The organism is Micromonospora sp. NPDC050795 (assembly GCF_044456785.1).
Taxonomy (GTDB): domain Bacteria; phylum Actinomycetota; class Actinomycetes; order Mycobacteriales; family Micromonosporaceae; genus Micromonospora.
This window is the reverse complement of record NZ_JBITGE010000049.1, coordinates 1-40,482: the sequence shown is the minus strand read 5'-3', so window position 1 is coordinate 40,482 and position 40,482 is coordinate 1. Positions and strand designations below refer to the sequence as shown.

The 40,482-nt window shown below is 72.2% G+C and carries 39 protein-coding genes and 1 pseudogene; 26 read left to right on the top strand and 14 right to left on the bottom strand.

Annotated features, from left to right (window positions below; translation table 11 throughout):
* Positions 1–91: 91 nt before the first annotated feature.
* Positions 92–1,564, bottom strand: coding sequence for a PLP-dependent aminotransferase family protein (locus tag ACIBEF_RS29770; protein ID WP_396796642.1), 1,473 nt, complete (start codon positions 1,562–1,564; stop codon positions 92–94).
* 62 nt (positions 1,565–1,626) lie between these two features.
* Between ACIBEF_RS29770 and ACIBEF_RS29765 the strand changes: the two genes are divergently transcribed.
* A complete protein-coding gene (locus ACIBEF_RS29765) occupies positions 1,627–2,238 on the top strand; it encodes a LysE family translocator (protein ID WP_396796641.1) in 612 nt (203 codons plus the stop codon).
* 7 nt (positions 2,239–2,245) lie between these two features.
* On the top strand, positions 2,246–2,986 hold the full coding sequence (locus ACIBEF_RS29760; RefSeq protein ID WP_396796639.1) for a B3/4 domain-containing protein: 741 nt from the start codon (positions 2,246–2,248) through the stop codon (positions 2,984–2,986).
* Here ACIBEF_RS29760 and ACIBEF_RS29755 read toward each other — a convergent pair.
* Both ACIBEF_RS29755 and ACIBEF_RS29750 read right to left on the bottom strand, forming a co-directional pair.
* On the bottom strand, positions 2,959–3,561 hold the full coding sequence (locus ACIBEF_RS29755) for an MBL fold metallo-hydrolase (RefSeq protein WP_396796638.1): 603 nt from the start codon (positions 3,559–3,561) through the stop codon (positions 2,959–2,961). The two genes, ACIBEF_RS29760 and ACIBEF_RS29755, sit on opposite strands and share 28 nt — an antisense overlap.
* 55 nt (positions 3,562–3,616) lie before the next feature.
* Complete coding sequence (locus ACIBEF_RS29750; RefSeq protein WP_396796637.1) at positions 3,617–4,225, bottom strand: hypothetical protein; 609 nt, start codon at positions 4,223–4,225, stop codon at positions 3,617–3,619.
* A gap of 43 nt (positions 4,226–4,268) precedes the next feature.
* On the opposite strand from ACIBEF_RS29750, the gene ACIBEF_RS29745 reads away from it, so the two are divergent.
* The 3 genes from ACIBEF_RS29745 to ACIBEF_RS29735 all read left to right on the top strand — a co-directional run bounded on the left by ACIBEF_RS29745 (position 4,269) and on the right by ACIBEF_RS29735 (position 6,668).
* Complete coding sequence (locus tag ACIBEF_RS29745; protein ID WP_396796636.1) at positions 4,269–5,396, top strand: DUF5919 domain-containing protein; 1,128 nt, start codon at positions 4,269–4,271, stop codon at positions 5,394–5,396.
* A gap of 72 nt (positions 5,397–5,468) precedes the next feature.
* A complete protein-coding gene (locus ACIBEF_RS29740; RefSeq protein WP_396796635.1) occupies positions 5,469–6,356 on the top strand; it encodes a pentapeptide repeat-containing protein in 888 nt (295 codons plus the stop codon).
* 75 nt (positions 6,357–6,431) lie between these two features.
* Entirely contained in the window at positions 6,432–6,668 is a 237-nt protein-coding gene (locus tag ACIBEF_RS29735; protein ID WP_396796634.1) for a preprotein translocase YidC, read from the top strand.
* Between the two features lie 7 nt (positions 6,669–6,675).
* Here the strand turns inward: ACIBEF_RS29735 and rnhA are convergent, their stop codons facing one another.
* Positions 6,676–7,149, bottom strand: coding sequence for a ribonuclease HI (gene rnhA, locus ACIBEF_RS29730; protein WP_396796633.1), 474 nt, complete (start codon positions 7,147–7,149; stop codon positions 6,676–6,678).
* A 10-nt stretch (positions 7,150–7,159) separates the two neighbouring features.
* A complete protein-coding gene (locus ACIBEF_RS29725) occupies positions 7,160–8,440 on the bottom strand; it encodes a lycopene cyclase family protein (RefSeq protein ID WP_396796632.1) in 1,281 nt (426 codons plus the stop codon).
* A 110-nt stretch (positions 8,441–8,550) separates the two neighbouring features.
* Here ACIBEF_RS29725 and ACIBEF_RS29720 point away from each other — a divergent pair, with 110 nt between their 5' ends.
* The 6 genes from ACIBEF_RS29720 to ACIBEF_RS29695 all read left to right on the top strand — a co-directional run bounded on the left by ACIBEF_RS29720 (position 8,551) and on the right by ACIBEF_RS29695 (position 13,330).
* Positions 8,551–9,378 carry an ArsR/SmtB family transcription factor gene (locus ACIBEF_RS29720; RefSeq protein ID WP_396796630.1) on the top strand — a complete coding sequence of 276 codons (828 nt, stop codon included), beginning with the start codon at positions 8,551–8,553 and terminating at the stop codon, positions 9,376–9,378.
* 304 nt (positions 9,379–9,682) lie between these two features.
* A complete protein-coding gene (locus tag ACIBEF_RS29715; RefSeq protein ID WP_091406610.1) occupies positions 9,683–10,168 on the top strand; it encodes a hypothetical protein in 486 nt (161 codons plus the stop codon).
* 86 nt (positions 10,169–10,254) lie between these two features.
* Complete coding sequence (locus tag ACIBEF_RS29710; RefSeq protein WP_396796628.1) at positions 10,255–10,866, top strand: class F sortase; 612 nt, start codon at positions 10,255–10,257, stop codon at positions 10,864–10,866.
* 179 nt (positions 10,867–11,045) lie between these two features.
* Positions 11,046–12,146 carry a magnesium and cobalt transport protein CorA gene (locus ACIBEF_RS29705; protein ID WP_396796627.1) on the top strand — a complete coding sequence of 367 codons (1,101 nt, stop codon included), beginning with the start codon at positions 11,046–11,048 and terminating at the stop codon, positions 12,144–12,146.
* Positions 12,147–12,329: 183 nt separating this feature from the next.
* Positions 12,330–12,746, top strand: a complete 417-nt coding sequence (locus ACIBEF_RS29700) for a YchJ family metal-binding protein (RefSeq protein ID WP_396796626.1) — start codon at positions 12,330–12,332, stop codon at positions 12,744–12,746.
* A gap of 197 nt (positions 12,747–12,943) precedes the next feature.
* Positions 12,944–13,330 carry a VOC family protein gene (locus ACIBEF_RS29695; RefSeq protein ID WP_396796625.1) on the top strand — a complete coding sequence of 129 codons (387 nt, stop codon included), beginning with the start codon at positions 12,944–12,946 and terminating at the stop codon, positions 13,328–13,330.
* Positions 13,331–13,376: 46 nt separating this feature from the next.
* Here the strand turns inward: ACIBEF_RS29695 and ACIBEF_RS29690 are convergent, their stop codons facing one another.
* Both ACIBEF_RS29690 and ACIBEF_RS29685 read right to left on the bottom strand, forming a co-directional pair.
* On the bottom strand, positions 13,377–14,702 hold the full coding sequence (locus ACIBEF_RS29690) for an MFS transporter (RefSeq protein ID WP_396796623.1): 1,326 nt from the start codon (positions 14,700–14,702) through the stop codon (positions 13,377–13,379).
* Between the two features lie 249 nt (positions 14,703–14,951).
* Positions 14,952–16,064, bottom strand: a complete 1,113-nt coding sequence (locus ACIBEF_RS29685) for a hypothetical protein (protein ID WP_396796622.1) — start codon at positions 16,062–16,064, stop codon at positions 14,952–14,954.
* A 216-nt stretch (positions 16,065–16,280) separates the two neighbouring features.
* Between ACIBEF_RS29685 and ACIBEF_RS29680 the strand changes: the two genes are divergently transcribed.
* The 4 genes and pseudogenes from ACIBEF_RS29680 to ACIBEF_RS29665 form a co-directional block, all read left to right on the top strand.
* Entirely contained in the window at positions 16,281–17,390 is a 1,110-nt protein-coding gene (locus tag ACIBEF_RS29680) for a peptidoglycan-binding protein (protein ID WP_396796621.1), read from the top strand.
* A gap of 88 nt (positions 17,391–17,478) precedes the next feature.
* Positions 17,479–19,053: an FMN-binding glutamate synthase family protein gene (locus tag ACIBEF_RS29675; protein WP_396796620.1), complete on the top strand. Its 1,575-nt coding sequence runs from the start codon at positions 17,479–17,481 to the stop codon at positions 19,051–19,053.
* A 369-nt stretch (positions 19,054–19,422) separates the two neighbouring features.
* A complete protein-coding gene (locus ACIBEF_RS29670; RefSeq protein ID WP_396796619.1) occupies positions 19,423–19,947 on the top strand; it encodes a GNAT family N-acetyltransferase in 525 nt (174 codons plus the stop codon).
* Positions 19,851–20,345 (top strand): annotated as a pseudogene (locus tag ACIBEF_RS29665) (GNAT family N-acetyltransferase); the annotation flags it as partial. The gene ACIBEF_RS29670 and the pseudogene ACIBEF_RS29665, both read left to right, overlap by 97 nt.
* A gap of 74 nt (positions 20,346–20,419) precedes the next feature.
* Here the strand turns inward: ACIBEF_RS29665 and ACIBEF_RS29660 are convergent.
* Positions 20,420–21,409, bottom strand: coding sequence for a helix-turn-helix transcriptional regulator (locus tag ACIBEF_RS29660; protein WP_396796617.1), 990 nt, complete (start codon positions 21,407–21,409; stop codon positions 20,420–20,422).
* A 61-nt stretch (positions 21,410–21,470) separates the two neighbouring features.
* Here ACIBEF_RS29660 and ACIBEF_RS29655 point away from each other — a divergent pair, with 61 nt between their 5' ends.
* The 4 genes from ACIBEF_RS29655 (at position 21,471) to ACIBEF_RS29640 (ending at position 24,316) form a co-directional block, all read left to right on the top strand.
* Entirely contained in the window at positions 21,471–21,941 is a 471-nt protein-coding gene (locus ACIBEF_RS29655) for a VOC family protein (protein WP_396796615.1), read from the top strand.
* A gap of 57 nt (positions 21,942–21,998) precedes the next feature.
* On the top strand, positions 21,999–23,186 hold the full coding sequence (gene dinB / locus ACIBEF_RS29650) for a DNA polymerase IV (protein WP_396796613.1): 1,188 nt from the start codon (positions 21,999–22,001) through the stop codon (positions 23,184–23,186).
* A gap of 121 nt (positions 23,187–23,307) precedes the next feature.
* Positions 23,308–23,676: a hypothetical protein gene (locus ACIBEF_RS29645; protein ID WP_396796611.1), complete on the top strand. Its 369-nt coding sequence runs from the start codon at positions 23,308–23,310 to the stop codon at positions 23,674–23,676.
* 157 nt (positions 23,677–23,833) lie between these two features.
* Entirely contained in the window at positions 23,834–24,316 is a 483-nt protein-coding gene (locus tag ACIBEF_RS29640) for a peptidoglycan-binding protein (RefSeq protein ID WP_396796610.1), read from the top strand.
* A gap of 94 nt (positions 24,317–24,410) precedes the next feature.
* Here the strand turns inward: ACIBEF_RS29640 and ACIBEF_RS29635 are convergent, their stop codons facing one another.
* Positions 24,411–24,764, bottom strand: a complete 354-nt coding sequence (locus tag ACIBEF_RS29635; RefSeq protein ID WP_396796609.1) for a peptidase inhibitor family I36 protein — start codon at positions 24,762–24,764, stop codon at positions 24,411–24,413.
* A gap of 235 nt (positions 24,765–24,999) precedes the next feature.
* Here ACIBEF_RS29635 and ACIBEF_RS29630 point away from each other — a divergent pair, with 235 nt between their 5' ends.
* Entirely contained in the window at positions 25,000–27,822 is a 2,823-nt protein-coding gene (locus ACIBEF_RS29630) for an AfsR/SARP family transcriptional regulator (RefSeq protein WP_396796607.1), read from the top strand.
* 55 nt (positions 27,823–27,877) lie between these two features.
* Here ACIBEF_RS29630 and htpG read toward each other — a convergent pair whose 3' ends face one another.
* Positions 27,878–29,806 (bottom strand): molecular chaperone HtpG, encoded by a 1,929-nt coding sequence (htpG, locus tag ACIBEF_RS29625; protein ID WP_396796606.1) that lies wholly within the window; start codon positions 29,804–29,806, stop codon positions 27,878–27,880.
* A 149-nt stretch (positions 29,807–29,955) separates the two neighbouring features.
* On the opposite strand from htpG, the gene ACIBEF_RS29620 reads away from it, so the two are divergent.
* Positions 29,956–30,654 carry an SDR family oxidoreductase gene (locus tag ACIBEF_RS29620; protein WP_396796605.1) on the top strand — a complete coding sequence of 233 codons (699 nt, stop codon included), beginning with the start codon at positions 29,956–29,958 and terminating at the stop codon, positions 30,652–30,654.
* Positions 30,655–30,716: 62 nt separating this feature from the next.
* Here ACIBEF_RS29620 and ACIBEF_RS29615 read toward each other — a convergent pair whose 3' ends face one another.
* Complete coding sequence (locus tag ACIBEF_RS29615; RefSeq protein WP_396796604.1) at positions 30,717–32,171, bottom strand: M28 family peptidase; 1,455 nt, start codon at positions 32,169–32,171, stop codon at positions 30,717–30,719.
* A 201-nt stretch (positions 32,172–32,372) separates the two neighbouring features.
* Here ACIBEF_RS29615 and ACIBEF_RS29610 point away from each other — a divergent pair, with 201 nt between their 5' ends.
* Entirely contained in the window at positions 32,373–35,210 is a 2,838-nt protein-coding gene (locus ACIBEF_RS29610) for an ATP-binding protein (RefSeq protein WP_396796602.1), read from the top strand.
* Between the two features lie 14 nt (positions 35,211–35,224).
* Here the strand turns inward: ACIBEF_RS29610 and ACIBEF_RS29605 are convergent, their stop codons facing one another.
* Positions 35,225–35,983 (bottom strand): hypothetical protein, encoded by a 759-nt coding sequence (locus tag ACIBEF_RS29605; RefSeq protein ID WP_396796601.1) that lies wholly within the window; start codon positions 35,981–35,983, stop codon positions 35,225–35,227.
* Positions 35,980–36,480 carry a SigE family RNA polymerase sigma factor gene (locus ACIBEF_RS29600; RefSeq protein WP_396796599.1) on the bottom strand — a complete coding sequence of 167 codons (501 nt, stop codon included), beginning with the start codon at positions 36,478–36,480 and terminating at the stop codon, positions 35,980–35,982. The genes ACIBEF_RS29605 and ACIBEF_RS29600 overlap by 4 nt, the downstream gene beginning before the upstream one ends.
* Positions 36,481–36,657: 177 nt before the next feature.
* Here ACIBEF_RS29600 and ACIBEF_RS29595 point away from each other — a divergent pair, with 177 nt between their 5' ends.
* Complete coding sequence (locus tag ACIBEF_RS29595) at positions 36,658–37,449, top strand: DUF3152 domain-containing protein (protein ID WP_396796597.1); 792 nt, start codon at positions 36,658–36,660, stop codon at positions 37,447–37,449.
* 13 nt (positions 37,450–37,462) lie between these two features.
* Here the strand turns inward: ACIBEF_RS29595 and ACIBEF_RS29590 are convergent, their stop codons facing one another.
* Positions 37,463–38,110, bottom strand: a complete 648-nt coding sequence (locus ACIBEF_RS29590; RefSeq protein WP_396796595.1) for a hypothetical protein — start codon at positions 38,108–38,110, stop codon at positions 37,463–37,465.
* 162 nt (positions 38,111–38,272) lie between these two features.
* On the opposite strand from ACIBEF_RS29590, the gene ACIBEF_RS29585 reads away from it, so the two are divergent.
* The 3 genes from ACIBEF_RS29585 to ACIBEF_RS29575 are packed head-to-tail and all read left to right on the top strand — an operon-like array spanning position 38,273 to position 40,392.
* Positions 38,273–39,316: a hypothetical protein gene (locus ACIBEF_RS29585; RefSeq protein WP_396796594.1), complete on the top strand. Its 1,044-nt coding sequence runs from the start codon at positions 38,273–38,275 to the stop codon at positions 39,314–39,316.
* A 21-nt stretch (positions 39,317–39,337) separates the two neighbouring features.
* On the top strand, positions 39,338–39,742 hold the full coding sequence (locus ACIBEF_RS29580) for a YbaB/EbfC family nucleoid-associated protein (RefSeq protein ID WP_396796592.1): 405 nt from the start codon (positions 39,338–39,340) through the stop codon (positions 39,740–39,742).
* A gap of 23 nt (positions 39,743–39,765) precedes the next feature.
* Positions 39,766–40,392 (top strand): hypothetical protein, encoded by a 627-nt coding sequence (locus ACIBEF_RS29575; protein ID WP_396796590.1) that lies wholly within the window; start codon positions 39,766–39,768, stop codon positions 40,390–40,392.
* Positions 40,393–40,482: the final 90 nt, after the last annotated feature.

Genomic DNA, 40,482 nt, shown 5'->3' with positions numbered 1-40,482 from the left:
TCGCCACCCATTTCCAGGCCACCCTCGACCTGGTCGAAACCCTTGACTGGCTACGCGCCGTCCCCGACCACCAAGATCTACGAGACAGAACCTAGCCGGAGCCGAGCGCGGCGGCGACGGCGGCGACGCCGGCCTCGATCTCGGTGGGAGTACGGGCCGCGTAGCCGAGCACGAGGCCGGGCCGGTACGGCCGCTGGCAGTGCCAGGACAGGGGTTGCACCTTCACCCCGAGTGCCAGCGTCGCCGCCGCCAACTCGGTGTCGACGACGGTGTCGTCCAGCGTGATCATCAGGTGCAGCCCGGCGGCGGCGCCGTGCACGGTCGCCGACGGCAACGCGCGGGCCAGCGCGGCGATCATGGCGTCCCGCCGGCGGATGTGTCGTCGGCGCAGCAGCCGCAGATGCCGTTCGAAGGCGCCGGAGGTCATCAACTCCGCCAGCACCAGTTGCGGTAGCACGGCGTTGCCCAGGTCGGCGTTGCGCTTGGCGGCCACCACGGCGTCGCGCAGCCGCGCTGGCACGAGCAGCCAGCCGACCCGCAGGGCGGGGGCGAGCAGTTTGGACACGCTGCCGGCGTAGCAGACCTGCTCGGGCAACAGGCCCCGCAGCGCCGGCACCGGAGGGCGGTCGTAGCGGTGCTCGGCGTCGTAGTCGTCCTCGATGATCAATCCGCCGGCCCGCGCCCAGGCGACGAGTTGGCGGCGGCGGTCACCGTCGAGCACCACGCCGGTCGGGAACTGGTGCGCGGGGGTGAGCATCACCGCCGGTACGCCGCTGGCGGTCAACTCGTCGACCCGCAGCCCGGCGTCGTCCACGCTGATCGGCGGGGTGTCCATCCGCCAGTTGTTCAGGTGCTGGCGCACCCCGAGCGAGCCCGGGTCCTCGACGGCGATCCTGGCGACACCGGCAGCGGGGAGCGCCTGGGCGAGCAGCCCGAGCGCCTGGGAGACGCCGGCCACGATGATCACTTCGGCGGGATCGACGCTGATGCCGCGGTTGCGGGCCAGCCAGGCGGCGACGGCCTGTCGCAGCACGGGCGTGCCGCAGGGGTCTCCGTAGCCGAGGTCGGCCGCGGCGAGGCGGCGCAGCACGCTCCGTTCGGCACGCAGCCAGTCCGCGCGGGGAAAGGCGGCCAGATCGGGTACGCCGGGCGTCAGGTCGATTGAGGCGTGCGCCGCGCGTAACGCCTCGAAGATGTCGGTGCCCGGCGCCGGCGGGAAGGGCGTGACCGGTGCCGGCGCGGCGGTCGCTGTGGGTGTGGGCGCGGCCGGCGCGGCGACGACGACAGTGCCGGCCCGGCCCCGGCCGGCGATGTGCCCCTCCTCGGTCAGGCGCTGGTACGCCTCGGTGACCACGCCCCGGGAGACACCGAGGTCGGCGGCGAGGACCCGGGTCGGCGGCAGCCGGTCACCGACCGGCACCCGCCCCTCGGCGATGGCCTGCCGCAGCCGGTCGGTCAGCCAGTCGGCGCGCCCGCCCGGCGTCGCCTCGGTGATGGTCAGGTGCAGGAAGTCGGAGCCGGCCGATATGGACCTCTCGGACGCAGTCGGTTTGGCTCTGCCCATCGGACCATTGTGGCAGCAGAGTGAGGAGGAGCCAGACCTGCCGACTCCGCCGGAGGACGACCGTGACCATCCCGTTCCTGATCACCACGCTGATCGTGGTGGTCACCCCCGGCACCGGGGTGATCTTCACGCTCTCCGCCGGCCTGTCGCGGGGTGCGCGGGCCGGGGTGCTGGCCGCGTTCGCCTGCACCCTGGGAACGTTGCCGCACCTGCTCGCCGCGATGACCGGGCTGGCCGCGCTGATGCAGACCAGCGCCGTGGCGTTCGAGACCGTCCGCTATCTCGGCGTCGGCTACCTGCTCTACCTGGCCTGGTCCATGGCGCGCGACCGTGACGCCTTCGCGGTGACCACCGACGCCGCACCCCGCTCGGCGATCCGGGTGATCGTCTCCGGCGTCCTGGTCAACCTGCTCAACCCGAAGCCGACGATGTTCTTCGTCGCGTTCCTGCCGCAGTTCGTGGACACCACGGCACCCGGCTCGACCCGGGCGATGCTCGGCTGCGGCGCGGTGTTCATGCTGCTCACGATGGTGGTGTTCAGCGGCTACGGCATCTTCGCGGCCCGGGTCCGCGACCGGGTGCTGACCCGCCCCCGGGTCACCGACTGGCTGCGCCGATCCGCCGCCGGCAGCTTCGTCGCGCTCGGCGTGACCCTCGCCCTCACCGAACGATAGGAGCACAGTGCAGTTCGAACATTCTCCTCGGCTTCGCGACGCGTACCCCGATCTGGTCGCCGGCGTGGTGCAGGTCGCCGGGATCACCGCCACCGCCGACGTGGCGGCACGCACGGCCGCCCATCTCGGCGAGGCGCGCCGGCGGTTGGCCGGTGGGGCCGAGAGCGGGTTCCCGGAGATCCAGGCGTGGCGGCGGGCGTACGCGGCGATGGGGCTGCGGCCCACCAAGTACCGGTGCGCCTCCGAAGCGCTGCTGCGTCGGCTGCGCCTCGACGGCGAACTGCCCCGGGTGCACCCGCTCGTCGATCTCTGCAACGCCGTCTCGGCCGCGTACGCCATCCCGGTCGCGGCGCTCGACCTGGACCGGGTCGACGGTGACCTGGTGGTCCGGCCGGCACACGGGAACGAGGCGTACCTGAGCTTCGCGGGCGACACCGAGCATCCCGACCCGGGCGAGGTGACCTTCGTCGACTCCGCCGGCCGGGCACACGCCCGACGGTGGACCAACCGGCAGAGCGGCTGGTCGGCCGTGCGGGCCGGCACCTCGTCGGTGCTGATCGTCGCCGAGGCGCTGCACCCGGGCGGCGAGCGGGCCGTGACCCGGCTGGTCGCCGACCTCGTGACAGGGCTGACCGAGGTGTGGTCCGCCCCGACGACCGCCGCGGTGCTGACCGCCGCCGCGCCGCGTTTCCGCACCCCGGCGGCGGATGACGACCGGGGTCAGGCGGTGTCGCCGGGCAGCAGGTGACGGTAGCCGGGGATCGTCTCGGCGAACCAACCCGCGACACTGGCCAGACCACGGTCGTTGAGCTGCGCGTCGTGGATCGGGTACGCCGCCGCCGCGCCCACGGCGCCGGCGAAGCGGATCGCCTCGTCAAGGCGCAGCCAGGACCCCTGGGCCGGGACGAGCAGGGTGCGCACCGGCTCGTCCGGCACGTGCAGCGCGTCGCCGGGGTGGTAGAGCCCGTCGCCGATCAGGTACCCGAGGTTGGGGCAGTCCGGCTGGCCCCCATAAATGGTGGCGTGCCGGCCGCCGTGGGCGCTGACCTCGATGCCGGCCGCGGTGAAGCGTTGCCCGGCACGGACCCGGGTCACCGGTAGCGGCGCGACATCCGACAGCTGAGCACCCTCCGGGGCGTACACGGGGACGCCCCGGAGGGCCAGACGCGCCACGTCCACGTGGTCGGTGTGTTCGTGGGTGACCAGCACCGCGTCCGCGCCGACCAGCGCGTGCGGCTCACTCCACGTCCCCGGGTCGACGACAAGCACCCCGCCGTCGTGCTCGACGCGCACACACGAGTGGGTGAACCGGGTGATCCGCATCAGCCGACCGTACGCCGCCACGCTGGCGGTCGACCTGAGTGGCACCGGCGGGCCGTCAGCGCATCCGTGCGGCCGACGCCCGGAGGATGTAGACGAACTGCGCACCGAACGCCACCACCGCGACCAGCACCCCGACCAGCACCGTCGAACCGCCCCCGGCACCGACGGTCGAGGCCACCAGGGCGATGCCGAGCCCGCTCAGGACGGCGTTGACCGCGCCCACGAGGGCGGCCGTGGTCAGCAGGAACTCCCACCGCCCGGGACGCGTGCCGACCAGGTTCCAGGCCGTGCTCATGGCGTCGTCGGCCCCCACCGCGTCGGCGAAGAAGTCGTGCTCGCCGGCGAGCTGATGGTGGTAGTAGGCCCGGATGCGCTGGATCCGCAGCAGGTCCAACGAATTCTCCACGGTGGTCTCCACCAGGCGCAGAAACGTCAGCATCCCGATGATGACCAGCGTCGGCAGCACCGCGGCCAGGTACGGCCGGACCAGCCTGTCGTTGCTGGCGACGAAGCCGAGGCCGATCAGCGCCGCCGACAGGACGGACAGGAAGATGGTGGCGCGACCGGTGGCCTCGGCGATGGTGGCGGCGCGGGACGTCTGCAACGCGTAGTGCTCGGTGGTCAGGACGGTGAGAAGCGCCTGCTCGCGTTCGCTCTCGTCCACCCCGCCACCCTCCGTGGTCGCACGACTCCGTTACCGTCAGCCTATGAGCGGTGGATCGGGTCCGAGCGGCGAAATGCTCGGGTGGGCTGGTCGCGGCGGGCGGCAACGACGGGCCTTCGTCGTCGGTGGGGCACTCTTCGCGATCGCCGTCGTCATGCTGCTGGCCGCCTGGCGCAGCACCGGCTTCCTCAGTGACCTGCTGCTCAACCTCGGGGCCAGCGTGGTCCTCGCGGCCATCTCGTACGTCATCTTCGACCCGTTGTTCGAGGAGGCCCGCAAGGCGCGGGTGCAGGAGCACCTCAGCTTCGACCAGCAGGCGTTCGTGACACGGCTGCACCGCTCCGGGCGTCGGGTGCGCATCCTCGACACCTGGACGATCCTGTTGGAGCAACGGCACCGGGAGGAGACGCTGAGCGCGGTGCGAGCGGCGCTCGCCAACGGCGCCGAGGTGCAGTTGCTCCTGCTCGACCCCGACTGCACCGCCGCCCAGCAACGCTCCGAGGAGCTGGAACGGCAACGGGTGGACGTGCCCCGGCAGATCCGCACCAACCTGCGCCACCTGGCCGCGTTCGCCGACGCGCTCGACTCGCGGCTGCGCCACCGCCTTCAGGTCCGGCTCTACGACGCGTCTCCGTCGATCCAGCTCTACCAGTGGGACGGGCGTGCGCTGATCTCGTTCTTCCCGATCGGGAAGTTGTCGTTCAACGTGCCGCAGCTCGAGGTGGACATGGACAGCCCGTGGGGCGGGTTCGTGCACGCCCGGTTCGAGGAGCTGTGGGAGCACGAGCAGGCCACCCTCGACCTGGAGCGGTACTGGTCGGTCATGGTCACGCTGCGCCACGACGAGTCGGACGTGGTCGAGGTACGCGTGCCGTTCGTGACGGTGGACGGGCAGCACTACGTCGACTGCCGGGGGTTCCGGGTGACCGGGCCGCTGACGGTGCGAGCCGTGCTGCCGCCCCGCGCGCCCGGGGCGACGCCCGGCGTGTTCGCCCTGGCCGAGCCCGCCGACGGGGACCGCACCCCGGTCGCCGTCGTGAAACGGCACTTCGACCAGAAGTACGGACACGACGACGGCGAGCGCGACGTCCGCCGGCTCGTGCCGCCACCGGGCGATGCCCGTACCCCGGCCCCCCGCCCCGCGACGGCCGGTGACACGCACGCACGGTGACCCCCGACCGGCCGATGGGTTCGACACAGGAAACAATGGTGGTCCACCCTGATCGCCAGGAGGACCGTCGGCGTGCCGCACCGCACCGCACCGCCGTCCGGGGCGGCGCAGCTACGCGCCGACTGCGGACGCTGCTTCGGGCTGTGCTGCGTGGTGCCCGCCTTCGCCGCGTCGGCGGACTTCGCCATCGACAAGCCGGCCGGCTCGCCCTGCCCCAATCTGCGCCCCGACCACCGCTGCGGCATCCACACGGAGCTGCGGCAGCGTGGTTTTCCCGGTTGCACGGTGTTCGACTGCTTCGGCGCCGGGCAGCAGGTCGCCCAGGTGACCTTTTCCGGGCGGGACTGGCGGGACGCGCCGGAGACGTTGCCGGCGATGGCGGAGGCGTTCGCGGTGCTGCGACCGCTGCACGAACTGCTCTGGTACCTCACCGAGGCGGTGGCGCTACGCCCGCCGGCCGACCTGCGCGCCGAACTGGAACGCGCCCGCGCCGAGACGCTGGCGCTCACCGAGGGTGACCTGGCACGGCTTCGCGCGGTGGACGTCTCCGGCCACCGGATGCGGGTCAACCCGCTGCTGTCCCGGGCCGGCGACGTGGCCCGCGCCCCCGGCGGCGCCGATCGGCGGGGCGCGCAGCTGCTCGGGGTGGACCTGCGCCGCGTCGACCTCCGCCGGGCCAACCTGCGCGGGGCGCTGCTCATCGGCGCCGACCTGCGCGGAGCGGACCTCGGCCTGGCCGACATCACCGGCGCGGACCTGCGCGGCGCCGACCTGCGGGGCACGGACCTGCGGCGCACGCTCTTCCTGCACCAGACCCAGCTGGACGCCGCCCGGGGTGACACCCACACGGGGCTGCCGCCGACGCTCACCCGACCGGCGCACTGGACGGCGCTGCCGCTCACCCCGGTCCGTCAGCCCGCCCGGTCTCCCGCACCCGCCCGTCGGGGCCGGCGTCGCTGACCGCGAGGGGGTTTCGGCCGGGACGACGCCGGGTAGCCAGCGCCGACGCGAACCGGCATCGACGGGGGGCACGGCGTGGGCTACCGAAAGCGCGACGGTGAGCTGCCGGGCGACCCGCAGCACAGTGAGGACGAAGCCGGCCAGGTGCCACTGGTGCAGGTCGAGGCGGACACCGAGGTCCCCGCACCGTCGGACACCGACGTCCGACCGGACATCGTGACCGAGCCCGACAACTCGGGCGTCGCCGGTGGTTCATCCGGCAGCAGCGGCGGCGGTTCCAGCATGCCGGGGCACCCCGACGCGGCTCGCTGATCCCGGATCAGCGGCTGGTCAGCGCGCCCCGGGCCTCGGTCATGCCCTTGTTGGCCAGCCTGTCGGCCCGCTCGTTCTCCGGATGGCCGTTGTGCCCCTTGACCCACAGCCAGGTGACCTCGTGCCGTTCGCAGGCCGCCTCCAGCCGCTGCCACAGGTCGGCGTTCTTCACCGGCTGCTTCGCGGCGGTCCGCCAACCGTTGCGCTTCCACGACGCCAGCCAACTGGTGATGCCGTTGCGCACGTACGTGCTGTCGCTGTGCAGCTCCACGGTGACCGGCCGGTTCAGGCTCTCCAACGCCTGGATGGCCGCCATCAGCTCCATCCGGTTGTTGGTGGTGGGCGTGGCCTCACCGCCGCACAGCTCCCGCTCGTGATCGCCGTAGCGCAGCAGCGCACCCCAACCACCCGGACCGGGGTTGCCACTGCACGCCCCGTCGGTCCAGATCTGCACGCCCCTGCCGGCCGCCGCGTCCACCATGCCCGGCAACCTACCGGGAGCGGACGTCGTCCTCCGGGCTCGGGGGGCCGGCGCGCCGAGCTGTCGGCGTCGAACCCACCACCGCGGGTGGGATGGCCGGCGCCGGCCGGGTGGGGCGCAGCCGGTCGCGGACCCGGTCCGCGGCGTCGCCGGCGGTCGCGGCGATCATCGGCAACAGCCGGGTCGAATTCATGATGGCGACCTCCTCGGCCGGAGTGGTGCCGCCGTCGAGGAAGCGCAGCACCCGCTCGGCCGGGTTGCGGTCGAAGAGCCGATCGAAGAACTCAGGACCACCCACCCCGCCCCGGTCCAGCGCGCGCAGCGCCACCGCGTCCATCCAGCGGTGCCGCCGCGGGTACGCCGGCTCGGGCACGGGCGCGCCGCCCGCGGCGAGGGCGCGGGCCACCTGGTCGGCCTGGCGGTACATGGCGGAGAAGGTGAAGCCGGTGGAGGGGCGGGTCGCGCCACCGGCCGTGCCGAGCCGGACCACGCGGGGGGTGGGTCGGGCGGGGAACGGCGCGTCGGTCATCGGGATCACCCCGTTCTCCACCTCGCGCACCCGCAGCCCGGTCGGGTCCAGTCCGAGCAGATCCCGGTAGCCGGCCAGCGCCGCGTCGTACCCGGCGTCGGTGAGCAGGTCCGGCGAGAACTCGGTGTACTCGACCAGGGCGTAGCGGTCGCTCACCGGCAGCACGTATCCGAAGGAGACGCCCCGGGTCGGCTGCGGGGTACGGAAGTCCATCAGCACCGCACGGGTCGGGTCGAACACCGGCCGGTCAGCCTCCAGCCACCACCCCCGGAAGTGCTGCAACCAGGTGGTTCGCCCCGCTCGCGCCGGCGGGCGGGGGCGCGAGTCGAGCACCCAGCCGGCCCGGACGCCGCGCCCGTCGCCGGTGCCCACCAGCACCCGGTCGCCGTCGTCGCGCACCGTCTCGGCGGGCGCGACGATCCGGATGGCGTCGAGGCGACGCTCGGCATCGGCAGCCCGGTCGTAGACCGGGCCGGAGCGGAGCATGGCGTACCGCAGCGGGGTGAGGTCCAGGACGCGGCGTCGCGCCGCCGTCGCCACCTCGACCTGCTGCCAGCTGGCGCTGAGCAACGGGTCCAGGTCGCCGTCGGGGTGACCCCAGAACGCCCAGGTGCGGTCCTGACCGCGTCGGCGTACCGGGTCGACGATGGCGACCCGCAGATCCCGGACGCCGTGGCGGTCCAGTGCGGCGAGCAGCAACGACGCGGCGCCGCCGCCACCGAGCAGCGCGAGGTCGACGTCGAGCGGCGCGGAGGCGGTCACCCGCACCACGCTGCCACACCGACGCGCGCCACCGCGGGCAGGTTGACAGGCAACCCGTTGGTTGCCTAACTTGACAAGCAACCGAATGCTTGCCTGTTGGGGGAGGGTCCATGGACGACGCGTTCCGGGCGCTGGCCGACCCCAGCAGGCGTCGACTGCTCGACCGGCTCAACGAGCGCAACGGCCAGACCCTGCGGGAGCTGTGCGACGGGCTGGCCGGCACCCGACAGGCCGTCAGCAAGCACCTGTCGGTGCTGGAGGCGGCCGATCTCGTCTCGACCGTGCGGCGCGGCCGGGAGAAGCTGCACTACCTCAACGCCGCCCCGATCAACGCCATCGCCGACCGGTGGCTCAGCCGCTACGACCGCGAACGCGCCGCCACGCTGGCCGACCTGACCACCGTATTGGAGCGACAAGCCATGGAGAGCCCGACCTTCGTCTACACCACCTACGTGACCACCACCGCGCAGCGACTGTGGTCCGCGCTCACCGAACCGGCGTTCACCCGTCGCTACTGGGGTGGAGTCGCGCTGGTCTCGGACTGGCAGGTCGGGTCACCCGTGCTGTGGCAGGACGCACCGGACGTCGCGCCGCGCGACCTCGGCCAGCGGGTGCTCGTCGCCGAGCCGTACCGTCGTCTCTCCTACGGCTGGCACGGCTTCCAACCCGAGCACGCCGAGCACTTCGGCTGGTCCGACGAGGAGCTGGCCGCGCGGCTCGGTGAGCGCCGCTCGAAGGTGACCTTCGAGATCGAGCCGCACAGCGGGTCGACCGTCCGGTTGACCGTCATCCACGACGACTTCTCCCCCGACAGCGAGATGCACCGGGCGATCAGCGGCCAACTCGACGGCAGCGGCGGCTGGCCGGAGCTGCTGGCCAGCCTCAAGACCCTGCTGGAGACCGGCGAGCCGATGCCCGACCCGAGCCCGGCCCGCTGACCCGAGGGCGCACCACCCGACGGGTGCATTTCCGCCGTCTCCGGCAATACCTCGCCATCGGCCCAGCGACGACAGCCCGACCGGATGGACATCGATCGGAGCACCGGTGCCGGTCGGGCCGTCCGGGCCTTTCGGCAGCTCTCCCCGCCTTCGGGTGGACACGTGACGGCAACGAGGATTTCTCATTTTCACCTGATCGAGGACCCAACCCACCTAGTGTTGGGCACACCGGTGCTAGTCACGGAGTTGGCCACCCGAACGACGTCCCACGCAGTCAGCGGACGAAAAGTGAGGGAAGACGCGTATGAAGGTCTCAACAGCACTCTGCTCGGCGGCGCTCGGCGTGGGCCTCGGCACGCTCCTGCTGCCAGGCGCCGCACTGGCCGACACCACGGTGTCACCGGCCACCACCCCGGTCGGTGGGACCGTCGTGCTCACCGCGACGACCTGCAACCCGAAGTCGGGTGACGCCCTCTTCCGGGTCACCGGCCCCAACCGCGACCAGAACGTCCGATCCACCACGGCCGCCGCCGGCGGCGGGCTGAGCGCCGAACTTTTCACCGCCGGATTCACCCTGGGCACGTACACGGTGGCGGCGACCTGCGGCGACGGCAGCTCGGCCGGCACCGCCACCTTCGCCGTCACCCCGATCGGCGGCGCGCCGGCCGGCTCCGGCGGCGACAACCGTGACACCGGCGCTCTCGCCGCCGGCGGCACGCTGCTCGGCACCGCCCTCGCCGGCGCGGTGATCCTGATCCGCCGGCGCCGTCCGGTGTCCACTGTCGCCTGATCGGCGGCCGTTCCATCCCTGAGACGGGTGCCCGCGCCGGTGACACCGGCGCGGGCACCCCGACAATCCGGTACGGAGGTGCACACGTGCGGTGGCGGCGGACACTACCGGCAGTGGTGGCCCTGCTCGGTGTGACCGGGCTCGGGCTGATCACCGTCGGCCTCGCCGCCGACCCGGCGCGGCCACCACGACCGTCGGCCGACGCGCCGACCCGCACCCACCCCGCACCGGACCTGGCTCCGCTGCCACCCGCCGCGCCGGTCCGGGTGCAGATCCCCGCCATCGACGTACGCGCCGACATCGTCCCCGTCGGCGCTGACGCCGCCGGGGTGCTGGAGGTGCCACCACTGGACCGGCCCACCCTCGCCGGCTGGTACCGGCACGGGGTCAGCCCCGGTGAGACCGGCAACGCCGTCCTGGTCGGACACGTCGACGCGCCGTCCGGGCCGGCGGTCTTCTTCGACCTCGGTCGGCTCCGCGCCGGGCAGCAGGTGCAGGTCACCCGCGCCGACGCACGGGTCGCCACCTTCACAGTGGACGACGTGCGGGCGTACCCGAAGGAGCACTTCCCCACCGCCCTGGTCTACGGCCCGGCGGACGCCGCCGGGCTGCGCCTGATCACCTGCGGCGGCCGGTTCGACGCGACGACCGGCAACTACGTCGACAACGTCGTCGTCTTCGCCACCCGCACCGCCTGAACCGGGCCACCCGCACCGCCGGAACCGGCGCTACCCGCACCGCCGGAACCGGACCGCCTGCCCGGGCCGCCCACGCCGCCCACGCCGCCTCCCCGCTGTCGGGAGCCGGACCCTCGTCGGCAGAATGCGGTGGCACCATCCCTGATCGGGACGGTACGCCGGCGACGGGGAGGCACGCGGTGGATCAGCGACCGGTACGGGACCGGACCGGTCGAGGCGTACGCGCCCTGGCCCGTCGACTGCTCGGGCGGGTCGAGGGCGACTCCCCCAACCTCCGCCGGTCCAACCCGGACGCCGTGGTCGACTGCGCCGTCTACGTCAAGGGCCGCCGGGAACCCGGTCAACCGCACTACGCCGACGCGTACGCCCGGGCGCGGCACGGCCGCGACGCCTTCGTGTGGCTGGGACTGCACGATCCCGGCCCGGCGGTGCTCGCCGCAGTCGGCCAGACCTTCGGCCTCGACGAACTGACTGTCGAACAGGCGCTCGCCGACGGGCACCGGCCCACCGTGCAGCGCCACGGGCCAGTCACGCTGCTGGTCCTGCGCACCGCCGGGTACGTGGAGCACGACGAGCTGACCGAGACCTCCGAGGTGATCGACACCGGGGACGTCATGGTGCTGCTCGGTGACCGCTTCGCCATCACGGTGCGGCACGGTGCCGCCGGAGCGCTGCGCAGCGTTCGCGCCGACATCGAGCGCCGCCCCGCGCTGCTGGCCGCCGGCCCGTGGGCGGTGGCGTACGCGGTCTGCGCCCGCATGGTCGACTCCTACCTGGAGGTGGCCGGCCACGTGGAGCGGGACCTGGAGCGGGTCGAGGAGGCGGTGTTCGCCCGCGACCGCGCCGTCGACATCCAGCACATCTACCAGCTCAAACGGGAGGTGGTGGAGTTCAAGCGGGCGGTCCTGCCGTTGCAGGGGCCGATGCGTACGCTGCTCGAACCCGACGGCCCGCCGCGCGTCCTGCACCGCTGGTTCGTCGACGTCGACGGCCGGCTGAGCCGGGCGGTGGACCGGGTGGCCGCGTACGACGACCTGCTCACCTCGATCGTCCAGTCGCGGCTGGCGCAGCTCGCCGTCGAGCAGAACAACGACATGCGCAAGATCGCCGCCTGGGCGGCCATCGCGGCCACCCAGACCGGCATCGCCGGCATCTACGGCATGAACTTCGACCACATGCCCGAGCTGGCCTGGCGCTACGGCTACGCCGGGGCCCTCGCCCTGATGGCGGCGGCGGCCCTGTTCCTGTACCGGCTGTTCCGCCGCTCCGGCTGGCTGTGAGGTCGGTGGTCCGCCCCGCGCCGCGCCCGCGCCGCGCCGCGCCCGCCGATCTTGCACTTTGCGTTGCTGATACGCGCCTTTTATCTCTTATGTCGCCACAGAAAGTGCAAGATCGCGGGGGTGGGCGCGGGGATGGGTGTGGGGTGTGGGGAGGGGTGGGGGTGCTTGGGGCAGGATGGCGACGTGGGTAAGGGTGCGGGACGTCGGCGGGCGAACGCGACAACGGGACGGGTGTGCCCGTGCGGTTCCGGCCGGGCGTACACGGACTGCTGCGCGCCGGCGCACGGCGGCGACGCCCCGGCGACGGCCGAGGCGTTGATGCGCTCCCGGTTCAGCGCCTTCGCCCTCGGCGACTCGGGTTACCTGCTGCGCAGCTGGCATTCCTCGACCCGGCCCGCCTCCCTGGAGCTTGACGCGGGGCAGCGGTGGACCCGACTGGAGATCGTGGAGACCGAGCGGGGCGGCCTGCTCGACACCGCCGGCACGGTGACCTTCCACGCCCACTACCGGGACGCGGGCCGGCCCGGCACGTTGACCGAACACAGCCGGTTCGTCCGCGAGGACGGCCGGTGGGTCTACCTCGACGGTGACCAACCCTGACGGCTGTGCGTCCGCACCGCCACCGCGCAGCTTCCGGGCCGACTGGGCCGGGGCCGACCAGGATCATCGTCGGCGGCAACGCTCTCGGCGAGTCGAAGGCCCGGGTCGACGTCCTGCGCGAGAAGCTGACCGGAGCCGAGCAGGCCGCGGAGCTGAAGGCGTGCGCAAGGTGTTGCTCGAACGGACGGAGACCACCGATGACCATGACATTCATCAACCTGCCGGTGCGCGACCTGACCACCGCGACCGAGTTCTACCGGGCGATCGGCTTCACCAGCGACCAGGCCCAGCCGGACGGCGACAGCACCGTGCTCACCATCTCCGACACCACCCGGCTGGTGCTGCACCGCCGCTCGGGTTTCGAGGCGTACACCGGTGTCGCCGCCACGGACACGGCGACCAGCCGGGAGGTGATCGTCGGGCTGTCGGCGTCGAGCCGGGGGCAGGTCGACGAACTCGTCGACCGGGCGGCCGTCGCCGGTGGGGAGTCGCTCGGGCCGGGAATGGCCAACGGACCGATGTACATGCGTGGCTTCCGGGACCCCGACGGGCACCAGTGGTCGTTCCTGCACATGGCCGGCTGAGCGTGCGGCCCGGCGGCGGCCCGCTGAGGCCGCCGCCGGGCCCCGGTCAGTCCGGGCCGCCCGGCACAGCCGCGGCCACGACGGTGGGCACTGTCGTCCGGTGCCGGCGGCGGGTCAGCAGCACCAGCGCCACCACGAGGTACGCCCCGGCGGTCAGCGCGAACGCCACCGCGTTGCCGGCCGCCGTGGCGAGCAGCCCGTAGCCGGCATACGTCACGATGATCAGCACGTCCGTGGCCATCCCGGCCAGGGAGGTGACGGTGGCCCGGCTGCTGCCGACGATGCGGGCCTGGAGCCGCGCGTCGGCCAGCACGGTGGCCAACTGCGCGGCGCCGAACGCCACCGCGAGCAGCACGAACCCCGCCGGGTGCCGCAGCAGGGCGCCTCCGGCCAGCGCGACGCCGACCAGCCCCAACAACGCGGCGTAACCTCGGCTGCCCAGCCGCTCCCCCGCCGGGGCGAGCAGCCCACCGACTGTGACTCCGGCCCAGAGCAGCAGGAGCAGCAGGGGTACGGCCTGCGCCCCGACGCCGGTGTCCAGGGCGAGCAGCGGGGTGTACTCGTCCAGGGCACCCCAGTCGGCGGCGACCACGGCCACCAGCAGCACGGCGGCCCGTACCGGCGGACGGTTGCGAACCTGCGACACCCCGGCCCGCAGTGTGTCCCACCACCCCAGGTCACCATCATCGTCCGGGCTCACGGGCTCGTCCTGGCGGGGTGGTGCGGCACCCACGGGCTGGACGGCCGAGGACGGCTCGGCGACCGGAACGCCGACGGCGGCGGGCGCGGGGTGTTCCGGGAAGCGGGTGGCGACGATCGTGGCGAGCAGGCAGGCCAGCACGCTGGCCGCCCCGACCATCGGGTACCCACCAGCGGCGAGCACCGGGCCGGCGAGCACTCCGGAGACCACCACCCCGAGCACGCCGGCCGTCCGCGCCCGCCCGAGCACCCGGGCGTACCGGTCGACAGCGCCGAGCCGGTCCAACTCGGTCCAGACCAACGCCTCCAGCGCACCGGAGACCAGTGCGCCACCAGCACCCCAGAGCAAAAAGCCCACAGCGAAGGCCGGGTACGACGGCAGCAGCACCCAGAGCGCGAAACCGGCGGCGGCCACCAGCGGGGCGAGGCACAGCAGCAGTCGGCGGGACACCACGTCGGCCCAGGCGCCGGAGGGCACCTCGAACAGGATTCCGGCGGCGGACCAGATGACGAAGAGCGACGCGATCTGCCCCACCGACAGCCCGGTGTCGGCGAAGAACACCACGTACAGGGGGTAGAGCAGGACCAGGTCACTGAGGAACGCGTACCCGTAGAGGGTCGCCGTCAGCCGACGGACCGCCGGCTCGGGCACGCGCGAAGCGATGAGGGTCATGGGGCCTTCCCGTGGGAGTGGAGACGGACACCGGACGTGCGGTGCCCGTGGTGGCCCACGGGATCGGCCGACGCTGCTGGATCAATGTCGCCAGGTCATGCCCGCGATGCTAGACAACCGGCGCGGCCTCGGCCAGCGCTTTCGGCGCGCCGAGGAGCACGAACCGGGCCGGGTGGGCGGGCGGGGCGGGGCGGACAACGAGGCGGGGCGGGACCGAATCGGTCCCGCCCCGCCGCCGTACCGCTGATGTCAGCGCCGGTCGACCGGCGGAATGACGGTGGTGGCCTCGCTGTCGTCGCTGGTGCGCTGCCCGGGCACCGCACGATCGGTGCCGCCCGTGACCACCTGGGTGGTGTCGGGGTCGACGCCGGTGCCCACCACCTGCGTGACGTCCGAATCGGCCGAGCCGCTGACCACCTGGGTCGTGTCGTCGGTCGCCGAGGGCCGGGCCGGCATCGGCGTCGGGTCGTCGGCGGCGCTGCGGTTGACCACCTGGGTGGCGTCGGAGCTGACCGGGAAGTGGACGACCTGGGTGGCCTCCGGGTCGGTGGGCCGAGTCACCACCTGGGTGGCGTCGGCGTCGGTGGGCCGGGTCACCACCTGGGTGGCCTCCGCGTCGCTGGTGGTGGCCGACCGACGGGCCAGCTCGGCCTCGGCGTCGCGGCGACCGGCCCGGTACGCCTGGGCGTGCTCGGCGATCAGCTGCGACTCCCGCTCGGCGCGGGTCAGCCACGACTCCCAACGGCTCTGCATCGGGCGGATCAGACCGCCGCCGACACCGACGACGAGGATGCCGCCGATCGTGGCCAGCACGGCGATCAGCACGGGAGTGGTGACGGCGGTGGCCACGCCGATCTGGTTCAGCGCCGCGATGACGCCGAGGCCGAGGATGAACACCGAGGCGATGGTGGCCAGCACCCGGCCGTACGACAGGCCGCCGAGCGCGCCGCTGATGATGTCCTTGACCGCGTTGGCGATGGCGGCGGCGACCACGACGATGACGATCGCGACGAAGGCGCGGGGCAGCCACGCGATCACCGCGCCGAGAAGGTCGGAGATCGGGTTCGGGCCCCAGATGCCGAAGGCGAGCTGAAGGGTGAACAGCAGCAGCGCGTAGTAGACGAGCTTCGCGACGATGTCACTGGCGTCGTACCGGGAGCGGCTCAACGCGCGGCGGATGCCGCCGCGTTCGACGGCGCGGTCGAAGCCCACCCGTTCGAGGACCTTTTCCACGATCTTCAGTACGGCCTTGGCGATCAGCCATCCGGCCACCAGGATCGCCAGAAAGGCGACGGCCTTGGGCAGGAAGAGCATCACCGAGCGGAGAGCGTCGCCCACCGCGTCGCTGACGTTGTCACTCATCTGGTCATTCCTTAAATGGGGCAGCCGGAACGGTCCGCCCCGACCTACCCCCGAACCGACACGCGGAAACACAAGTGATCATCAGGCCTGTCGGCCCTCTAGCGCGCGGACGAGTCTTGGCAATATTCTCCGGAGTGCGTGCGGCCACTGGAGCTACTTTTCATCCCCCCGCCGTCGGCCGCAGGAGGAGATGCAATGCACGTCGACCATTCCGAAGTGGATCGCCGGACGCTGCTGCGGGCCGGTCTCGGCGCCGCCACGGTCGCCGTCGTCGGGAGCGAACTCGCCTTCCCGGGCGCGGCGCAGGCCGCGCCGGGCACCGACCTGGACTGGATCATCAGCTGTGACGAGTGGGCCGCCCGCCCGCCGAAGGACCCGCTGTCGGTGAGCGCCATCGCCACCAACAAGATCATCGTGCACCACATGGCGTTCCCGAACGTCACCGACTACTCCCGTGAACAGGCGGTCAGGCTGGCCCACGACTGCCAGGACCTGCACATGGACGGCAACGGCTGGTCGGACACCGGCCAGCACTTCACAGTGAGCCGTGGCGGGTACGTGCTGGAGGGCCGCCGGGGCAGCCTGGAGCGCCTCGAAGCCGGCGACCGGCAGATGATCTCGGCACACTGTCCGGGTGAGAACGGCCGGGCCATCGGCATCGAGAACGAGGGCACCTACGTCACCGAGACGCCACCGGAGGCGTTGACCGACTCGCTGGTCAAGCTCTGCGTCGCGATCTGCCGGCAGTACGGACTGCACGCGTACGACATCTTCGGCCACTGGGACTTCCGCACCACCGAGTGCCCGGGCGCCGCCTTCTACCGACAGTTCCCCGAGCTACGGCGGCGGGTGCACGCCGCGCTGGGCACCAAACTCGGTGACGTGCCGGCGCGCCGCTGGCCGGACCTGTGGCGTTTCGTCAACTCCCCCTCGGTGCGGGTGGTGCAGCACCTGCTCGCCTACCGGGGCTACCCGGTGATCGTCAGCGGCACGTTCGACGCCGCGACCGTGGCGGCGGTGCAGGACTGGCAGGCCCGCAACGGCATCGCGGTCGACGTGGACGCCACCCTCACCACGCCGACCTGGGAGACGCTCGCGCCGGAGTTGGACCAGCACGCCGCCGGAGCGCCGGTCACCGCCGTGCAGGAGATCCTCGCCACCAAGGGGTACGCGGTCACCGTCACCGGGGCGTACGACCACGCCACCCGCACGGCGGTGCAGGACCTGCAGGCGCTGCACGGGCTGCCCCGCAACGGCAAGCTCAGTACGAGCACGTGGTGCACTGTCGTCGGCGGATCGGTCCGCGAGTCGTTCCGGCACCGCTGAGCCCGTGGTGGCGGTGCGGGGGCGCACCCGCACCGCCACCAGCCCGCTCACCGGTTTGATCCGCCGCCCCGGCGGAAAGAGTTGCGGCATGACCTGGGCCCGTCGAGCCGTACCCGCCGTCGCCGCCGCCGTCGCGGCACTCGCCGCGCGGGATCTGATCCAGCGCGACCACGCGCTGCTGCGCAACTTCCCGGTCCTCGGCCGGGCCCGCTACCTGTTGGAGACGATCGGGCCGGAGCTTCGGCAGTACATCGTGGCCGGCAACAACGAGGAACGGCCCTTCACCCGCGACCAGCGCCGCTGGGTGTACGCGTCGGCCAAGCAGGAGAACAACTACTTCGGTTTCGGCACCGACAACGACATCGAATACACCGCCGGGTACCCGATCATCAAGCACCGCACGTTCGGCCGTGCCGTGCCGCCGTCGGCACCGACCGCCGGGCACGACGTACGGGTGCCCTGCGCGAAGGTGCTCGGCGCGGCACGGGGACGGAGCCGGGCGTTCCGACCGGAGTCGGTCGTCAACATCTCCGGGATGAGCTTCGGCTCGCTCTCCGGCAACGCCATCACCGCGCTCAACAAGGGAGCGGCGCTCGCCGGCTGCCTGCAGAACACCGGCGAGGGCGGCCTGTCGCCGTACCACCGCAACGGTGGTGAGCTGGTCTTCCAACTCGGCACCGCGTACTTCGGCTGCCGGGACGAGCACGGCCGGTTCAGCCTCGACCGGCTGAAGGACCTGGTCGCCGGCGCACCGGTGCGGGCGCTGGAGATCAAGCTGAGCCAGGGCGCCAAGCCGAGCCTCGGTGGGCTGCTGCCCGGGGCGAAGGTGTCCGCCGAGATCGCCGCCACCCGGGGCATCCCGGCCGGTCAGGACTGCGTCAGCCCGTCCCGGCACGCCGAGTTCTCCGACTGCGACAGCCTGCTCGACTGGGTGGAGTTGCTGGCCGCCGAGACGGGCCTGCCGGTCGGCATCAAGTCGGCGGTCGGTGACCTGAGCTTCTGGGAGGAGCTGGCCACCCTCATGCGGGACACCGGCCGGGGTGTGGACTTCGTGACGATCGACGGCGGCGAGGGAGGCACCGGGGCCGCACCACTGATCTTCACCGACTCGGTGTCGCTCCCGTTCCAGCAGGGCTTCTCCCGGGTCTACACGATCTTCGCCGAGTACGGTCTGCACGAGCAGGTGGTCTTCGTCGGCGGCGGCAAGCTCGGCCTGCCGGACAACGCCATCGTCGCGTTCGCGCTCGGCTGCGACATGGTCAACGTCGGCAGGGAGGCGATGCTGGCGGTCGGCTGCATTCAGGCACAGAAGTGCCACACCGACACCTGCCCCACCGGCGTCGCCACCCAGAACGCGTGGCTCGCCCGTGGGCTGGACCCGGCGTTGAAGTCGGTCCGGGCGGCCAACTACCTGCGGACGCTACGCCGGGACCTGACCAGGGTCGCCGAGGCCTGCGGCGTCGAACATCCCGGCCTGATCGGCACCGACGCCGTGGAGATCCTGGACGGCCGCACCGCCTCAACCCCACTGCACGAGGTGTACGGCTACCGACCGGAATGGGGACTGCCCTCGCAAGCCGACCAGGCCGAGATCATCCGGCTGATGGTCCCGGAGGCACCCCAGGGCGGCAGCGCCCCGCCCTCCGCCACTGCCGTCGGTTGAGATCACGGCCAACGGCCGGCGAGAGCCACAGGCGCGGAGCAGAGAAGTACCGGGCCCGGGATCGCGCGGATCGCGGATCGCGGATCGCGGATCGCGGATCGCGGATCGCGGATCGCGGATCGCGGATCGCGATGAGCTTGATGACTGGGGGACATCTTGATGACTCACAGACATCAACGTTTCCCCGCGATGTCCGCGAGTGCCGCCCGCCAGCCAACGCGACCGCCACCCACCATGACCGCCAGCCAACGCGACCGCCACGCACCACGACCGCCACCCACCGCGACCGCCAGGCACGACGATCGCCGCCAGATCGGTGCCGGCGATAATCGCGTGGAGCCGGAAACTCACCGCGTCTATGGTGGCGCGGTGCTGATCAGACGCGAGACACCCGCCGACGTCGACGCGATTCGCGCGGTGCACTCCGCGGCCTTCGCCAAGGCCGATGGCGCTGACGGCGTACCGGTCGAGGCGACCCTCGTCGACAGGCTGCGCGCCGACGAGGGTTGGCTGCCCGCGTACTCCCTGGTGGCGACCGATTCGGACGGCCAGATTGTCGGGCACGTGGTGGCCACCCGCGGCCGGGTGGGCGGCGCGCCGGTGGCGTTGGGCCTGGGGCCGCTGGGCGTGTTGCCCGACTGGCAGCGGCGCGGTGTTGGCAGCGCGCTGATGCACGCGGTCCTTGGCGCTGCGGACGCGCGGGACGAACCGCTGGTGGTCCTGCTCGGGCATCCCGACTACTATCCGCGCTTCGGGTTCCGGCCGGCCGTCGAGCTGGGCGTCACCCCGCCGCAGCCGTGGGGGCCGCAGTACTTCATGGCTCGGCCGATGCACGCGTGGCGCGAGTCCATCCGGGGCGAGTTCCGCTACGCCGGCCCGTTCGACGACCTGTGAACCGACCCGCTATCCGTCGGCGGCGCGCCACCGACCTGGACGGCTGCGTCGCGGCGCTCGCCGAGGTCCACCAGCTCGACGGGTACCCGCTGAACTGGCCCGTCGACCCGCACCGCTGGCTGCGCGAGCCGCACCCGGCGCGGGCCTGGGTCGCCGTCGACGCCGACGCGGCCGTTGTCGGACACGTCGCTGTGCATCGGATCCCCGGTCAGGTGGACGGGCCGCCCGGCCGGCCGACGGCGGAGGTGGCTCGTCTCTTCGTGGTGCCGAGAGCCCGAGGGTTGGCGCTGGGCAGCGCGCTGCTGGACCGGGCCCGCCAGTGGGCGGGCAAACGCGGGACGGACCTGGTGCTCGAGTTGGCCGCCGACGGCGCTGCGGCCGCCGCTCTGTACGAGCGCGCGGGATGGCGGTGCGTCGGCACCAGTACGGCACCATGGACCGCTCCCGACGGCGGGCCGGTGTCGCTGCGCCACTACACGCTGCGGCACCGCACGTCGGGCTCCGACGTCGCACCCGCCAGCACGGCGAGGCGACGGGCGAGCCGGCCCGCGGCCTCGCGTAGCTCGGGAGGCTCCAGCACCTCCATCTCGTGATCCAGGCGGGCGAGGTGCGCGGCGAGCCAGTCCAGGCTGTCGCCGCCGACGACCAGCACCGACCATCCGTCGCTGTCATCCTCGACCCGCCCCACCTGTGGGGGGACCACCTCCCGCAACCGCTCCGGTTGGGCGTGCACCCGCACCCGGGCGAGGTATCGGTACGGTGCCCCGGTCACGGCGCGCTGCACGAAGGCGACCGGATCCGGGTGTCCGCGCGCCGGGAAACGCCAGGTCGTCGCTACCGCAGCCCGGATCCGATCCAGCCGGAACGTCCGCCAGTCGGCGCGGTCGACGTCCCAGGCCATCAGATACCAGCGGCGGCCGGTCGTGACCATCCGGATCGGCTCGACCGTCCGCTCCTGCTCAGCAGCGCCCCGGCCCGGATAGTGGAATCGGACGCGGACCCCGTCACGACAGGCGCGGGCGAGTGTCACCAGCAGTTCCGCGTCAATCTCGGCGACCGGGCCGATGAGGGTGTCGGTGGCACCGTGCACCGCCCGGACCTCGGCGCGGAGCCGCGATGGCATCACCTGATCGAGCTTCGCGAGTGCCCGCAGCGCGGCCTCACTCGCCCCGGCGACAGTACCCCCGGCGGCGAGCCGCAGGGACACCGCCGTGGCGATCACCTCCTCGTCGTCGAGGAGCAGCGGCGGCAGCCGGGTGCCGGCACCGAGTCGGTAGCCGCCGCCGACGCCCGACACCGCGTGCACCGGGTAGCCGAGCACCCGCAGACGCTGCACGTCGCGGCGCACGCAACGGCCGGTGACCCCCAGCTCCGCGGCGAGTTCGGCAGCCGTCCAGGACAGTCGTCGTTGCAGCAACGCCAGCAGGCGCAGCACCCGCTCGGTCGTCGCCTCGACGGTCACGCGTCGATCGTTGCACGGATAGCGGAACAACCCTGTCCGCTATCCGCGAGAGGCTGGGACCATGACCGACCAGACCAGGAAGCAGGGATCCGCCGTGATCCGCGACGTCCAGATCACGTTCGACTGCGCCGACCCGGCGAGGTTGGCCACCTTCTGGGCTGAGACGCTCGGCTACCAGGTACAGGCCCCACCCGGAGACTTCGAGTCCTGGGATCAGGCGCTGGAGGCGATGGGTGTGCCGCCGGAGAACCGCAACGACGCGTCAGCGGTGGTCGACCCGGAGGGCTCGCGACCACGGCTGTTCTTTCAGCGAGTGCCGGAGCACAAGCAGGTGAAGAACCGCGTCCACCTCGACGTCCGCGCGGCCCCCGGGCTGGAGGGTGACGAGCGGATGGCCGCCCTGGAGGCCGAGGCCGAACGGCTCGTCTCGCACGGCGCGAGGCGACTCGATCGGCACGAGCCCACTCCCCCGTTGGGCGCCGGTCATCTCATCATGGCCGACCCGGAGGGCAACGAGTTCTGCCTCGACTGACGGGGCGTCTGCCCAGCTCACTGCCGCACCGGGCCGGCGTCATGCGAACATGTGTACGTGTCGCCCGGCGCCAGCATCCTGCATGCCGACCTGGACGCGTTCTACGCGTCGGTCGAGCAGCGCGACGACCCGCGCCTGCGCGGGCGGCCGGTGATCGTCGGTGGTGGCGTGGTGCTCGCGGCCAGCTACGAGGCGAAGGCGCGGGGCGTCCGCAGCGCGATGGGCGGCCAGCAGGCACGTCGGCTCTGTCCGGACGCGATCGTCGTGCCGCCGCGGATGTCGGCGTACACGGCGGCGAGCCGCGCGGTCTTCGAGATCTTCCGGGACACCACACCGCTGGTCGAAGGGCTCTCCATCGACGAGGCGTTTCTCGACGTGGGGGGTCTGCGGCGGCTGGTCGGGCCACCGGCCGAGATCGCCGAACGACTACGCCGGGAGGTCCGCGACCGGGTCCACCTGCCGATCACCGTGGGGGTGGCCCGCACGAAGTTCCTGGCCAAGGTGGCCAGCGGCGTAGCGAAACCGGACGGCTTGCTGGTGGTCGCACCGGACGCCGAGCTGGCCTTCCTGCACCCGCTGCCGGTGGAACGGCTCTGGGGCGTCGGCCCGGTCACGGCCGCCAAGCTGCGCGAACGCCGGATCCGTACCGTCGGGGAGGTGGCCCGCCTCGGGGAGGCGGCGCTGGTGTCGCTGCTCGGTGCGGGCGCCGGCCGGCACCTGCATGCGTTGGCGCACAATCGCGACCCCCGGGCGGTGCAGGTGGGGCGGCGGCGCGGTTCGATGGGCGCGCAACACGCGCTCAGTCGCGCCCCGCACGCCTCCACGGAGCTGGACGCCATCCTCGCCGGCCTGGTCGACCGGGTCAGCCGGCGGATGCGGGCGGCCGGGCGGTCCGGCCGCACTGTGGTGTTGCGGCTGCGCTTCGGCGACTACACCCGGGCGACCCGCTCGCACACGGTGCGTAAGGCGACGGCGGACACGACGCCGCTACTCGCCGCCGCGCGTGCGCTACTGCGCGCGGCGCTGCCCGAGATCGATCGCCGTGGGATCACGTTGATCGGTGTCTCCGTGGGCAACCTCGACGACAACCCGGTCCAGCCCGAGCTGCCGTTCCAGCCGGACTCCGGGTCCGATCTGGACAGTGCGGTCGACGCGGTCCGCGACCGGTTCGGATCAGCGGCGCTCACGCGTGCGGTGTTGCTCGGGCGGGAGCCGGGCGTGGAGATGCCGCTTCTGCCGGACTGACCGATAAGCGTGCGGCGTCCGCGGCCGAGCTGCGATCAGAGACACATCACAGCAGGTCGGCGGTTTAGCCGGCGGCTGACGGGTGACCCTTGTGGGGTACAGCCTGACGAGGGGGGCCACCATGTCCGACGACACCAGCAACCGACCGAGTCGCACCGCCGAGCGCCCGCACGACGTGACCGACCCGCTGCTGTGGCAGTTGGCGATCGATGTGTTGAGCGCACACGAGCCGGACGACGAGGGCCAGTGCCGCAACCTCCAGTGCGCCGGGCAGTCCTGGCCGTGCGCGCCCCGCACCGGGGCCGAGCACTCGCTGCGACTGGCGCGCGGCGCCTCCGCCTCGGTCGGGGGGACCATCGACGGAACCGACAGCGACGACGTCGGCACGGATGGGCGTCGCGAGGCGGCGGTACCGGTCCCCCGCTGGGGCTGGAACGCCGGCCCGGCGGCGTCGCACCGGGGGTCGAAGGCGTCCGCTTCGGCGGCATGACCCCGACCCGCGTACCGAACCGCACCCGCGGGAACGCTCGGCCGGTGATCCGGCCGAGCGTTCGCAATTGACGTTCGTGCAGGAAATCGTAGATCGATGGTCGCGATGCTTCGGGCACACGGGGTCGACCCCGGTAGCCCATCCTCAGGAGGAAAGCATGTCGATCCATCGAAGCAACCTCGGCCGCCGCAGCGCCACCGCCATTCTGGCGACCGTACTCGCCAGCGCCGGCCTGGCCCTGGCCGCGCCGACAGCCGCGCAGGCCGCCACCACCTGCACCAGCCTGACCTACTACAAGGTCGGTGGTTACCCGGGTGAGATGCACGTGCCAACCGTCGGCTGGCAGGACCGCAACAAGACCTGCTACCTGAAGTACGGCAACTCCAACAGCGCGGTCAAGGTGTTACAGGAGGCGCTGAACAACTGCTACTCGCAGTCGCTGCGGCTCGACGGCCAGTACGGCACCAACACCCGCAACGCCGTCTTGTACGCACAGCGCGTGATCAACGACACCTGGTCGTGGGCGGACATCGCCGAGGACGGCGAGTACGGCCCGCAGACCCGGGCGTGGATGGGCTTCGCGACCTTCGGGGTCAACGGTGGTCCGGTCATCCCGAACGTCTGCTACTACCCGGGCTGACCCGCACGACGGCGCCGGTCGGAATCCAACGGGGATTCCGACCGGCGCCGTCGTGGCGTCTCCGACTCCTCTTCCCCACCGGAGACTCCCGCCCTCAGCAGACCCGTACAGCCTCGATGCGCAGGTTCCAGGTGCCGCCGATCGCGGCCGAGTCGTACGCCAGGTTCGCCCGATAGCCGTAGGCGTGCTGGTAGCCGAGGAGCCCGGTGGCGTTGGCGTTGTCCCAGAAGGTGGAGACGGTGCCGGAAGCCCGGTTGTTCTTGATCGACTGGGCCCTGTTGCGGAAGTACGAGGGCAGCGTGACGTCGTTACAGCCGTTGTACGGCCCGTCGAGGTAAAACACGTCACCGGAGAAGTTCGTACCGGCATAGAGGCAGAGCAGGTTCGTGGGGCACGGGTAGCTGGCGGCTTGGGCCGGGCTCGGGGCGACGCCGAGCCCGGCGGTCACGGCAACCGTGGCAAGCAGGGCGGACGTGAGCCTTCGCCGAATATTTCGCACGTGAGTGACCTCCGGGTCTCGTCACGACCGAGGCGGCCGTGAGTCGAGTTGCCGACATCGGATTGAGAGATGCCGCTGTGCCTACGATGATTCGCGCGGTAGGTCGGCGGATTCCTGCCGGAACCTCAATCCGGTCGCGGTTGCCGGCTTGGCCGACCGGCGACACGGGGGCGAGCGGCGGTTCATGGAGATTCGGATCCTCGGGCCAGTCGAGGTGTGGACGGACGGCCAGCTGATCGACGCGGGACCGGCCCGGCAACGCGCCGTCCTCGCCGCGCTGGCGGTCGACGTGGGCCGGCCGGTCCGCGCGGAATCCCTGGTGGATCGGGTGTGGGGTGATTCCCCGCCGCCGCGGGTCCGGCACAACCTGCACGTCTACCTCGCTCGGATCCGCCGGGTGCTGACCGCCGCCGGGGCGCCGGACGCTCTGGTCCGCCGCTCCGGTGGGTACCTGCTGGACCTGCCGCCGGAGACTGTCGACGGCCAGCACTTCGACGTGCTGCGGCGGCGGGCCGACGAACTGGCCGACGACGACCCGGAGCAAACGGAGCTGCTGCGCCGGGCGATGGCTCTGTGGCGCGGCGAGCCGCTGGCCGGCGTGCCCGGTGAGTGGGCGGCCCGGATCCGGCAGGACTGGCACCGCCGGCACATCGACACCGTCGTGCAGTGGGCCCGCGGCCCGCTTCGCCGGGGTGATCCGGATGCGGTGATCGACCCGTTGACCCGGCTCGCCGACGACCACCCGCTCGACGAACCGGTCGCCGCCGCGTTGTTGCGCGCGCTGGCCGCCGCCGGCCGAGGCGCACAAGCCCTGGCGTACTACGCCCGCTTACGGGAACGGTTGGCCGATGCGCTCGGTGCGGACCCGAGCGCGGAACTTCGCCAGTTGCACCAGGCCATCCTGCGCGGTGAGGTCACCGTGCCGGCGCCCCGCGCCGAACCCGTTCCGACACCGGGCGCGGCCGGTCCCGTCGCGCGGCCGACCCCGGCCCAACCGGTCCCGGCGCAGTTGCCGTCGGACGTCCGGGGCTTCGCGGGACGGGAGGCAGAGCTGGTTCGGCTGAGCGCCCTGCGGGCGAATGCCGAGGCGCATCCCGGAGCCGTGCCGGTGGCGGTGCTCTCCGGATTGGCCGGGGTGGGCAAGACGGCGCTGGCCGTGCACTGGGCCCACCGGGTCGTCGAGAGTTTCCCCGACGGGCAGCTCTACGCCAACCTTGAGGGCTACAGCCACAGTGGCGTGGTGCGCAGTGCCGAGCAGGTGGTGCGCGGCTTTCTCGCGGCGCTCGGTGTGTCGCCCCGGGAACTGCCGTTCGACCCGCAGGAGCAGACAGCGCTCTATCGGAGCCTGCTGGCCGGTCGACGGATGCTGGTGTTGCTGGACAACGCCCGGGACGCCGCGCAGGTCCGGCCGCTGCTACCCGGGTCCGCCCACTGCCTGGTGCTGGTGACGAGCCGGGACCGGCTGACCGGCCTGGTGGCCACCGAGGGCGCCGAGCCGTTGGTGCTGGATCTGCCCACCGCTGGGGACGCGGCCGCTCTGCTGCACGCGCGGATCGGGGTGCGGGCCGAGAGGGAGCGAGCTGCCATCGGCGAGTTGGTCGGGCTCTGTGACCGGCTGCCGTTGGCGCTGGTCGTGGTCGCGGCCCGGGCGGTGGTCCGGCCACAGCTCTCCCTGGCCGAGCTGGGCGCGCAGTTGCGCACCGACGGGGGTCTGGACGGGTTGGACGCCGGCGACCCCGCCAGCAGCGTGCGCACGGCCCTGTCCTGGTCGTACCGCCTGCTGACCGAGTCGACGGCCCGGCTGTTCCGGCTGGTCGGCGGCAGCACGGACCTGACAATCAGTACGACGGCCGGGGCCAGCCTCGCTGGCGTCGAGCGCCGCCAGGTCCGGGCGGCGTTCGCCGAACTCGCCGACGCGCACCTGGTGCTGGAGCGTGGTCCGGACCGGTACGGGATGCACGACCTGCTGCGGGCCTTCGCGGCCGAGCTTTCCGGCGAGCAGGACCGGACCGGCGACCGGGCTGAGGCGCGGGGTCGGCTTTTCGACCACTACCTGCACAGCGCGCACGCTGCTGCCGTGCTGCTGCACCCACACTGGGACCCGATCGCGCTGCCGCCAGCTGTTACCGGGGTCCGACCGGAGAAGATCAGCGATCACGACGAGGCGGCGGCGTGGTTCACCCGGGAACGGGAGGTGCTGATCGCACTGGTCGAGCGGTGCGCGGCCAGCGGGTTCGAACGGCACGCCTGGCAACTGGCCTGGAGTTTGACCATCTTCCTGGACCGGCAGGGCGGCTGGCACGATCAACTGGCGGTGCAGCGTACGGCGCTGGTCGCCGCGCGGCGCGGTGGCGACTCGGCCGGGCAGGCGCACGCGCACCGCAGTCTGGCCCGTGCCCAGGCCCGGCTGGGCCAGCTCGACGAGGCACCCGGTCAGCTTCAGCGGGCACTGGAGCTCTTCCGGGCCCTCGACGACCCGGCGAACCAGGGGCACACCTGCCTGGACCTGGCCGAGATGGCCGACCGGCAGGGCCGGCGCGCAGAGGTGGTCCAGCACGCGGAGGCGGCGCTGACGTTGTACCGCACCGCCGGACACCGGTACGGGCAGGCGATGGCGTTGAACGCGATCGGTTGGTACCGCGCCCAACTGGGTGAGCACGATGCCGCGATCGAGGCGTGTCGGCAGGGTCTGGCGCTGTTGCGGGAGTTCGACGACCGCCAGGGTGAGGCCCCGACCTGGGACACTCTCGGGTACGCACAGCACCGCGCGGGGCGACCGGCGGAGGCGGTCGGCTCGTACCGGCACGCGGTGGAGCTGTACCGGGAGTTCCGGGACCGGTACTACGAGGCGGACACGCTCGGGCACCTGGCCGAGGCGCAGGCCGAGGCCGGTGACGAGGCCGGGGCGGCCGAAAGCTGGCGAACGGCGTTGCGCCTTCTCGAGGACCTCGGGCACCCGGACGCGGAACGCATCCGTGGTCGGCTCACGAACAACGACGGACCGTGACGCGACCGGCCGGCGGGCCCGCTGCTCGGGCGGGCCGCCGGCCGGGGTACGCCAGTTACAGGGTGCGGGCCAGCCGGTCGGCGAGCGTCCGGGTGAAGCGGGCCGGGTCGGTCAGCTCACCGCCCTCGGCGAGCACCGCCAGGCCGTAGAGCAGCTCGGCGGTCTCGGTCAGGGCGGCGGTGTCGCTGCCCTGCTCGTGGGCCTTGCGCAGCCCGGACACCAGCGGGTGACCGGGGTTGATTTCCAGGATCCGCTTGGTGGTGGGGATCTCGTGCCCCATCGCCCGGTACATCTTCTCCAGGGTCGGGGTGAGGTCGTGGGCGTCGCCGACGACGCAGGCCGGTGAGGTGGTGAGCCGCGACGACAGGCGGACCTCCCGGACGCTGTCGGTGAGGGTGGTTCCCAGCCAGTCGAGCAGCCCGGCGAATTCCTGTCGTTGCTGCTCGCGCTCGGCCTCGGCCTGCTGCTTCTCCTCGTCGGTGTCCAGGTCGATCTCGCCCTTGGCGATCGAGCGCAGTGGGCGACCGTCGTACGTGCCGACCCGCTCGACCCACACCTCGTCGACCTGGTCGGTGAGGAGCAGCACCTCGTGCCCCTTGGCCCGGAACGCCTCCAGGTGCGGCGAGTTCTCGATGGCGGCCCGGGACTCGCCGGTGGCGTACCAGATGTCGGTTTGGCCGTCCTTCATCCGCGACACGTAGCCGGCCAGGTCGGTTGGCTCGTCCGGGTCGTTGGTGGAGTTCACCGACAGGATGTCCAGCAGGGTGTCCCGGTTGTCGGTGTCGTCGATCAGCCCTTCCTTGACGACGGCGCCGAACTCGGTCCAGAAGGTGCGGTAGCGCTCGGCGTGGTTGGCCTTGAGGTCCTTGACCGTGGCGAGGACCTTCTTGACCAGCCGGCGGCGGACGATCTGGATCTGCCGGTCCTGCTGGAGGATCTCCCGGGAGATGTTCAGTGACAGGTCGTGCGCGTCGACCACGCCCTTGACGAAGCGAAGGTAGGTCGGGACCAGCGCCTCGCAGTCGTCCATGATGAAGACGCGCTTGACGTAGAGCTGGACGCCCCGGCGGCCCTGCGGGGAGAACAGGTCCAGTGGGGCGTGGCTGGGCAGGAAGAGCAGCGCCTCGTACTCGAAGGTGCCCTCGCCCTTCATGTGCACAACCTCGAGCGGGTCGGCCCAGTCGTGGCTGACGTGCTTGTAGAACTCGTTGTACTCGGCGGCGTCGACCTCGTCGCGGGGCCGCGCCCAGAGGGCCTTCATCGAGTTGAGGGTCTGCACCTCGCTGGTGGCGGGCTCACCCTCGGCGCCGGGGCGCTCGACGGTCATCCGGATCGGCCAGGCGATGAAGTCGGAGTAGCGCTTGACGATCTCGCGGACGGTCCACTCGGCGGTGTAGTCGTGCAGGTTGTCCTCGGTGTCGGCCGGCTTGAGGTGCAGCGTCACGGTGGTGCCCTGCGGCGCCTCGTCGACCGCCTCGATCGAGTAGGTGCCCTCGCCGGTGGACTCCCAGCGGGTGCCGCCGGTCTCGCCGGCCTTGCGGGTCAGCAGGGTGACCCGGTCGGCGACCATGAACGCGGCGTAGAAACCGACGCCGAACTGCCCGATGAGGTCCTGCTTGGCGTGGGCGTCGGCGGATTCGCGCAGTTGGCGCAGCAGCTCGGCGGTGCCCGACTTGGCGATCGTGCCGATCAGCGTGACGACCTCGTCGCGGGTCATCCCGATGCCGTTGTCGCGCACGGTGAGGGTGCGGGCGTCGCGGTCGATCTCCAGGGCGACGTGCAGGTCGTCGGTGTCGGCGACGAGGTCCTTGTCGACGAGGGTGGCCAGCCGGAGCTTGTCCAGGGCGTCGGACGCGTTCGAGATGAGTTCCCGCAGGAAGACGTCCTTGTTCGAATAGATCGAGTGGACCACCAACTGGAGGAGCTGACGCGCCTCGGCCTGGAACTCCAACGTTTCGGCCTGGTTGCTCACACCGTCTCCCATCTCGGCTCGTACGGAGGTTCGCGGAAAGGATACGAGTCGTCACCGGTCGGGGTGTGGGCGCGTCCAGGTCGTATTCCCGATCCCGTCGACCGCCGCCGTGACATAGCTGACTTTGCTTAGCAGAAGTCAGGTCGGATAGCGTGACGGTCATGAAGATCGCTGGAAGCACCGCCCTCGTCACCGGCGCCAACCGTGGCCTCGGCCGACACCTGGCCGCCGAACTCCTCGCCCGAGGCGCCACCGTCTACGCCGGCGCCCGCAACCCCGACAGCGTCGACCTGCCCGGCGTGACGCCGGTCCGCCTCGACATCACCGACCCCGCCTCGGTGGCCGCCGCCGCCGAGCTGGCCGGCGGCGTCAACCTGCTGATCAACAACGCGGGCATCGACACCCGGACCGACCTGCTCGACGGCGACCTGGACCTCGTCCGGCTGGAGTTGGAGACCCACTACATCGGCACCCTGTCGACGATCCGGGCGTTCGCGCCGGTCATCGCCGGCAACGGCGGCGGAACCATCCTCAACGTGCTCTCCGTCCTGTCCTGGGTGAACTTCCCCCTGCACGGGTCATATGGTGCCGCCAAGTCCGCCGAGTGGGCGATGACCAACGCGCTGCGCCTCCAACTCGCCGAGCGGGACATCCGCGTCGCCGGCCTGCACGTCGGCTACCTGGACACCGACATGGCCGCGACCATCACCGGCCCCAAGTCCGACCCCGCCTCGATCGCCCGGCTCGCGGTCGACGGCATCGAGGCCGACGCCTACGAGATCGTGGCCGACGACGTCAGCCGGCGGGTGCAGGCCGGGTTCCCCGGCGGCGTCGCCGCGCTCTACCCACAGCTGTCCTGACCCACGACGTGACGGGCCGCCGCCGGACACTGCCGGCGGCGGCCCTTTTTCGGGGTACGCGGTCAGCTCGCCACCAGCGTCACGTCGTCGATCACGAAGCTGGTCTGCAACGACGAGTCCTCGGTGCCGGTGAAGCGCAGCGTCACCGTCTGCCCGGCGAACCCGGCCACCGAGAAGCTGCGCTGGACGTAGCCGGACGCCCTGTTCAGATTCGAGTACGTCGCCAGCGTGGTCGACCCCAGTTGCACGGTGAGCCGGTCGTACACCCTGGAGGTGGTGGTCTCGGCCGTGTCGATGTGCAGCCAGAAGGACAGCGTGTAGCTGGCGCACCCGGCCGGCAGTGTCACCGACTGCGTCAGGCTCTCGGTGCCGCTGCTGCCGTTGCCGTTGAGCCACGCCTTGTACGACCCGGTCCGGGCCGGCTGGGCGCTGGAAGTGGTGATCACGCCGGAGGACGCGGTCCACGTCGTGTTGCCGCTCTCGAAGCCACCGTTGCCGACCACCTGACCTCCGGTGCAGGTCGGGGTGCCGCCGCCCACGGCGAGCTGCCAGAGCGCGTACGCGACTCCGTCGGCCGCCCGGTTCAGCACCGTGGCGCTGACGTTGGCGGTGGTGTCGCAGGACCGGTGGTAGCAGGGGTCGTACGCGGAGTTGGCGGTGCCACCCCACTTGGCCGCCTGGGCGCTGGTCTTGCGCGCGCTGGCGCCGGCGGCGTACCCCGAGGTGGGGATACCGGCCTGCTGGAAGTAGTAGTCGTCGGAGCGGCCCTGACCCTCGACGTTCTCCTCCGGTTGCAGGCCCAACGAGTCCCAGTACGCCTTCAGCGGCGCCGCGGTGGTCGAGCTGACCCGGTTGATGAAGTAGCCGCCGTTTGTCGAGCCGACCATGTCGAAGTTGTAGTAACCCTTGATGTAGCCGCGCTGGGTGGAGTTGAGCGAGTTGACGTAGAACCGGGAGCCGTTGAGCCCCTGCTCCTCGTCGGTCCACCAGGCGAACCGCACCCGCTTGGTCACTGTCGGGTTCTGCGCGGCGAGGACCAGCGCGTTCTCCAGCAGGGTCGACGAGCCGGTGGCGTTGTCGTTGATGCCCGGACCGGCCGAGACGCCGTCCAGGTGCGCGCCGAACATGACCACCTGGTCGGCCGGGCCGCCGGGCCACTCGGCGATGAGGTTGTTCGAGGGGTACGTGCAGCTGGAGCAGTACTGCTCGGTGACTGTGTAGCCGGCCGCCTGGAGCCTGGTCTTGACGTAGTTGAGCGAGGCGGTGTAGCCGGCGGAGCCGGCCCGCCGGTTGCCACCGTTGCTGGTGGCGATGGTGTTGAACTGGGTCAGGTGCGCCTGAACGTTGGTGACGGAGATGTCCGGCGCGGCCAACGCGGCGGCGTACGCGGCGATCGGCCGGGTCACCGCCGTCGTCGCGGTCGAAGGTGACGCGGTCGCCGGCTGGGTGGCCAGCGTCACCGTCATCCCGGCGAACACGGCAAGCGCGATTCCCGCGCTCAGCGTTCTGCCTCTCATGGGGGCTCCTCGGGGTTGGAGAGATACCCGAGAGACTTACAGATATCTATTTCATGAGCATCGGTCGTTCGTCCCGAACCGCCGCCGGTTCGACGGTGGTACCGGCGTCGGCACAGGTGAGTAGAGGTGTCAGGATGGGTAGGTAATGCGGCAGGGGTCGTCGGGCCCGGAACGGGGGCTTGCGATGGGGTCGGATCGAGCGTGACGCGACCCAGCACTGACCTGTTCCTCGGCGGCGGCGACACCGGACGGTTGATGGCCCGACTCGACTGGGCCGACACCCCGCTGGGCCCGGTCGGCGGCTGGCCGCAGAGCCTGCGCGCCGCCGTCCGGATGGTGCTCGCCTCCCGGTACCCCATGCTGCTGCTCTGGGGTGAGAGCTACTCCCAGCTCTACAACGACGCGTACTCGGCGCTGATCGGCGACAAGCACCCCGCCGCGCTCGGCGACGACGTACGGGTGACGCTGGCCGAGGGCTGGCCCGTGCTCGCCCCGCTGATCGAGGAGGCCATGGCGACCGGTGTGGCCAGCTGGGTCCCCGCGCTGCAACTACTGCTGGAGCGGGCCGGCTACCGCGAGGAGGCGTACTTCAGCGTCTCGCACGCCCCGGCCCGCGACGACGACGGCCACACCGTCGGCGTCCTGACCGTGTGCAGCGAGGTCACCCAGCAGGTGGTCGGCGAACGCCGGCTCCGTCTCCTGCGCGACCTGTCAGTGCTCGGCGACGGGCGCACGGACGTGGACGCCACCGCCGCCCGGCTGATCGACGTGATCGACGGCCACCCCCTGGACGTGCCGTTCGCCGCCATCTACCTGCGCGACGGCACGGCGCTGCGCCGGGTCGCCTGCACCGGCGGGGATCACCGCCACGCTCGGGCCCTGCCGGACGCCGTCGAGCTGACCGACCCGGGTCCGCCCGCGTACGCCTGGGGGCTGCCGGACGCCGCCGAGGGCCGGGCGACCCCGGTGAGCGACGTCGCCGACCGGCTGCCGCTGCCCGCCGGCCCGTGGAACGACCCGGTCCGCACCGCGCTGGCGCTGCCGCTGCCCTCCGCCGACGAGGATCAGCCGCTCGGCGTCCTGCTCGCCGGAGTCAGCCCCAGCCGAGGGCTCGACGAGGCGTACCACTCCTTCCACCAACTGCTCGCCCAGCAGATCTCCGCGGCGTTGCGAAACGCCCGGGAGTACGAGGAGGAGCGGCGCCGGGTCGAGGCGATGGCGGAACTGGACCGCGTCAAGACCGACTTCTTCGCCAACGTCAGCCACGAGTTCCGTACCCCGTTGACCCTCATCCTCGGCCCGCTGACCGACGCCCTCACCGACGCCACCGCGCCGTTGACGGCGGTGCAGCGGGAGCGGGTGGAGACCGGCTGGCGTAACGCCACCCGACTGTTGACCCTGGTCAACAGCCTGCTCACCTTCTCCAGCCTGGAGGCCGGGCGGGCGCGCAGCGACGCCCGGATGGTGGATCTGGCCGCGCTGACCGCCGAACTCGCCGGGGTGTTCCGGGCCGCCGTCGAGCGGGCCGGGCTGACCCTCGAGGTGAGCTGCCCGCCGCTGCCCCGGCCCGTCGCGGTCGACCCGGTCAACTGGGAACGCATCGTCACGAACCTGCTCTCCAACGCGCTGAAGTACACGTTCATCGGCCGTATCCGGGTCACCCTGGACAGCGACGACGAGGAGGTACGCCTCACCGTCGCGGACACCGGCATCGGCATCGCGGAACGGGACCTGCCGAAACTTTTCGAACGCTTCCACCGGGTGCGGGGCGCCCGCTCGCGCAGTCACGAGGGCACCGGCATCGGCCTGGCCCTGGTGCACGAATTGGCCCGGCTGGAGGGCGGCGACGTCCGCGTGACCAGCCAGGTGGGCGTCGGCAGCAGGTTCACCGTGACGCTGCCCTGGTCGGCGGCGCACCGCGCCGCGATCACCGGGCCGGCGGTGGACGGGCGGGGTGACGCGGCCCGCGCCGCAGTCGAAGAGGCGATGGGCTGGCTCACCGAACCGGACGACGCGCCGACCGAGCCCGATCCCACCTCCGGGGCGGCCACCGACGAGCTGGCCGGGGCCCGGATCCTGCTCGCCGACGACAACGCCGACATGCGGGCGTACCTCACCCGGCTGCTCACCGGGCAGGGCTGGCGGGTGCGGGCCGTCACCGACGGCCGGCAGGCCCTCGACGAGATTCGCAGTGACCTGCCCGACCTGGTCCTGACCGACGTGATGATGCCGGTGCTGGACGGCTTCGATCTGGTGCGCCGGCTACGCGCCGACCCGACGACCCGGGCGCTGCCGGTGCTCGTGCTCTCCGCCCGCGCGGGTGGGGACGCCAGTGTGGAGGGCCTGAGCCTGGGCGCCGACGACTACCTGGTCAAACCGTTCGCCACGGCCGAGTTGATCGCCCGGATCCGGGCCAGCATCCGCCGATCCCGCGACCGTAGCCCTGCCGTGGCCGCCGTCGACGACCCGCCGACGGTCGCTGCCGCAGCTCCCCCGGCCCGAACCGCCCCGGTCGGTCCCGGCACGCCGAGCCCGGCGGTCGACCCCGTCGCCGACGCGCCCGTGGTCGTGCCGGCGCCGGGCGAGCTGGGCGAGCCGGACGAGCTGGGCGAGCTGGGCGAGCTGGGCGAGCTGGGCGAGCTGGGCGAGCTGGGCGAGCTGGGCGACCTCCTGGACGTCGGGTGGACGTTCCCGTCCGCGCCGACCTCGGCCGCCGCGATGCGTCGGGACGTCCGAGGCGCGCTGGTCGAGCTGGACGTCGACCCGGACGTGCTGGAAGATCTCCTGCTCGCCGCCTCCGAGGCCATGAACAACGCCGTCGAGCACGCACAGCGACCCAGCCGTCCAGAGGTACGGGTGCGCGTCCAGGTGGGTGGCGGGCTGATCCGGATCTCGGTTCGGGACTTCGGTACCTGGCGGGACCGCCGGCCGGCGATAGACCGGGGACGCGGCGCGCTGCTGATGAACGCCTACGGTGACGTGCGGCTGGTCTCCACCGCCGAGGGGACGACGGTGACCATCGAGCGCCGGCTGGCCTGAGCGGCGGCAGCGCGTCAGAGTCGGCGGCCGCTGGCGTCGTGGGCGATGATGCCGTCCAGCCGCTCCCCCGGACTGAGCTGCGCCGGGTCGAACCAGAAGATCAGCACCTGCTTGTCGGCACTCCATGGCGCCACTCGGGCGTCGACCTGCCGATCGTCGACCGTACCGATGATCCGCTTGGCGGGGCCGACGAAGTAGCCGAAGGTGGGCACCGGCGCGGCGACGCCCTCGTCGTAGCCGATCTGGTGGAACCCGGCGCTGCGGTCACTGCCGTGGACGTCGTTGACCATGATGTCCGTGGTCAGCGAGCCGTCCGGAGCCTGGCGACCGGCGGCCAGACCGATCGACACCTTGGGTTCGCCGGGCACGGACACCGACACGAAGTAGTAGACCCGCCGGTCTTTGCCGTGCCACACCTGGCTGTCCACGATGTGGCCCATCGGCTTCGGCTGCGGCACGTCGCGGCCCACCGTCGGCGGTGGCGTGGAGCCCGGCGACTGCTCCGCCCACGGCGAGACACCGACCGACGGTGGAGCGACGGCGACCGGCTGCGGGCGCTCGGTCGGCGCCGGATCGCCCGGCCCGGACACGCCGACAGCAACAACGACGACCACGGCGGCCAAACCGGTAGCGAGCGTCGCCGCCCCGGCTCCGGCGACACGTCGACGGGTACGCAGCCGACGTCCCTCGCGCATCACGGTGGCCAGATCGAGCACGGCGTCGGGGCGCTCGGTCGCCCGCATGGCGTCGCGGAGCCGTTCCAGCTCGCTCATCGGCGCGCCCTCTCGTCGGCCGTGCGGGGCGCGGCGGTGCGTAACTTCTCCAAGGCTCGCGAGCTGGTGCTCTTGACCGTGCCGACGGACACGGCGAGTTCCCGGGCCACCTGCGCCTCGGGCAGGTCGAAGTAGTAGCGCAGGACGACGATGGCGCGCTCCCGCGGGCTGAGCGCGCCGAGGATGGTGATCAACCAGCGCCGGGTGGCCACGTCGTCGGCCATGTCGCCACGCCGTTGCTCCGGCACCTCGTCGGTCGGGTACTCCCGCATCGGCCGTCGCCACCCGTCGACCAGATGGTTGACCAGGGTGCGGCGGGCGTACCCGTAGGCGTCGTCGTCGTGGATGCGCGACCACGACGCGTAGGTGCGCACCAGCGCGGTCTGCGCGGCGTCCTCGGCCTGGTGGTCGTCACCGGTCATCAGGTACGCGGCGTGCACCAGTCGCGCGGAAGCCGCCCGCGCGAACTCGACGAAATCGGCGTCACCCCGCGCCACCGCGAACCCTCCCCGTGCCACAGAGCTAGAGACGGGCGAGGTCGGCAAAAGGTTGAGCGCTGGGTCACATCAACTTTTCGCCACTGTCACCCGTCTTCTCCTCCGCGCCGCCGCCGAGCGACGCGCGAGGGGAGAGACATGTCGACGAAGGTTACCCGCCGGAGGGGTCCCGCTTCGATGGCGTCACTGCTGGTGGTGGCGCTGCTCACCGGGTGCGGCCTGCCCGCCGCCGGGCAACCCGCCACCGACCCGGTCACCGCCGGGCCGCCGCCCGGCGGGCCGGCGACATCCGTCGGTCGGCCGACCGGGGCCGCCGAGGTCCGACCCAGTTCCGCGCCCGTCATCGGAGTCAGCTACCCCGCCACCGGCGGCAACCGCTGGTCGGTGGCGCCCGGCGAGACGGCCCCCGGACGCGCCACGGCCGGCAGTTTGCTGCGCTACCGGGTCGCCGTGGAGCGCGACATCCGGGGCCTGCCGGTCAGGGACATCGCCACGGCGATCACCGCGACGCTGAACGACCCACGCGGGTGGACGGCGGGTGGGGCGTGGCGGTTGCGCCGGGTCGGTGCCGACGAACCGACCGACTTCACCATCTACCTGGCGACCCCCGGCACCCGCGACACCCTCTGCCAGGACGTGCCGGACGCCTACACCTCCTGCCGCAACGGGGGCCGGGTGGTGCTCAACGTGGCGCGCTGGGTCAAGGGGGTGCCGGGTTACGGCGCGACCCTGGAGACCTACCGGCAGTACATGGTCAACCACGAGGTGGGGCACAAACTCGGGCACGGCCACGAACGGTGCCCCGGGCGGGGCCGACCGGCGCCGGTGATGCAGCAGCAGACGTTGGGCCTGCACGGCTGCACCGCGAACGCCTGGCCGTACCCGAAGGGCAAGGCCCGCTACAGCGGGCCGGTCGGGGCGTACGACGACGCGGTCCCCCGGCGTGAGGGCGCCTACTCGGCATCCTGAGGACGGCGTGCCGTCAGGTGCGGCGGCGGCGCTCCTGCTCGAGGCGCTCGTCCTGCCGGCCCATCTCGTAGATGGCGTTGAGGCTGGTCGGCAGTCGACTGACGTTGTCCGGGACCGGGTCGGGATCCGGCGCCGGCCCGGAGTCCGGTACCGGACCGGGGTCGGGTGCGGCGGCGGGGGCCGGTGCCCGGCGGCGCACGAGCAGCAGTGCCAGCACCGCGAGGACCGCCACGACCAGCAGGTACGACGCGGGGGGCCAGGCATTCCGGGTGGGGTTGGCCAGGGCCGGCGGCGGGGTCGGTGCGGGGGTGTCGCCGTCGCGCCAGGGCACGGCGGCCTCGCGGGTGCCGGTGCCCTCGCCGGCGGTGCGGCGATCCGGGGCCGCGGGTGCGAGGACGCCGCTCGTCGACCCGGCCGGCCCGGGGATCGCGACGGGTTTCACCGGGCTGGGCTGACCGGCGACCGGCGGCCGACTCGGCGTGGCCGCCGCGGTGGGGGTGACGCTCGGCGTCGGAGCGGCACTCGGCGCGTCGCCGCCGAGCAGGTCGTCGACGATCTGGCCGACGCCGCCGACGATGTCACCGAGCGGGTTCGAGCTGGTCGACGGGGACGGCGCGGGCGCGAGGGCGAGGGTCAGCGCGAGGACGACGACGGTAGGCATGACGCCACCTCCGATGTGCCGATATGCCACGCACCGTACCGCGTGGTGGGATCGCGTGGGTGACACCGCCCACCGTGGCGACGAACGCGTCTCAGGTTCGAGGACAGCCGGCCGCGCCCTGCTCGCCTACGATGCCAGGAACGCGGGCAGCGAGGGGGCGGCATGGTCGATTTCGCGGTGGACCCGGTTGACGTTCGCGCGCGTGCGCGAACCCTTGGCACCACGATCGCTGAGGACTACGCGAACGAGGCGGACGAGTTCGCCCGCAACTCCGCCATCGATGCTCCCGGCTTCGGCATCGCCTTGTCGCCGGCGGAGGCGGCCTACATCCAGCGCGTCGAATTCCTCGTGAAGGACGTCCGGGGTGCTGCGGACGTGTGCCGGCAGATCGGCGAGAAACTCGGCGTGGTCGCGGATCAGTACGAGCGCGCGGAGAACCTGCACGTGGGCGGGTTTGGTGGCACGCCGGTGCCGACGAGCAGTTTCGGCGATGCCTACGGCAGGACCAGTGCTGCCCAGCTCACCCAGGATCCGGCGCTGCTCGTCGCCGTCGGTGCCTCGATCTCGCTGGCGGAGATCGGCGCGATCATGGCTGGCCTGTCGGCCTGCGCCGCGCTGTGCCCGACGTTCATCGTCGGCGTGACCGGCGCGGCCCTGTTCGTGGCCAACCCCATCGGTATCGCCCAGGCCGGTGCCGATCTGATTCGTCACGGCGACAATCTGCAGAAGGCGCTCAACGCGAACTTCGACAAGATCTGCTCGGCCGCGACCGCGACCTGGAAGGGCCAGGGCAAGGACAGCTTCGTCATCATGTCGACCAAGCTCAAGGCCCATCTCGACGAGCTTGGCGCATACATCCGCACCCTCGGCGAGACCCTGCACTCCCTGACGATTGCCCTCGCCGGTCTATGGATCGCCCTGGGCGCGATGACGGTGCCGTTCCTGACCTGGCTGATCACCATGCGCACCGCCCAACTCGCGCCCTTTGCCGCCCCCGCGCTGGAGCCGATCATCCAGGCGGCCGGGGCCGCTGTGGCTGGCTCCACCACCACCATGATCGCCGGGGTGACCGCGGTGGGCAGCCTGGTCTTGGCGCTCATCAACGGGCTTTTCAAGGACTTCCTGAAGCTGCTGGCGCTGCCGGACGACGGTGTGGCAGGCACACCGGACCTGACCGAGTTCCGCGTCGGCGAGAACTTCGCCTGACCTCCGCCACAAGGAGCCTTCGTGATCGACCCAGACGTGCAACGCCGGATCGAGGGGATGGCCGAGCAGGCGACCCGGTTCGCCGCCGCCATGCAGAACCTCACCGGCGAGGGCACCGACGACGCGGAGTTGGTGCGCGCGACGTGCGACGCGAGCGGTCGCCTCGTCGACATCGACCTGGCGGCGGGCACCCGACGGATGCAGACCTACGAGCTGCGAGAGGCGATTCTTACCGCCGCTGGCCGGGCCGCCGACGCGGCCAGCGCCAGCCTCGCGGACGCGGTCTCGCAGGTGACCCAGAGCGCCGACGTGTACGGCGCCGACGCGGTGCGCCAGGCCCAGGAACAGGTCGCCCAGTATCGGCGGCTCGTCGACGCGCAGCGGGACAAACTCGAACAACTGCGCGCCGGCCTCGGCCAGCTGTGAGCACCGGGGCGCCGGAGCTGCGCATGCGTCGACGGCTGCTGCGGGTGCTCGGCACGCTGCGGCCGATCAAGGCCGGCTATCAGATGCGCCCGATGACTGTCGGCGGAGTTCTCGGCCTGATGGTCGCCGGGATCCTGGCCCTCCTCGTGACCGCGCCACTGGCTTCGCTGACGCCGTGGCTGCCCTTCGTCGCCGTGCCCGCCGTGGTGGTGGCCGTTCCTCTGCTGTTGCTGATGGCGAATATCGGCGCCGTCACCTGGTATGGCGGCGGCGCCGGGCTCCCGATGCTGTCGGTCACCGACGGGGAGGTCCGCGGCCGACTGCGCGGAGTGTGGGCCGATGAACTGGCCGACGCCGACCCGGATGACCCGGCCTGGTGGGACCTGCGATTGCCGGCCCGTGCGCTCAGCGGCGTTCGTGTGGAACGCGACAGCCCCGGAGGCCCGCTCCTCGTCCTCGACCTGCCACCCGCAGCAGCGGAGGCGCTGACAGCGAACGCCGACACGCAGAAGCTCGCGGAGCACTGGCGCAGCAGCGTCGACAGCCCCGCCGCGTGGCAGATCGGTCTCTTCGAGGGGCGGTTTCGCCGGGCGCGCCGCCTCCGGGAATTCCTGGAGGCACTCGCCGCCGCGGGTGGCCCGGTCCCCTAAGGCGTGTTTCATAAGCCCGGTCAGAGCCATTCGCAGATGATGGTGATGGTCAGGACGGCCTGGAACCGGACGGCCAACTTGTCGTAGCGG

What these genes read in the sequence shown, in the direction of transcription:
- ACIBEF_RS29590 (WP_396796595.1), bottom strand. Translation starts at nt 38,110, where the DNA reads ATGCCTACCGTCGTCGTCCTCGCGCTGACCCTCGCCCTCGCGCCCGCG.
- ACIBEF_RS29675 (WP_396796620.1), top strand. Translation starts at nt 17,479, where the DNA reads ATGACCTGGGCCCGTCGAGCCGTACCCGCCGTCGCCGCCGCCGTCGCG.
- ACIBEF_RS29745 (WP_396796636.1), top strand. Translation starts at nt 4,269, where the DNA reads ATGAGCGGTGGATCGGGTCCGAGCGGCGAAATGCTCGGGTGGGCTGGT.
- ACIBEF_RS29655 (WP_396796615.1), top strand. Translation starts at nt 21,471, where the DNA reads ATGACCGACCAGACCAGGAAGCAGGGATCCGCCGTGATCCGCGACGTC.
- ACIBEF_RS29770 (WP_396796642.1), bottom strand. Translation starts at nt 1,564, where the DNA reads ATGGGCAGAGCCAAACCGACTGCGTCCGAGAGGTCCATATCGGCCGGC.
- ACIBEF_RS29690 (WP_396796623.1), bottom strand. Translation starts at nt 14,702, where the DNA reads ATGACCCTCATCGCTTCGCGCGTGCCCGAGCCGGCGGTCCGTCGGCTG.
- ACIBEF_RS29615 (WP_396796604.1), bottom strand. Translation starts at nt 32,171, where the DNA reads ATGAGAGGCAGAACGCTGAGCGCGGGAATCGCGCTTGCCGTGTTCGCC.
- ACIBEF_RS29755 (WP_396796638.1), bottom strand. Translation starts at nt 3,561, where the DNA reads ATGCGGATCACCCGGTTCACCCACTCGTGTGTGCGCGTCGAGCACGAC.
- ACIBEF_RS29685 (WP_396796622.1), bottom strand. Translation starts at nt 16,064, where the DNA reads ATGAGTGACAACGTCAGCGACGCGGTGGGCGACGCTCTCCGCTCGGTG.
- ACIBEF_RS29620 (WP_396796605.1), top strand. Translation starts at nt 29,956, where the DNA reads ATGAAGATCGCTGGAAGCACCGCCCTCGTCACCGGCGCCAACCGTGGC.
- ACIBEF_RS29645 (WP_396796611.1), top strand. Translation starts at nt 23,308, where the DNA reads ATGTCCGACGACACCAGCAACCGACCGAGTCGCACCGCCGAGCGCCCG.
- ACIBEF_RS29575 (WP_396796590.1), top strand. Translation starts at nt 39,766, where the DNA reads ATGCGTCGACGGCTGCTGCGGGTGCTCGGCACGCTGCGGCCGATCAAG.
- ACIBEF_RS29585 (WP_396796594.1), top strand. Translation starts at nt 38,273, where the DNA reads ATGGTCGATTTCGCGGTGGACCCGGTTGACGTTCGCGCGCGTGCGCGA.
- ACIBEF_RS29640 (WP_396796610.1), top strand. Translation starts at nt 23,834, where the DNA reads ATGTCGATCCATCGAAGCAACCTCGGCCGCCGCAGCGCCACCGCCATT.
- ACIBEF_RS29595 (WP_396796597.1), top strand. Translation starts at nt 36,658, where the DNA reads ATGGCGTCACTGCTGGTGGTGGCGCTGCTCACCGGGTGCGGCCTGCCC.
- ACIBEF_RS29630 (WP_396796607.1), top strand. Translation starts at nt 25,000, where the DNA reads ATGGAGATTCGGATCCTCGGGCCAGTCGAGGTGTGGACGGACGGCCAG.
- ACIBEF_RS29695 (WP_396796625.1), top strand. Translation starts at nt 12,944, where the DNA reads ATGACCATGACATTCATCAACCTGCCGGTGCGCGACCTGACCACCGCG.
- ACIBEF_RS29720 (WP_396796630.1), top strand. Translation starts at nt 8,551, where the DNA reads ATGGACGACGCGTTCCGGGCGCTGGCCGACCCCAGCAGGCGTCGACTG.
- ACIBEF_RS29715 (WP_091406610.1), top strand. Translation starts at nt 9,683, where the DNA reads ATGAAGGTCTCAACAGCACTCTGCTCGGCGGCGCTCGGCGTGGGCCTC.
- rnhA (WP_396796633.1), bottom strand. Translation starts at nt 7,149, where the DNA reads ATGGTGGACGCGGCGGCCGGCAGGGGCGTGCAGATCTGGACCGACGGG.
- htpG (WP_396796606.1), bottom strand. Translation starts at nt 29,806, where the DNA reads ATGGGAGACGGTGTGAGCAACCAGGCCGAAACGTTGGAGTTCCAGGCC.
- ACIBEF_RS29605 (WP_396796601.1), bottom strand. Translation starts at nt 35,983, where the DNA reads ATGAGCGAGCTGGAACGGCTCCGCGACGCCATGCGGGCGACCGAGCGC.